General features: G+C 72.3%; 53 protein-coding genes (1 of these 53 only partly in view). 34 read left to right on the top strand and 19 right to left on the bottom strand.

The genetic code is table 11. The features are described 5' to 3' along the window. The 3 genes from ABZ454_RS29290 to ABZ454_RS29280 all read right to left on the bottom strand — a co-directional run. On the bottom strand, positions 1–121 hold the beginning of the coding sequence (locus tag ABZ454_RS29290; RefSeq protein ID WP_356319432.1) for a nuclear transport factor 2 family protein. 362 nt of this gene lie to the left of the window's left edge; only the first 121 of its 483 coding nucleotides appear in the window; it begins with the start codon at positions 119–121; the stop codon falls past the left edge of the window. Further along, a complete protein-coding gene (folP, locus tag ABZ454_RS29285; RefSeq protein ID WP_359542490.1) occupies positions 118–915 on the bottom strand; it encodes a dihydropteroate synthase in 798 nt (265 codons plus the stop codon). The genes ABZ454_RS29290 and folP overlap by 4 nt, the downstream gene beginning before the upstream one ends. Before the next feature lie 143 nt (positions 916–1,058). After that, a complete protein-coding gene (locus tag ABZ454_RS29280) occupies positions 1,059–2,900 on the bottom strand; it encodes a phosphatidylglycerol lysyltransferase domain-containing protein (protein ID WP_359542373.1) in 1,842 nt (613 codons plus the stop codon). Positions 2,901–3,040: 140 nt separating this feature from the next. On the opposite strand from ABZ454_RS29280, the gene ABZ454_RS29275 reads away from it, so the two are divergent. After that, the gene (locus ABZ454_RS29275; RefSeq protein WP_359542370.1) at positions 3,041–4,162 is read left to right on the top strand and encodes an alpha/beta hydrolase-fold protein; all 1,122 of its coding nucleotides are present in this window, start codon (positions 3,041–3,043) and stop codon (positions 4,160–4,162) included. Positions 4,163–4,544: 382 nt separating this feature from the next. On the opposite strand, the gene ABZ454_RS29270 is transcribed toward ABZ454_RS29275, so the two are convergent. Further along, complete coding sequence (locus ABZ454_RS29270) at positions 4,545–5,732, bottom strand: betaine/proline/choline family ABC transporter ATP-binding protein (RefSeq protein ID WP_356319428.1); 1,188 nt, start codon at positions 5,730–5,732, stop codon at positions 4,545–4,547. Between the two features lie 128 nt (positions 5,733–5,860). Here ABZ454_RS29270 and ABZ454_RS29265 point away from each other — a divergent pair, with 128 nt between their 5' ends. The 4 genes from ABZ454_RS29265 (at position 5,861) to ABZ454_RS29250 (ending at position 9,550) form a co-directional block, all read left to right on the top strand. After that, positions 5,861–6,574 carry an ABC transporter permease gene (locus ABZ454_RS29265; RefSeq protein ID WP_356319427.1) on the top strand — a complete coding sequence of 238 codons (714 nt, stop codon included), beginning with the start codon at positions 5,861–5,863 and terminating at the stop codon, positions 6,572–6,574. Positions 6,575–6,577: 3 nt separating this feature from the next. Beyond that, positions 6,578–7,252, top strand: a complete 675-nt coding sequence (locus tag ABZ454_RS29260) for an ABC transporter permease (RefSeq protein ID WP_359542365.1) — start codon at positions 6,578–6,580, stop codon at positions 7,250–7,252. A gap of 70 nt (positions 7,253–7,322) precedes the next feature. Next, positions 7,323–8,306 carry an ABC transporter substrate-binding protein gene (locus ABZ454_RS29255; protein WP_359542363.1) on the top strand — a complete coding sequence of 328 codons (984 nt, stop codon included), beginning with the start codon at positions 7,323–7,325 and terminating at the stop codon, positions 8,304–8,306. Between the two features lie 185 nt (positions 8,307–8,491). Then, positions 8,492–9,550, top strand: a complete 1,059-nt coding sequence (locus tag ABZ454_RS29250; RefSeq protein WP_359542362.1) for a hypothetical protein — start codon at positions 8,492–8,494, stop codon at positions 9,548–9,550. Between the two features lie 42 nt (positions 9,551–9,592). Here the strand turns inward: ABZ454_RS29250 and ABZ454_RS29245 are convergent, their stop codons facing one another. Both ABZ454_RS29245 and ABZ454_RS29240 read right to left on the bottom strand, forming a co-directional pair. Then, positions 9,593–10,735 (bottom strand): NADH-quinone oxidoreductase subunit D, encoded by a 1,143-nt coding sequence (locus ABZ454_RS29245; protein ID WP_356319423.1) that lies wholly within the window; start codon positions 10,733–10,735, stop codon positions 9,593–9,595. Between the two features lie 61 nt (positions 10,736–10,796). After that, a complete protein-coding gene (locus ABZ454_RS29240) occupies positions 10,797–11,783 on the bottom strand; it encodes an SAM-dependent methyltransferase (protein ID WP_359542359.1) in 987 nt (328 codons plus the stop codon). A 96-nt stretch (positions 11,784–11,879) separates the two neighbouring features. On the opposite strand from ABZ454_RS29240, the gene ABZ454_RS29235 reads away from it, so the two are divergent. The 3 genes from ABZ454_RS29235 to ABZ454_RS29225 all read left to right on the top strand — a co-directional run bounded on the left by ABZ454_RS29235 (position 11,880) and on the right by ABZ454_RS29225 (position 14,522). Then, a complete protein-coding gene (locus tag ABZ454_RS29235) occupies positions 11,880–13,091 on the top strand; it encodes a sensor histidine kinase (RefSeq protein ID WP_356319421.1) in 1,212 nt (403 codons plus the stop codon). 142 nt (positions 13,092–13,233) lie between these two features. After that, entirely contained in the window at positions 13,234–13,908 is a 675-nt protein-coding gene (locus ABZ454_RS29230; protein ID WP_356319420.1) for a response regulator transcription factor, read from the top strand. A 5-nt stretch (positions 13,909–13,913) separates the two neighbouring features. Beyond that, positions 13,914–14,522, top strand: coding sequence for an AAA family ATPase (locus ABZ454_RS29225; RefSeq protein ID WP_359542355.1), 609 nt, complete (start codon positions 13,914–13,916; stop codon positions 14,520–14,522). 26 nt (positions 14,523–14,548) lie between these two features. On the opposite strand, the gene ABZ454_RS29220 is transcribed toward ABZ454_RS29225, so the two are convergent. Together ABZ454_RS29220 and ABZ454_RS29215 are read right to left on the bottom strand one after the other, a co-directional pair. Next, positions 14,549–15,667, bottom strand: coding sequence for a DUF5937 family protein (locus ABZ454_RS29220; protein WP_356319417.1), 1,119 nt, complete (start codon positions 15,665–15,667; stop codon positions 14,549–14,551). 86 nt (positions 15,668–15,753) lie between these two features. After that, complete coding sequence (locus tag ABZ454_RS29215) at positions 15,754–16,971, bottom strand: beta-eliminating lyase-related protein (RefSeq protein WP_359542353.1); 1,218 nt, start codon at positions 16,969–16,971, stop codon at positions 15,754–15,756. 187 nt (positions 16,972–17,158) lie between these two features. Here ABZ454_RS29215 and ABZ454_RS29210 point away from each other — a divergent pair, with 187 nt between their 5' ends. From ABZ454_RS29210 to ABZ454_RS29165, 10 genes are all read left to right on the top strand, one after another. Continuing rightward, entirely contained in the window at positions 17,159–18,115 is a 957-nt protein-coding gene (locus ABZ454_RS29210; RefSeq protein WP_359542350.1) for a DUF2520 domain-containing protein, read from the top strand. Then, positions 18,112–19,143: a pantoate--beta-alanine ligase gene (gene panC / locus ABZ454_RS29205; protein ID WP_359542347.1), complete on the top strand. Its 1,032-nt coding sequence runs from the start codon at positions 18,112–18,114 to the stop codon at positions 19,141–19,143. Before ABZ454_RS29210 ends, panC begins: the two co-directional genes overlap by 4 nt. Then, positions 19,140–20,876 (top strand): L-aspartate oxidase, encoded by a 1,737-nt coding sequence (locus ABZ454_RS29200; RefSeq protein ID WP_359542344.1) that lies wholly within the window; start codon positions 19,140–19,142, stop codon positions 20,874–20,876. Before panC ends, ABZ454_RS29200 begins: the two co-directional genes overlap by 4 nt. A 2-nt stretch (positions 20,877–20,878) precedes the next feature. Then, positions 20,879–21,922: a carboxylating nicotinate-nucleotide diphosphorylase gene (nadC, locus tag ABZ454_RS29195; protein WP_359542340.1), complete on the top strand. Its 1,044-nt coding sequence runs from the start codon at positions 20,879–20,881 to the stop codon at positions 21,920–21,922. Beyond that, positions 21,922–22,719, top strand: a complete 798-nt coding sequence (locus ABZ454_RS29190; RefSeq protein ID WP_219567364.1) for a type III pantothenate kinase — start codon at positions 21,922–21,924, stop codon at positions 22,717–22,719. Before nadC ends, ABZ454_RS29190 begins: the two co-directional genes overlap by 1 nt. A gap of 181 nt (positions 22,720–22,900) precedes the next feature. Next, positions 22,901–23,476 (top strand): hypothetical protein, encoded by a 576-nt coding sequence (locus tag ABZ454_RS29185; protein ID WP_359542488.1) that lies wholly within the window; start codon positions 22,901–22,903, stop codon positions 23,474–23,476. A gap of 42 nt (positions 23,477–23,518) precedes the next feature. Next, complete coding sequence (locus tag ABZ454_RS29180) at positions 23,519–23,698, top strand: hypothetical protein (RefSeq protein WP_356319411.1); 180 nt, start codon at positions 23,519–23,521, stop codon at positions 23,696–23,698. A 113-nt stretch (positions 23,699–23,811) separates the two neighbouring features. Next, entirely contained in the window at positions 23,812–24,285 is a 474-nt protein-coding gene (locus ABZ454_RS29175) for a BlaI/MecI/CopY family transcriptional regulator (protein ID WP_359542335.1), read from the top strand. Between the two features lie 9 nt (positions 24,286–24,294). Next, a complete protein-coding gene (locus ABZ454_RS29170; protein ID WP_356319409.1) occupies positions 24,295–24,852 on the top strand; it encodes an amino-acid N-acetyltransferase in 558 nt (185 codons plus the stop codon). 144 nt (positions 24,853–24,996) lie between these two features. After that, positions 24,997–25,332, top strand: coding sequence for an Lsr2 family protein (locus tag ABZ454_RS29165; protein ID WP_356319408.1), 336 nt, complete (start codon positions 24,997–24,999; stop codon positions 25,330–25,332). On the opposite strand, the gene ABZ454_RS29160 is transcribed toward ABZ454_RS29165, so the two are convergent. Continuing rightward, a complete protein-coding gene (locus tag ABZ454_RS29160; RefSeq protein ID WP_359542330.1) occupies positions 25,311–25,931 on the bottom strand; it encodes an SCO3374 family protein in 621 nt (206 codons plus the stop codon). The genes ABZ454_RS29165 and ABZ454_RS29160 overlap by 22 nt on opposite strands. A gap of 430 nt (positions 25,932–26,361) precedes the next feature. On the opposite strand from ABZ454_RS29160, the gene ABZ454_RS29155 reads away from it, so the two are divergent. Together ABZ454_RS29155 and ABZ454_RS29150 are read left to right on the top strand one after the other, a co-directional pair. Then, complete coding sequence (locus tag ABZ454_RS29155; protein ID WP_356319406.1) at positions 26,362–28,890, top strand: ATP-dependent Clp protease ATP-binding subunit; 2,529 nt, start codon at positions 26,362–26,364, stop codon at positions 28,888–28,890. 1,108 nt (positions 28,891–29,998) lie between these two features. Continuing rightward, positions 29,999–30,724: a M23 family metallopeptidase gene (locus ABZ454_RS29150; protein WP_356325852.1), complete on the top strand. Its 726-nt coding sequence runs from the start codon at positions 29,999–30,001 to the stop codon at positions 30,722–30,724. 23 nt (positions 30,725–30,747) lie between these two features. Here the strand turns inward: ABZ454_RS29150 and ABZ454_RS29145 are convergent, their stop codons facing one another. Further along, complete coding sequence (locus tag ABZ454_RS29145) at positions 30,748–31,332, bottom strand: TetR/AcrR family transcriptional regulator (protein WP_359542326.1); 585 nt, start codon at positions 31,330–31,332, stop codon at positions 30,748–30,750. A 123-nt stretch (positions 31,333–31,455) separates the two neighbouring features. Between ABZ454_RS29145 and ABZ454_RS29140 the strand changes: the two genes are divergently transcribed. Continuing rightward, positions 31,456–33,030, top strand: coding sequence for an MDR family MFS transporter (locus ABZ454_RS29140; protein ID WP_359542323.1), 1,575 nt, complete (start codon positions 31,456–31,458; stop codon positions 33,028–33,030). Positions 33,031–33,126: 96 nt separating this feature from the next. Here the strand turns inward: ABZ454_RS29140 and cseC are convergent, their stop codons facing one another. The 5 genes from cseC to ABZ454_RS29115 form a co-directional block, all read right to left on the bottom strand. Next, a complete protein-coding gene (gene cseC / locus ABZ454_RS29135; RefSeq protein ID WP_359542320.1) occupies positions 33,127–34,518 on the bottom strand; it encodes a two-component system sensor histidine kinase CseC in 1,392 nt (463 codons plus the stop codon). Further along, a complete protein-coding gene (cseB, locus tag ABZ454_RS29130) occupies positions 34,515–35,219 on the bottom strand; it encodes a two-component system response regulator CseB (protein WP_359542317.1) in 705 nt (234 codons plus the stop codon). Before cseB ends, cseC begins: the two co-directional genes overlap by 4 nt. Before the next feature lie 10 nt (positions 35,220–35,229). Further along, positions 35,230–35,961 (bottom strand): hypothetical protein, encoded by a 732-nt coding sequence (locus ABZ454_RS29125; protein ID WP_356325863.1) that lies wholly within the window; start codon positions 35,959–35,961, stop codon positions 35,230–35,232. Next, positions 35,949–36,593 (bottom strand): SigE family RNA polymerase sigma factor, encoded by a 645-nt coding sequence (locus tag ABZ454_RS29120; protein WP_356325865.1) that lies wholly within the window; start codon positions 36,591–36,593, stop codon positions 35,949–35,951. Before ABZ454_RS29120 ends, ABZ454_RS29125 begins: the two co-directional genes overlap by 13 nt. A 206-nt stretch (positions 36,594–36,799) precedes the next feature. Beyond that, positions 36,800–37,702, bottom strand: a complete 903-nt coding sequence (locus ABZ454_RS29115) for an A/G-specific adenine glycosylase (protein WP_356325867.1) — start codon at positions 37,700–37,702, stop codon at positions 36,800–36,802. Positions 37,703–38,377: 675 nt separating this feature from the next. Here ABZ454_RS29115 and ABZ454_RS29110 point away from each other — a divergent pair. Further along, a complete protein-coding gene (locus ABZ454_RS29110; RefSeq protein WP_359542313.1) occupies positions 38,378–39,223 on the top strand; it encodes a hypothetical protein in 846 nt (281 codons plus the stop codon). A 200-nt stretch (positions 39,224–39,423) separates the two neighbouring features. Here ABZ454_RS29110 and disA read toward each other — a convergent pair whose 3' ends face one another. Further along, entirely contained in the window at positions 39,424–40,548 is a 1,125-nt protein-coding gene (gene disA / locus ABZ454_RS29105; RefSeq protein WP_356325196.1) for a DNA integrity scanning diadenylate cyclase DisA, read from the bottom strand. A gap of 124 nt (positions 40,549–40,672) precedes the next feature. Next, positions 40,673–42,085, bottom strand: a complete 1,413-nt coding sequence (gene radA / locus ABZ454_RS29100) for a DNA repair protein RadA (RefSeq protein ID WP_356325194.1) — start codon at positions 42,083–42,085, stop codon at positions 40,673–40,675. Positions 42,086–42,282: 197 nt separating this feature from the next. On the opposite strand from radA, the gene ABZ454_RS29095 reads away from it, so the two are divergent. Next, positions 42,283–44,211 (top strand): hypothetical protein, encoded by a 1,929-nt coding sequence (locus ABZ454_RS29095; protein ID WP_359542310.1) that lies wholly within the window; start codon positions 42,283–42,285, stop codon positions 44,209–44,211. A gap of 384 nt (positions 44,212–44,595) precedes the next feature. Here the strand turns inward: ABZ454_RS29095 and ABZ454_RS29090 are convergent, their stop codons facing one another. Beyond that, positions 44,596–45,435, bottom strand: coding sequence for a hypothetical protein (locus ABZ454_RS29090; protein WP_359542308.1), 840 nt, complete (start codon positions 45,433–45,435; stop codon positions 44,596–44,598). Between the two features lie 105 nt (positions 45,436–45,540). Here ABZ454_RS29090 and ABZ454_RS29085 point away from each other — a divergent pair, with 105 nt between their 5' ends. The 10 genes from ABZ454_RS29085 (at position 45,541) to proC (ending at position 55,064) form a co-directional block, all read left to right on the top strand. After that, a complete protein-coding gene (locus ABZ454_RS29085) occupies positions 45,541–46,491 on the top strand; it encodes a Ppx/GppA phosphatase family protein (RefSeq protein ID WP_359542306.1) in 951 nt (316 codons plus the stop codon). A 160-nt stretch (positions 46,492–46,651) separates the two neighbouring features. Then, positions 46,652–47,479 (top strand): sugar phosphate isomerase/epimerase, encoded by an 828-nt coding sequence (locus tag ABZ454_RS29080; protein WP_359542304.1) that lies wholly within the window; start codon positions 46,652–46,654, stop codon positions 47,477–47,479. Further along, positions 47,476–48,150 (top strand): TetR family transcriptional regulator, encoded by a 675-nt coding sequence (locus tag ABZ454_RS29075; RefSeq protein ID WP_359542301.1) that lies wholly within the window; start codon positions 47,476–47,478, stop codon positions 48,148–48,150. Before ABZ454_RS29080 ends, ABZ454_RS29075 begins: the two co-directional genes overlap by 4 nt. A gap of 234 nt (positions 48,151–48,384) precedes the next feature. Next, positions 48,385–50,235 (top strand): dihydroxy-acid dehydratase, encoded by a 1,851-nt coding sequence (gene ilvD / locus ABZ454_RS29070; protein WP_356325181.1) that lies wholly within the window; start codon positions 48,385–48,387, stop codon positions 50,233–50,235. A 109-nt stretch (positions 50,236–50,344) separates the two neighbouring features. Further along, positions 50,345–51,091, top strand: a complete 747-nt coding sequence (locus ABZ454_RS29065) for a hypothetical protein (RefSeq protein WP_359542297.1) — start codon at positions 50,345–50,347, stop codon at positions 51,089–51,091. A gap of 93 nt (positions 51,092–51,184) precedes the next feature. After that, on the top strand, positions 51,185–51,757 hold the full coding sequence (locus tag ABZ454_RS29060) for a hypothetical protein (protein ID WP_356325179.1): 573 nt from the start codon (positions 51,185–51,187) through the stop codon (positions 51,755–51,757). An 86-nt stretch (positions 51,758–51,843) separates the two neighbouring features. Further along, positions 51,844–52,584, top strand: coding sequence for a class I SAM-dependent methyltransferase (locus tag ABZ454_RS29055; protein WP_359542487.1), 741 nt, complete (start codon positions 51,844–51,846; stop codon positions 52,582–52,584). Between the two features lie 64 nt (positions 52,585–52,648). Continuing rightward, the gene (locus ABZ454_RS29050; RefSeq protein WP_359542294.1) at positions 52,649–53,416 is read left to right on the top strand and encodes an ABC transporter ATP-binding protein; all 768 of its coding nucleotides are present in this window, start codon (positions 52,649–52,651) and stop codon (positions 53,414–53,416) included. Continuing rightward, positions 53,413–54,180, top strand: coding sequence for an ABC transporter permease (locus ABZ454_RS29045; protein ID WP_356325173.1), 768 nt, complete (start codon positions 53,413–53,415; stop codon positions 54,178–54,180). The genes ABZ454_RS29050 and ABZ454_RS29045 overlap by 4 nt, the downstream gene beginning before the upstream one ends. Before the next feature lie 74 nt (positions 54,181–54,254). Beyond that, on the top strand, positions 54,255–55,064 hold the full coding sequence (gene proC / locus ABZ454_RS29040) for a pyrroline-5-carboxylate reductase (protein WP_356325170.1): 810 nt from the start codon (positions 54,255–54,257) through the stop codon (positions 55,062–55,064). Between the two features lie 15 nt (positions 55,065–55,079). Here the strand turns inward: proC and ABZ454_RS29035 are convergent, their stop codons facing one another. Beyond that, the gene (locus ABZ454_RS29035; RefSeq protein WP_359542290.1) at positions 55,080–55,664 is read right to left on the bottom strand and encodes a cysteine hydrolase family protein; all 585 of its coding nucleotides are present in this window, start codon (positions 55,662–55,664) and stop codon (positions 55,080–55,082) included. 74 nt (positions 55,665–55,738) lie between these two features. Between ABZ454_RS29035 and ABZ454_RS29030 the strand changes: the two genes are divergently transcribed. Continuing rightward, a complete protein-coding gene (locus ABZ454_RS29030; RefSeq protein WP_359542288.1) occupies positions 55,739–56,761 on the top strand; it encodes a helix-turn-helix domain-containing protein in 1,023 nt (340 codons plus the stop codon). Positions 56,762–57,201 lie beyond the last annotated feature (440 nt).

Genomic DNA, 57,201 nt, shown 5'->3' with positions numbered 1-57,201 from the left:
AGAGCCCCGTCAGCTCGTCCAGGTCGCCGCGCTCCATGGCTTCGTAGAACGCGGTGTTGGCCCGCTCGACCGCCGCGATGTCGTCGGCGGCGGAGGTCTGTTCGTCCTGCGGCTCGTTCACGCGGCTCCTTCGACCGCGCGGGCGACCCGGACGGCGTCGGCGGTGGCCCGTACCTCATGGACCCGGACGGCCCAGGCGCCGGCCCGGGCGGAGAGCGCCGAGACCGCGGCGGTCGCGGCGTCGCGCTCGCGGGCGGGCGGCGGGGCGGCTCCCGCGCCGGCCAGCACGTGCCCCAGGAAGCGCTTCCGGGAGGCGGCGACCAGCAGCGGGCGGCCGAGGCCGTGCAGCGCGTCCAGCCGGGCGATGAGCGCCAGGTCGTGCGCGGCGTCCTTGGCGAAGCCGAGACCCGGGTCGATCACGATCCGTTCGGGGGCGACACCCCCGGCGACCACGGCGTCCATCCGGATCCGCAGTTCCGCGACGACCTCGGCGACGACGTCGTCGTACACCGCCCTGCTGTTCATGGACTCGCTGAAGCCGCGCCAGTGCATCACGACGAACGGCACCGCGGCGGCGGCGACGACGGGGACCATGTCCGGGTCGGCGAGCCCGCCGCTCACGTCGTTGACCAGCACCGCTCCGGCGGCGACGGCCTGCTCGGCGACCCGGGCCCGCATGGTGTCCACGGAGACCGTGACCCCTTCCGAGACCAGGCCGCGGACCACCGGGACCACCCGCCGCAGTTCCTCGGACTCGTCCACCCGGCTCGCGCCGGGACGCGTCGACTCACCACCGACGTCGACCAGGTCGGCGCCCTCGCCGACCAGGTCGAGACCGTGCTTGACGGCCGAGGTGGTGTCGAACCAGCGGCCCCCGTCGGAGAAGGAGTCGGGGGTCACGTTGACGACACCCATGACCGCGCAGCGATCCCACTCCGGCAGGCCCCGCACCACGCCTCGTCCATGCAACGTACTCATACGACCAGCGTAGGGCCTGGCCGGTGGGTCAGGGCCGGGGCGCTGCTCCACCGGACGGGCCGCGGGCCCGTGAGGCCCCCTCACGCCAGGTGGGCGCCGTGCTCCCCCGCGGGGACCCGTACATGCGCGCAGGGGCGTCGCTCGCCCGCCGGCAGCCGACGGGCCAGCGGGCGGGGGAGCGCGAAGTGGACGAAGCCCTCGGCCTGCATGGCCGCCAGCGAGATCCGCGGCAGGTCGCGGGCAGTGCGGTAGACGACGAAGCGGGGCTCCCAGCGGGGCCGGAACTTGGCGTTGAACTTGTACAGGGACTCGATCTGGAACCAGCGGGACAGGAAGACCAGCAGCCCGCGCCAGACCCGCAGCACCGGCCCGGCCCCCAGCTTCTCGCCGCGGGCGAGGGCGGAGCGGAACATCGCGAAGTTCAGCGAGACACGGGTGATGCCGAGCCGGGGCGCGGCCTGCAGGGAGGCGACGATCAGCAGCTCGTTCATCCCCGGGTCCGCGGCGCGGTCGCGGCGCATGAGGTCCAGGGACATGCCGTCGACGCCCCACGGGACGAAGTGGAGCACGGCCTTCAGATCACCGTACGGGGAGTCGGCGTCCTGCTCGTCGGGCTTGTGGGCGGTGGCGACGAAGCAGTCCCGGTCGGCCCCGTCGCCGATCCGGCCGAGCGCCATGGAGAATCCGCGTTCGGTGTCCGTGCCGCGCCAGTCGGCGGCGGCCCGCCGGATGCGGGCCAGTTCGGCCTCGCCGATGTCGGCCACCCGCCGGACCCGCGTCTCGTACCCGCCGCGCTCAATGCGTTTCACCATCTGGCGCACGTTGCGCATCGCGCGTCCGGCGAGCGAGAAATCCGCGACGTCCACCACCGCCTCGTCGCCGAGCTCCAGGGCGTCGAGCCCGGTCTCACGGGTCCAGACCTCGCCGCCGGTCTCGCCGCAGCCCATCACGGCGGGGGTCCAGGAGTGCGCCCTGGCCTCGTCCATGAAGCGTTCGATGGCGCCGGGCCAGGCCTCCACGTCGCCGATGGGGTCGCCGCTGGCCAGCATCACCCCCGACACCACGCGGTAGCAGACGGCGGCCTTGCCGCTGGGCGAGAAGACCACGGCCTTGTCGCGGCGGAGCGCGAAGTGGCCGAGCGAGTCGCGGCCGCCGTGCCGCTCCAGCAGGGCGCGCAGCCGGGCCTCGTCCTCCTCGGTCAGCCGGGCGGCCGGGTGTTCGGGCCGGAAGGCGAGGTAGATGGTGGTGACGGCGGTCAGCAGACCGAGCGCGCCCAGCGAGTAGCCCACGGTCCAGGAGGTGTCGCCGGCGTAGTCGACCGGGCCCTCGAAGCCGAACAGTCCGTACAGCACGTGCTGGAGCCGGTCGGCGATGCTGGGGTTCCCGACCAGACGGCCCGGGTGGACGCTGACGATGACCAGGCCGAGCCCGAGCGAACCCGCGCCGAGCAGGACGAAGTTGGCCAGCGCCCGCCAACGGCTGCGCGGATCGGGGAGCGCCGCGAACTCGCTCCGGTGGCGTACCAGCAGGTAACACAAGGTCAGCGAGACGATGACACCCAGGACCGAGTGCCGGTAGACGAACTGGGCCACCGCACCGGCCGGGAGGAGGACGACGGCGGCTCGCCAGGCCCGGCGCTTGTGCCGCTTCAGGCCGTGGGCCAAGAGCAGCAGCAGGACGCCGGCGCTCAGCGAGAGCGCGGCGGCGAACGGCCCGAGGGCGCCGGGGAGCACCTCGGCGAGGGTGTGCATCCGGCTGTGCCGGAAGCGCGGGAAGACACCCGCGGCGACGTCGATCAGGCCGACGGCGGCGCAGGCGGTGCCGACGAGTGCCGGTACGGTTTCGGGCCGCGGTCCGTGTACGAACTTGCGTACACCATTCGGAACCGATCCCGATTTATCCCCATCTAGCGTGACAGACATCGCTTCCCGTGGTTCCGCGAGAGATTGGTGGAGTCCGTCGGCCGGAGCCCTGCGGACGATGTGCGACCTCTAGGACGAGGCTTCCGGGCCGTGGGTTCACCCATGACCCGGAAATTTCCTGACAAGAAAGTTCAACCCCCATGGGCCTTACCGGCAACGCAGTGCTGATCCTGGCGATCGCGCTGGCCGTCGCGCTGTTCGCCGTCACGATCTGGTTCTGGCCGAAGCTCGCCCGGCGAAGCGTCCCGGTGGTGCTCGGCAGGGTGGGCCTCCTGCTGGCGACCCAGGTGGCGGTCTTCGTCTCGGTGGGCCTGCTGGCCAACAACTCGTTCCTCTTCTACGGCTCCTGGGCGGACCTGTTCGGCCAGAAGCAGGAGTTGGGCGTGGTGACCGACCATGCCGCCGGGGCCCTGGCGGAGAAGAACATCGTCCGGGTGGGGACGCAGCGGCCCGACGTGCCGGGAGTCACGCGGCCCGCCGTGGCGGGCCGGATCGACAAGGTCGTGATCTCCGGGCGGCGCTCGGGGATCGACACCTCGGCCTATGTGTACCTTCCGCCGGAGTACTTCCAGGAGGCGTACGCCCGGCGGAAGTTCCCCGCGGTCGTGGTGCTCACCGGATATCCGGGCACCTCGGAGAACCTCATCAAGGGGCTCGCCTACCCCCGCACATCGCTCGAAAGGGTGAAAGCCGGCCGCTCGCAGCCGATGATCCTGGTGATGCTGCGGCCGACGCTGGCTCCGCCCCGGGACACCGAGTGCGTGGACATAAAGGGCGGCCCGAAGACCGAGACGTTCCTCGCGGAGGATCTGCCGTCCGCGGTGTCCGCCGGCTACCGGGTCGGGCACCATGCCCGCAACTGGGGGGTCATCGGCAACTCCACCGGCGGGTACTGCGCCCTGAAGATCGGCCTGCACCATCCGGCACGCTTCACGGCGAGCGCGGGTCTCTCCGCGTATTACAAGGCGGCCGAGGACCCGACGACCGGTGACCTCTTCCACGGCGACCAGCAGGCGCGCCGGCGTGCCGACCTGCTGTGGACCCTGGACCACCTGCCGCAGCCCGACTCGTCCTTCCTGGTGACGACGTCGCGCCGGGGCGAGTCGAACTACGCCGGTACGCGGGCGTTCCTGGCCAAGGTGAAGCGGCCCGCCCAGGTCTCGTCGATCGTCCTCGACAGCGGCGGGCACAACTTCAACACCTGGCGCCGGGAGATCCCCGCGGCCCTGGAGTGGATGAGCAGCCGGCTCAGCGAGAACTGACGGGGCGGCGGCCGGGGGCGTCGCGTGGGTCCGGGCCCGCGGTCGCCCATGCCCCGTGGGCCGCGGGGGACGGTGGCCGGGGGCGTGAGCCGCGGGGGGCGGTGGCCGGGGGCGTCGCGTGGGCCCGGCCCCGCGGTCGCCCACGCCCCGTGGGCCGCGCGAGCGCCTGCGGCAGCCGCCTCACCTGGCTGACCGCTTCACCGCGGGGTCCACGCGACGCCCGACGGGCCGACCGCTCAGCGGCCCTCGGGCTGTATGACCCCCGCTCCATTCCCTGGCCATGGGCTTCGCGACGCCCGTCCGCCCCGCGCCCTGCGGGTTTCGCGAGGTCCGACCGCATGGTCCATTCCGGGGCCTTCGCGACGCCCGGCCGCCCGGCCGCTCAGCGGCCCTCGGCCTTCGCGACGCCCGCCACGCTCTCGACGGCGACCTCGGCGCGCGGTACGGCCCGGTCGTCGGCGCTGATCGAGCGGCGCAGTGCTTCGTGGAGGCGGGCGGGAGTGAGCACGCCCAGGAACCGGCCCTCGCTCTGCTCGTCGATGACCGCGATCCAGCCGGCGTCGTGCTGGAGCATGGTGGCGAACGCCTGTTTGAGCGGGGCGCCGACGGGCAGCCAGGCCTCCATCCGGCGGGCGTGCTCGCGGACCGTGCCTCCGGCGCCGGCCGGCGCGTCACCGGCCGGGATCCAGCCGTGCAGCCGGCCGTCGCCGTCCAGCACCACGGCCCATCGCGCCCCCTCCGCGCGCAGCCGCTCGGTCGCGGCGGCCAGCGGGTCGTCGAGGTGGACGACCGGCGGCCGGTCGAGGTCGCTCTCCTCGACGGGAGTGACCGAGAGCCGCTTGAGCCCGCGGTCCGCGCCGACGAAGTCGGCGACGTAGCCGGTGGCGGGGGCGCCGAGCACGGTGGCCGGTGAGTCGAACTGCTCGATCGACCCCTGTCCGTAGACGGCGATGCGGTCGCCGAGCCGGACGGCTTCCTCGATGTCGTGCGTGACGAACAGGACGGTCTTGCGGACCTGGGCCTGGAGCCGCAGGAATTCGTTCTGCAGGCGTTCCCTCACCACCGGGTCGACGGCCCCGAAGGGTTCGTCCATCAGCAGGACCGGCGGGTCCGCCGCCAATGCCCTGGCGACACCCACGCGTTGACGCTGCCCTCCGGACAACTGTTCCGGATATCGGTCGCCATAAACGGAGGGATCGAGTCCGACCAGATCGAGGAGTTCCGCCGCGCGGGCCCGGCCCTTTCCGCGTTTCCAGCCGAGGAGACGGGGGACGGTCGCGGTGTTCTCCAGCACCGTGCGGTGCGGAAACAGACCGACCTGCTGGATCACATAGCCGATGCGTCGCCGCAGCTGGACGGGGTCGATGGCGGATATGTCGTCCCCGTCGAGGAATATCCGGCCCTCGGTCGGTTCGATCAGCCGGTTCACCATCTTCATGGTGGTCGTCTTGCCGCAGCCCGACGGTCCGACGAGCGTGACCAGTTCACCTTCGGCGACCTCGAAGGAAAGGTCGTCGACGGCCGTGGTGCCGTCCGCATACCGCTTGGTGACGTGCTCGAAACGGATCATGGTTCCCCATTGTCGCGCGTGTTCTGTGAAGGACATGTTGCTGGAATACAACGACCTCGGCGATTGTCAGTGGTCGAGGATAGGCTCGTCGGACATCAGTACGAGAGGCGATCGGGAGGTGGGGGCGGATGGCCGGACGGAACTGCCTGGTGACGAACGACTGGATCTGCGGGGAGTACCTCCGCTCCCGGAGCCAGGAGTTGACCGACGCGACGGTCCAGCACATCTGGATCACCGCCGTCTCGGTGGCGATCGGGGTCGCCGTGGCCTTTCCGCTGGCGTTGCTCGCCCGCCGCGGCCGGCGCTTCGCCGGAACGGTGCTCGGGCTGACGACGGTGCTCTACACGGTGCCGTCGCTCGCGATGTTCTCGCTGCTGCTGCCGCTGTTCGGGCTCTCCGCGGCGCTCGTCGTCACCGGGCTCGTGCTGTACTCGCTCACCATTCTCGTGCGGAACATCCTGGCGGGTCTGGAGGCGGTCCCGCAGGAGGCCAGGGAAGCGGCCCGGGGTATGGGGTACGGGCCGGCGCGATTGCTGTGGGAGGTCGAACTCCCGCTCGCGATGCCCGCCCTGATGGCCGGGATACGGATCGCCACGGTGTCCACGATCGCGCTGACCACGGTCGGATCGATCGTCGGCCGCGGCGGCCTGGGCAATCTCATCGAGGACGCCCTGCCGAGCTTCTTCAAGGCCCAGGTGCTGGCCGCCTCCGTGCTCTGTGTGCTGCTCGCGGTGGTCGCGGATCTGCTGCTGCTCGGTGTGCAGCGGCTGCTGACCCCCTGGACCCGCATACCGGCCACCCCTCCTGCCGTGGACGCGGCCGGCCCGGCGAAGGCGGTCTGAACCGTGGGAGTTCTCGGGGAGGCCTGGACCTGGCTCACCACCGGCGCCAACTGGTCGGGGGAGAGCGGGGTGGCCCACCGGCTCGGCGAGCACCTGTACGTCAGCGGGGTGGCGCTCGCCCTGTCCTGCGCCATAGCGCTGCCCATCGCCCTGTACCTGGGGCACATCGGGAAGGGTGGCGCGCTGGCCGTCAACATCTCCAACGTGGGGCGGGCGATCCCCGTCTTCGCGGTGCTGGCCCTCTTCATGGTCTCCCCGCTGCGCAACGCGGGCTACATACCGACGATCATCGCCCTGGTGCTGTTCGCCGTCCCGCCGTTGCTCACCAACGCCTACGTCGGGATGACGGAGGTGGACCGCTCGGTGGCGGAGGCCGCCCGGGGGATGGGCATGTCGGGCGGGCAGCTCTTCCTCCGCGTCGAACTCCCGCTGGCCTACCCGATGGTCATGACCGGGCTGCGTTCCGCCGCGGTGCAGGTCGTGGCCACGGCGACGATCGCCGCGATGGTCGGCCAGGGCGGCCTCGGCCGGATCATCACCGCCGGCTTCAACACGTACAACACCCCGCAGGTGGTCGCGGGCGCCCTGCTGGTCGCCGTGCTCGCCCTGCTGGTGGAGACCGCACTGGTCGTCGTCGACCGGCTGCTGTCACCGCTGCGCCGACGCCGGACGGTATGAGCGCCCGGCCGGCCCACCCCACCGATCACGCATGTCACCTATGGCCTCGTTGCCGTGGACGGAGAACAACATGAGCAGAATCTCGCGCACCGCCGGTGCGGTCATCGGCATCGTCGCGCTCGCGGGCTCGCTCGCCGCCTGCGGTGGCGACAGCCTGGAGAAGGACAAGGGCGGATCCGCCGCGTCCGCCGGGGACAAGGACTCGGGAAAGAAGGGCTCGCTGGTCGTCGGCGCGGCGGCATTCACCGAGTCCAAGGTGCTCGCGGAGCTGTACGCCGGCGTTCTGGCAGACGCCGGATACAGCACGTCGATCACCACGGTGAAGAACCGCGAACTCTACGAACCCTCCCTGGAGAAGGGCGAGATCGACGTCGTCCCGGAATACGCGGCGACGATCGCCGAATTCCTCAACGCCAAGGCGAACGGGGCGAAGGCGGCCGAGTCGAAGCCGGTCGCCTCGGGCGACACCGCGGCCACGGTCGCCGCTCTGGAGAAGCTCGCCACTCCACGCGGGCTGAAGGTGCTCCCGGCCGGCCGTGCGGTCGACCAGAACGCCTTCGCGGTCACCAAGGAATTCGCCGAGAAGAACAAGCTCAAGACGCTTTCGGACCTCGGCGCGTCCAAGGTGAAGGTGAAGATCGCCGCGGGTGACGAGTGCGAGGTGCGGCCGTTCTGCGCACCCGGGCTGAAGAAGACGTACGGCATCGACGTCACCGGCATCGACCCCAAGGGAGTCGGCACCCCGCAGTCCAAGCAGGCGGTCAAGGACGGCAAGGACCAACTCGTCCTCACCACCACCACCGACGCGGTGCTGGACACCTACGGCCTGGTCTTCCTGGAGGACGACAAGAAGCTGCAGAACGCGGACAACGTTCTGCCGGTCCTCAATGCCAAGGACGCGGGCTCCCAGGACATCGCCGACGCGCTCGCCAAGCTCACCGACGCACTCACCACCCAGGACCTGGCGGAACTGAACCGGAAGGTCGACGCGGAGCGCGCCAAGCCCGCCGATGTGGCCAAGGAATACCTGCGGTCGAAAAATCTGATCGGGTAGGGCCAAGGCCTCGCAAGGACACCGAAAGGACCTTGCGAGGCGAGGTCCACGGCTGCCCGGAAGGCGTGCGGGAACTCCCTCCGGCAGGAGCGGAGTGAGCGGTTCGGGGGCCGTCAGGTAACTGGCGGGAAACAGATTGCCGGGCGGCCCCCCAAGCGGACCGTACGCACGGTAAATTTCACGCCATGCCACGTGGACGCCATCGCCATTCGCCACCTCTGCACAGAATCCTTCCGCCTTCGGCCGTCGCCGGAGCCGCGGCCCTCTGTGCCGCGGGAGCCTGGCTGCTCGCCGAGCCGCTGGTCCTGCGCGGACTGGTCGCCGCCGCGGCCGCCGCCGCCGTCACCGGCGCGTATCTGATGCGCAGCTGGGACCGGGAGGCGGGCCGTCGCGTCGCGGAGCTGACGCGCGCCCGCGCCGGTGACGAGTGGCGAGCCGAGGAACGCCTGGCGGAACTGGAAGCCGATCTGGACGAGTCGCGCGAGCTGCGCGCCCGCCTGGAGACGAAGCTGCGCCGCAAGCGCGTGGAGCTCGCCGGACTGCGGGGCGAGCACGCCGCGCTGCTGCGGCGGTACGCCAACGCCGAGACCGAGCGCGCCAGTGTGCTGGAGAGCCGTCGGCAGCTCGCGCTGGAGGCGTCCGCGCCGCCCCGCGAACTGCCCGCCGCGCGCAGCACCCCCACGCCGTCCGCGTATCTGCGCGCCGCCCAGGCCCTCGACGACCTCACGCGCAACGGCGCGCTCCAGGAGGCGCGGCGTACCGCCGAGCAGGCCAGGAAGCGCGATCTCGCGGAGCGGGCCGGGGAGGCGGAGGAGCCGCGGGGGAAGCACGCGGCAGCCGCCCCGTCCGCCACCGGGCGGACGGCCCCCGGCCGGCCGGCCGGCGAGCAGGCGGCCACCGAGCAGCACCGCCGCCCGCAGGCCGCGCTGCCCGCGACCCGGCCGTCCCAGGCCCTGCCCGCCCCTCGCCCGGTGCCGGCCGCCAGCGCGGTCGTTCCGTACGCGGCGTCGCGCCGTCATCTGGTGCCGCAGGGCAGCTTCGACTTCTTCGGCACGCAGAAGGCGGACGCCGCGATCGAGTCCGTGCAGAACGAGGACCTCGCCGATGTGGTGGGCGAGGAGGCGCTGGCCGCGCACCGCACCGGCACGGCCGAGAACCGGGCCGTCGGCAAGGTCATCGATCTGACCGCGCACGACGAGACCGAGCAGCTGGACGTGGTGCAGCTGCGCAGCGCGATCTCGTAGGACGCCGACGCGTGAGCGCCGCCCCGGGGCCCGGGGCGGCGGCTACTTGTCGATGTCGCCGACGACGAAGAACAGCGAACCGAGAATGGCCACCATGTCGGCGACGAGCGTGCCCGGCAGCAGTTCGGTGAGCGCCTGGATGTTGTTGAACGAGGCGGAGCGCAGCTTCAGCCGGTACGGGGTCTTCTCCCCCTTGGACACCAGGTAGTAGCCGTTGACGCCGAGCGGGTTCTCCGTCCAGGCGTAGGTGTGGCCCTCGGGGGCCTTCAGCACCTTGGGCAGCCGCTGGTTGATCGGACCCGGCGCCAGGCCGGCCATCCGGTCCAGGCAGGCGTCCGCCAGGTCCAGCGCGTTGTGCGTCTGCTCCAGCAGGCACTCGAACCGGGCCAGGCAGTCGCCCTCGGTACGGGTGACGACCTTCAGGGTGTCCTGGAGCTCGCCGTACGCGAGGTACGGCTCGTCGCGCCGCAGGTCGAAGTCGACGCCCGAGGCGCGGGCGATCGGCCCGGACACCCCGTACGCGTGCACGGCCCCGGCCGACAGCACACCCACTCCCCGGGTACGGCCCCGGAAGATCTCGTTGCCGAGCACCAGCTCGTCGTAGACGTCCATCCGGGAACGGACCGAGGCGACGGCGTCCCTGGCGCGGCCGAGCCAGCCCGCCGGGAGGTCCTCCTTGAGGCCGCCGACCCGGTTGAACATGTAGTGCATCCGGCCGCCGGAGACCTCCTCCATCACCGCCTGGAGCTCCTCGCGCTCCCGGAACGCGTAGAACACCGGGGTGATGCCGCCGAGTTCCAGCGGATACGAGCCGAGGAACATCAGGTGGTTGAGGACGCGGTTCAGCTCGGCCAGCAGGGTCCGGGTCCAGACCGCGCGCTCCGGCACCTCCATGCCGAGCATCCGCTCGACGGCCATCACGACGCCCAGCTCGTTGGAGAACGCCGACAGCCAGTCGTGGCGGTTGGCGAGCATCACGATCTGCCGGTAGTCGCGGGCCTCGAAGAGCTTCTCCGCGCCGCGGTGCATGTAGCCGATGACCGGCTCGGCGTGCTGGATGCGTTCGCCGTCCAGGACGATGCGCAGACGGAGCACGCCGTGGGTGGAGGGGTGCTGGGGGCCGATGTTGAGCACCATGTCGGTGCTCTCCGCCGCGCCGCCGATGCCGACTGTCGTCTCCGTCATGCGGGACAGTATTCCCTGCGGGGAGCGGGGCGGTGGGGCCGGGATTCACGCGGGCCGGAAATCAGGTCCCGGCCGGGGCGGGGACGCGTTGTGTCAGCCAGCCGAAGTCGCCCAGGCCGCCCCGGGCCGTGAGCTCCGCCGCCTGGCCCGCGGACGCCAGGGCGCGCACGTATCCGGCCGGGTCGCCCGACGCCAGGGACAGCGGCGGGCGTTCCCCACTGACGCCCAGCTGCCGCAGGGCCTCGCGCTGGGTGCGGATCTCCGCGCCCGGCCCGCCCGCCGCCGCGCACGCGTCCAGCGCCACGTGCGAGGTGAGGTCGCAGCTGCCGTCCGGCACCGGTCGCACCTCACGCCCCGCCCGGAATCCGGTCAGCGTGCCGAACGGCGGCCGCTCCTCCCGTACGTGGCAGTAGTCCACCGCTACCGCGAGTCCGCCGGACAGGGAGGCCACCGCGTCGGCCCATGCCGCGTCGCGCGGGCGGCCGATCTCGGCCCTGCTGCCGGGGCCCGCCGACGGCCACCAGCGGTGCAGCCAGTGCGCGTCCGCCCCGCTCACCGGTTCGCCCAGCCGCTCCGCGCCGTCCTCGGTCCGCACCAGGACGTACCGCCGGACGCCGTCCGGATCCGTCTCGGCGACCGGAACCGGCACGTTGTCCAGCCACTCGTTGGCGAACAGCAGCCCGCGCGCGCCCCGCGGCGGCTCGGCGCACCACCGCACCCGTCGGTCCAGGCCGGGCGGGCGGGCGGCGAGCTCCACGGCGTACGCCCGGACCGTGAGGTCCTTCCCGCCCTCGGCCGGCAGCGCGGCGAGCACCCCCGTCAACAGCTCTCCGCGCCCCGCCCCCAGATCCACCAGGTCCACGCATGACGTCCCCAGTTCCGCGGCCGTCCTGACCAGCAGCCGGGCGACGGCCGCGGCGAACAGCGGGGAGGCGTGCACGGAGGTGCGGAAATGCCCCGCGGGCCCTTCGGGGCTCCGGTAGAACCCCCCGTCTCCGTACAAAGCGGCTTCGGCCGCTTCCTGCCACCCACGCCACTCATCCGTCACGTTCCCCAGTCTCCACCTTGGGGAGTACGGTCTCCGGACGTGGATCGGCCCTTCGGCTGACCCACGCACCCCTCGGCCTTCCCTACGCTGGGTTACGTGCAGCGCCTCTACGACTTCATCCGCAGACACCCGACGGGCGTCGACAGCTTCTGGGCTGTCTTCCTCCTCGGGATCTCCGGCATGACGATCGTGGTCAACGGGGACGGGCACGGCGGCCGCGGGGAACGCATCGCCGTCGTGCCGATCGTGATCGGCCTCTGCGCCGTGGTCGCGCTGCGCCGTCGCGCACCCGAGAAGATGCTGCTGCTCGCCATCGCGACGGGCGTGGTCCAGCTGGCCTTCGGGGTCGAACCGACCGTCGCGAACTTCGCCATGCTGGTGATCACCTTCACCGTGGCCACCGTCGGCGAACGCTGGGCGTCCCGGCTCGCCCTGGCCTGCAGTCTTTGCGCGGCGGGTCTCTCCCAGCTTCGCTGGCCGGAGCAGGAGGGTGCGCCGCGCGGCTGGGTGGAGTCGGCGTTCGTCGTCGTCGTGATGACGGTGCCGTTCGTCCTGGCGTGGGTGCTCGGCGACTCGATGCGGACCCGGCGGGCCTACTTCGACCAGCTGGAGGAGCGGGCCGCCCGGCTGGAACGGGAGCGCGAGGCGCAGTCGAAGGTCGCGGTGGCCGCCGAGCGCGCCCGTATCGCCCGTGAGCTCCACGACGTCGTCGCGCACAACGTCTCCGTGATGGTGGTGCAGGCCGACGGCGCCGCCTATGTCATGGATGCGGCACCCGACCAGGCCCGGCAGGCACTGGAGACCATCTCCGGCACCGGCCGGCAGGCGCTCGCCGAGATGCGGCGGCTGCTGGGTGTGCTGCGCACGGGGGACAGCCCGGAGACGGGGGAGTACGTCCCCCAGCCCGACGTCGATCAGATCGAGGACCTGGTCGACCAGGTCAGAGCGGCCGGTCTGGCCGTCGACTTCAAGATCGAGGGCACCCCGCGCCCGCTGCCCAGCGGGGTGGAGCTGACGGCGTACCGCATCGTGCAGGAGGCCCTGACCAACACCCGCAAGCACGGCGGTCCGGACGCCGGGGCCAGCGTGCGGCTGGTCTACTTCGACGACGGTCTCGGCCTGCTGGTGGAGGACGACGGCCGGGGTGCGGCGCACGAGCTGTACGAGGACGGCGGCGCCGACGGCGCGGGGCACGGCATGATCGGTATGCGGGAACGGGTCGGCATGGTCGGCGGCACGCTCGACGCGGGACCGCGTCCCGGCGGCGGATTCCGGATCAGCGCCCTGCTGCCGCTCAAGGCCGCCTAGGGGCGCCGGAGACCTGCCCGCGGCGTCGCGGTGTCCGGTACGCGCTCAGCCCGCCGGTCGCCCCGTGGCCCCCTTCGTCCCCCGCCCCGCCTGACCGATTCCGACCGCCCGCCCGCAGTACGAAACAGGAGACAGGGACCCCATGGCGATCCGCGTGATGCTCGTCGACGACCAGGCGCTGTTGCGCACCGGCTTCCGGATGGTGCTCGCCGCGCAGCCGGACATGGAGGTCGTCGCCGAGGCCGGCGACGGCGCGGAGGCGATCGAGAACCTCCGCTCCACCGCCGTCGACGTGGTGCTGATGGACGTGCGCATGCCCCGGCTGGACGGTGTCGAGGCCACCCGCCGCATCTGCGCGGAGCCCGGAGCGCCCAAGGTGCTCATCCTGACGACGTTCGACCTCGACGAGTACGCCTTCTCGGGGCTGAAGGCGGGGGCCAGCGGCTTCATGCTCAAGGACGTGCCGCCGGGCGAACTGCTCGCCGCGATCCGTTCCGTGCACAGCGGCGACGCCGTCGTCGCGCCCTCCACCACCCGCCGGCTGCTCGACCGCTTCTCGCCGATGCTGCCCAGCGGCACGGCCGAACCGCAGCACAAGGACGTCGCCAAGCTCACCGAACGCGAACGCGAGGTGATGCTGCTGGTCGCCCAGGGCCTGTCGAACGGGGAGATCGCGGGGCGGCTGGTGCTCTCCGAGGCGACGGTGAAGACGCACGTCGGCCGCATCCTGACCAAGCTGGGCCTGCGCGACCGGGTGCAGGTCGTCGTCCTCGCCTACGAGACCGGGCTGGTGCGCGCGGGCGGCGGGGCGGTCTGAGCCCCGTGAGCGAGCTGGTGTGGATCAACGGCCCGTTCGGCGGCGGCAAGACGCAGACGGCCTACGAGCTGGAGCGGCGGCTGCCCGGCAGTGTGGTCTGCGATCCGGAACACGTCGGCTTCGGGCTGCACCGGATGCTGCCGCCCGCGCTGCGCGGGGACTTCCAGGACCTGCCGGCCTGGCGGCAGGGCGTGCGCGAGATGCTCTCCCTCGCCCTGGGCGGGCACCCCGGCACGGTCATCGCCCCGATGACCCTGGTCGACCCCGGCTACTTCGCGGAGATCATCGGCCGGCTGCGCGCGGAGGGGCACACGGTGCACCACTTCGCCCTGCTCGCCGAGCGTGCGACGGTGCTGAGGCGGCTGCGTGAACGCGGGCTGGGGCGCGGGCTCAAGCGCGAGAGCTTCGCCGTCGCGAAACTGGACCACTGCCTGGAGCGCCTCGCGGCCCCGGAGTTCGCCGAGCACATCCGTACCGACCGGCTGACGGTCCCGCAGGTCGCCGACCGGATCGCCGCGTCGGCGGGCCTCGCCCTGCTGCCGGACACCGACAGCGCGCTGCGGCACCGGGTGCGGCGGGCCTGGACCGGCATCCGGCACATCCGGTTCGACTGAGCCCGCGGCCGGCGCCGCCCCCGCGCTCAGCGCAGGATCCCCTCCAGGAAGTCGCTGCCGAGCCGTGCCACCACGGTGAGGTCCAGCTGGTGCAGGACATACCGGCCGCGCCGCCGCGTCGTGACGAGGCCCGCCTTCTTCAGCACCGCGAGATGCCGGGAGACCTCGGGGGACGTGATCCCGTTCGTCTCGGCGAGCTCCCCGGTGGTGTACGGCGAGCGGGCGATGCTGCGGCACAGCCGCATCCGCATCGGATGCGCGAGCGCCTCCATCCGCAGCTGGAGCAGTTCGACGGAGGCGGGGGAGGGGAGCTCGGGCCGGTGCACGGGGTAGTGGATCACCGGCCGCCAGCCCGGGGCGTGCAGCACCATCAGGTGCGGCCAGCCGAAGCTGGTCGGGATGAGCGTGAGGCCGGCGCCGACGGCCGGGTCGGTGGCGTCGGTCGAGCCGTCGGAGAGTTTGTCGACGCTGATCCGCTTCCCGTCCTCGTCGACCGAGAGCGCGGAGGAGACCGCCCTGATCGCCTCGTCGAGCCCGTTGCGGCGCAGCAGATCCGTCTTGTGCCGCGCGTCGGCCACCAGCTGGACCCGCACCCGCTGCCAGGTGTCCGCGAAGAACGCCTGGTCGCAGTCCTCGAACAGGCGCCGGATCCAGCGCCGTACGGGGGCGGGGTCGGCCAGCAGCCGCCGGGTGAACTCCACCTGCTGCGGGCCGCGCGCCGCCGCCACGTCCAGGGCCCGGGCGCGCATCCGGGCATCGCGGAGCGGGGAGGCCGCGCCGGTCCCGTAGAGGTGGGCGCAGGTGAACTCCAGGGCGGCGGCGACGAACCTCTCGTCGTCCAGCCGGTCCAGGATGTCGAGGTCCTCGGCGAGGTCGGAGCCCGTCCTGCCGTTGCCGCCGAGGACCCCGGCGAACGGCATGAAGATGTCCGAGAACGTGTTCCGCCACAGGAAGTCGGCCTCGTGGAGCCGGTCGGCCAGGTCCGGCTCCAGCGCCGTGGTGGTGGCGGTCGCCCAGCCGTGCAGCCCCGGGTGGTGCCCGGGTTCCGCGAGCGCGTGCAGGGCGACCCCCAGCTCGACGAGGGGGGAGGTCTCGAAGACGATGCGGTCGGGGTCGAGGCCCGCGATGTCGATGGTTACGCTCACCCGTCCATGGTGCGGGGTCGCGGCGACGGCCCGGATCCGGATTGACGGCTGGCGTCAATCGGCGGTCCCGGGCGCGGACGAGCGCCTCACGCCTGCGCGACCACCCGCTTCAGGAACTCCTCCAGTGCCGCGCGGACGTCCTCCGCCGTCCACTCCAGCCCCGCCTCCGACACCGTGACCTCGGTGAACGACACCCCGGGCGGGCCCGCCGCGGCCGGGTGCCACCTGCGGAACAGGGCCACGCCCGTCTCCTCCGCCAGCCGCACCGAGGCCTCCGACAGGACGTCCGGCGGATACGGCAGCCACACCTGGAACTGGTGCGTGTGCGGCGGTGCCGGATGCACCCGGAACCACCCGGCGCCGGCCTGGGTGAACCCCTCGTCCAGCGCCGCGGCCACCACCTTCGCGTGCGCCACGTACGACGGGAGCTTCGGCAGCTCCCGGTCCAGGCCGATCAGGGCGGCGAGCGCCGCGGGGAACTGCTGGAAGAGCTGACCCCCGTACCGGTGCCGCCAGGTGCGGGCCTCCTCGATCAGCGAGGCGGAACCGGCGAGCGCCGCCCCCGAGATCCCGCCGAGCGTCTTGTAGAACGACACGTACACACTGTCCGCGAGCGCCGCGATCTCCGGCAGTTCACGCCCGAAGCGGGAGGCGCACTCCCACAGCCGCGCGCCGTCGAAGTGCACCACCGCGTCGCGTTCGCGGGCCGCCGCCACGACGGCCTCCAGCTCCTCCCACGTGGGCAGGACGAAGCCCGCGTCGCGCAGCGGCAGCTCCAGCATCAGGGTGCCGAACGGCTCCGCGAAGTCGCGGACCTCGTCCGCGGTGGGCAGCCGCGGCTCGGTCGTCGGGTGGACCGTGCGCAGCCCGCTGACCGCCGGCAGGGCGCCGCGCTCGTGCACCTCGGGGTGGGCGAGCGGATGCATGGCCACCGTCGCGTTGCCGGTGCGCCCGGCCCAGCAGCGCAGGGCGACCTGCTGTGCCATCGTCCCGGTCGGGAAGAACGCGGCGGCCTCCGTGCCCAGCAGTCCGGCGATCCGCTGCTCCAGCTCGGCGACGACACCGTCGCCGTAGATGTCCGCGGGCCGGTCCAGGTCGGTGACCGTGGCCGCGCCCGCGGTCAGCGACGCCAGTTGCTCGCCGAGGGAACGGTCCACCGGCATCCGGGACAGGATCCGCTCGGCCCGCCGCCACGCGGTGATGCGGCGCAGCCGCTGCGCGTCGGCCTCCTCGTCGCCCTGTCCACGGGGGACCGCCGGCCCGTCCGTCACCTCGTCGTGCACCTGCTCGTTCGTGTTTCCCATGGGACGATCATCCGGCAGAACGGGAACCCGTGCCCACACGTTTGTATAGCCCCCGGCCCGCCCGTGCCGCCGCGCCCGGAGGTTTCCACAGCCTGTGGACAGCCGGGGGGCCGGGCGGCCCGCTGGCGTAGCATGCAGAGGAATCGTCCGGTACCCCCCGCGGACTGGAACGGAAGGCCACCGTCGCGTGAATGCAGCAGTCCCCAAGGAGCCCCTCGACGCGAGGGACCGCCCCGCCCGGCTCACCGTCGGCGTCGTGGGCGCGGGCCGCGTCGGCCCCGCCCTCGCCGCGTCCCTGGCACTCGCCGGGCACCGCCCGGTCGCCGTGTCCGGCGTCTCCGACGCCTCCGTGCGCCGCGCCGCCGCGCTGCTCCCCGACATCCCCCTGGTACCGCCCGCCGAGGTCCTCGCGCGCGCCGAGCTGGTCCTGCTGACGGTCCCCGACGACGCCCTGCCGGGGCTCGTCGAGGGTCTCGCCGAGACCGGTGCGGTCCGCCCCGGTCAGCTGATCGTCCACACCTCCGGGCGGTACGGGACGAAGGTGCTGGATCCCGCGCTGCGGGCCGGCGCCCTGCCCCTGGCCCTGCACCCGGCGATGACGTTCACCGGCACGTCCGTGGACGTCCAGAGGCTGGCCGGCTGCTCGTTCGGCGTCACCGCCCCGGAGCAGCTGCGGCTCGCCGCCGAGGCACTGGTCATCGAGATGGGCGGCGAACCCGAGTGGATCGCCGAGGAGTCCCGGCCGCTCTACCACGCGGCGCTCGCCCTCGGCGCGAACCACCTGGTCACCCTGGTCGCCCAGTCGATGGAGCTGCTGCGCACGGCAGGGGTCACCGCCCCCGACCGGATGCTCGGCCCGCTGCTCGGCGCCGCCCTGGACAACGCCCTGCGCTCCGGTGACGCCGCCCTGACCGGCCCGGTCGCCCGGGGCGACGCGGGCACGGTCGCCGCGCACATCGGCGAGCTGCGCGCCCATGCCCCGCGGACGGTGGCCGGTTACGTCGCGATGGCCCGCGCCACCGCCGACCGCGCGCTCGCCCACGGCATGCTCAAGCCCGAGCTCGCCGAGGACCTGCTGGACGTCCTGGCCGACGGGTCGGGCGCCCCCGGCAGCGCCGGCCGTGGACCGGAGGAGTCCCGATGACCGCATCCGCCGCCACCCTGCTCCGCACCGCCGCGGAGCTCTCGGCGTACGCCACGGACCCGGACGCCTCCGCCGCCCTCGGGGCCGAGCGTGCCGTCGTCATGACGATGGGCGCCCTGCACGAGGGCCACGCCTCCCTGATACAGACCGCTCGCGCGGTTGTCGGAGCGGCCGGGCAGGTCGTCGTCACCGTCTTCGTCAACCCGCTCCAGTTCGGCGAGGCCGCCGACCTCGACCGCTACCCGCGCACCCTGGACGCGGACCTCGCCGTGGCCGGCGCGGCCGGCGCCGACGTGGTGTTCGCGCCGTCCGTCGACGAGGTCTACCCCGGCGGCGAACCGCAGGTCCGGATCTCCGCCGGACCGATGGGCGAGCGTCTCGAAGGCGCCTCGCGCCCCGGGCACTTCGACGGCATGCTCACCGTCGTCGCCAAGCTGCTCCACCTGACCCGCCCCGATGTCGCGTTCTACGGGCAGAAGGACGCCCAGCAGCTGGCGCTCATCCGCCGCATGGTGCGCGATCTGAACTTCCCCGTGGAGATCGTGGGGGTGGAGACGGCCCGGGAGCCCGACGGCCTCGCGCTCTCCAGCCGCAACCGCTTCCTCGACCCGCACGAGCGCCGCACCGCGCTCGCCCTGTCCCGGGCCCTGTTCGCGGCCCGTGACCGGCTCGCCGCCCAGCAGGCGCTGCACGCCCGCGCGCTGACCGCGAACGCGACGGAGGACCGGGCCGCCGGACTCACCCGGCTCGGCGAGGCCAGGCTGGCGGCCGACGCCCAGGCGGTCGCCCGCGCCCGGCCGGACGGCGGCCCCGCCGCCGTGCGCGCCGCGGCGCGCGCCGTCCTGGACGACGCGGCGGCCGAACAGCCCCCGCTCGCCCTCGACTACCTCGCGCTCGTGGACCCGGCGGACTTCACCGAGATCCCCGACGACCGCACCGCGGGCGACGCGATCCTCGCCGTCGCCGCCCGGGTGGGCGCCACCCGCCTCATCGACAACATCCCGCTGACCTTCGGAGCCACGACGTGACCGGAATACGGCTGACCGCCCCCGCCCCCGGCTGGTCCATCGACGCCGACGTCGTGGTCGTCGGCTCCGGCGTGGCCGGACTCACCGCCGCACTGCGGTGCGCCGCCGCGGGCCTCGCCACCGTCGTCGTCACCAAGGCCCGGCTCGACGACGGCTCCACCCGCTGGGCGCAGGGCGGCATCGCGGCCGCACTCGGCGAGGGCGACACCCCCGAGCAGCACCTGGACGACACCCTGGTCGCCGGCGCCGGCCTCTGCGACGAGGCCGCGGTCCGCACCCTCGTCACCGAGGGCCCCGACGCCGTGCGCCGGCTGATAGGCACCGGCGCCCTCTTCGACACCGCGGACGACGGCACCATCGCGCTGACCCGTGAGGGCGGTCACCACCGCCGCCGCATCGCCCACGCGGGCGGCGACGCGACCGGCGCGGAGATCTCCCGGGCCCTGGTCGAAGCGGTCCGTGAGGCCGCCCTGCACACCGTCGAGAACGCCCTCGTGCTCGACCTGCTCACCGACGCCGAAGGCCGTACCGCGGGCGTCACCCTGCACGTCATGGGCGAGGGCCAGCACGACGGCGTCGGCGCGGTCAACGCCCCCGCGGTCATCCTGGCCACCGGCGGCATGGGCCAGGTCTTCTCCGCCACCACCAACCCGCCGGTCGCCACCGGCGACGGCGTGGCACTCGCGCTGCGGGCCGGCGCGGAGGTCTCGGACCTCGAATTCGTCCAGTTCCACCCCACGGTCCTCTTCCTGGGCTCCGACTCGGAGGGGCAGCAGCCGCTCGTGTCGGAAGCGGTACGGGGCGAGGGCGCCCATCTCGTCGACGCGTCCGGTACGCGCTTCATGCTGGGGCAGCACGAGCTGGCGGAGCTGGCCCCGCGCGACATCGTCGCCAAGGCCATCACCCGCCAGATGCAGCTGCACGGCACCGACCACATGTACCTCGACGCCCGCCACTTCGGCGCCGAGATGTGGGAGCAGCGCTTCCCCACCGTCCTGGCGGCCTGCCGCGCCCACGGCATCGACCCGGTCACCGAGCCGATCCCGATCGCCCCGGCGGCCCACCACGCCTCCGGCGGCATCCGCACCGACCTGCGGGGACGTACGACCGTCCCCGGTCTGTACGCCTGCGGCGAGGTCGCCTGCACCGGGGTGCACGGGGCGAACCGGCTGGCGTCCAACTCGCTCCTCGAAGGCCTCGTCTTCGCCGAGCGCATCGCGGCCGACATCGTCGCCGACCTGCCCCGCGCTGGCGCCGGCACCGTCGCCGCCCGCCCCGCCCCCTCCCCGCTGCTGCCCCCCGAGACCCGGGGCACGATCCAGCGGATCATGACCCGCGGCGCCGGCGTCCTGCGGTCCGCCGACAGCCTCGCCCGGGCCGCCGACGAGCTGGAGGACCTGCACCGCAGCGCGTTCCTGAAGGCCGGGGCCGCCGAGCCGAAGGACGCCGTCCCCGGGGTGGAGGCCTGGGAGGCCACCAACCTGCTCCTGGTCTCCCGGGTCCTGGTCGCAGCCGCCCGCAGCCGCGAGGAGACCCGCGGCTGCCACTGGCGCGAGGACCGGCCCGAGCGCGACGACGAGAACTGGCGCCGCCACCTCGTCGTCCGGCTCACCCCCGACCGGCAGCTCGTCCTCCGTCGGACGGATACCGAGGCGTTCGGGCCCGTACAGCCGTCCGGGGCAGCAGACTGCGCAGCAACAGGCACCACCCACCCCACTCCTGAGGAGCCGTAACCGTGAGCACGCCCGAAGAGAATCCGCGCCCCACACCCGTGGACGTCCCGCTGATCCAGATCGGCGCGCCCGCACCTGCCGCGGGCGGCTGCGGAGACGGCTGCGGCTGCGGCGGGGAGGACGGCTACGACCTGGACGCCCTGGAATGCGGCCTGGACCCCGCGCTCGCCCAGCTCCTGGCCGACGCCGGCCTGGACCCGGTCACCGTCGAGGACGTGGCGCACGTCGCCATCGAGGAGGACCTGGACGGCGGGGTGGACGTGACGACCGTCGCCACCGTCGCCGAGGACGCCGTGGCCACCGGCGACTTCACCGCCCGCGAGGCGGGTGTCGTGGCCGGTCTGCGCGTCGCCGAGGCCGTGCTCTCCATCGTCTGCACCGACGAGTTCGAGGTCGAGCGGCACGTCGAGGACGGCGACCGTGTCGTCCCCGGCCAGAAGCTGCTGACCGTCACCACCCGCACCCGGGACCTGCTCACCGGCGAGCGCAGCGCGCTCAACCTGCTGTGCAGGCTCTCCGGCATCGCCACCGCCACCCGTGCCTGGGCCGACGTGCTCGAGGGCACGAAGGCCGAGGTCCGCGACACCCGCAAGACGACTCCGGGGCTGCGTGCCCTGGAGAAGTACGCGGTGCGCTGCGGCGGCGGCGTCAACCACCGCATGTCGCTGTCCGACGCCGCCCTGGTCAAGGACAACCACGTGATCGCGGCGGGCGGGGTCGCCGAGGCGTTCAAGCGGGTCAGGGCGCAGTTCCCGGACGTGCCGATCGAGGTCGAGGTCGACACGATGCAGCAGGTCACCGAGGTCCTGGACGCCGGTGCCGACCTGATCCTGCTGGACAACTTCACCCCGGCGCAGACGGCCGAGGCCGTCCGGCTGGTCGGCGGCCGCGCCGTCCTGGAGTCCTCGGGCCGGCTGTCCCTCGACTCGGCCCGCGCCTACGCGGAGGCCGGCGTGGACTACCTGGCCGTCGGGGCACTGACCCACTCCTCGCCGATCCTCGACATCGGCCTGGACTTCCGTGACACCGACGAGGCCGGCGTCTGATGCTGCTCACCATCGACGTCGGCAACACCCACACGGTCCTCGGGCTGTTCGACGGTGAGGAGATCGTCGAGCACTGGCGCATCTCCACCGACTCCCGCCGCACCGCGGACGAGCTCGCGGTGCTGCTCCAGGGCCTGATGGGCATGCACCCGCTGCTGGGCATGGAGCTCGGCGACGGCATCGAGGGCATCGCGATCTGCTCCACCGTCCCGGCCGTCCTGCACGAGCTGCGCGAGGTGACCCGCCGCTACTACGGCGACGTCCCGGCCGTCCTCGTCGAGCCGGGCATCAAGACCGGTGTGCCGATCCTGATGGACAACCCGAAGGAGGTCGGCGCGGACCGCATCATCAACGCGGTCGCCGCCGTCGACCTGTACGGCGGTCCGGCGATCGTCGTCGACTTCGGCACGGCCACCACCTTCGACGCGGTCTCCGCCCGAGGCGAGTACACCGGCGGGGTCATCGCGCCCGGCATCGAGATCTCGGTCGAGGCGCTCGGCGTCAAGGGCGCGCAACTGCGCAAGATCGAGCTGGCCCGGCCGCGCAGCGTGATCGGGAAGAACACCGTCGAGGCCATGCAGGCGGGCATCATCTACGGCTTCGCCGGCCAGGTCGACGGTGTCGTGGGACGCATGAAGAAGGAGCTGGCCGCCGACCCCGACGACGTCACCGTCATCGCGACGGGCGGCCTTGCTCCCATGGTGTTGGGCGAGTCCTCCGTCATCGACGAGCACGAGCCCTGGCTCACGCTCATCGGGCTGCGCCTGGTCTACGAACGCAACGTGGCGCGTCTCTGACCGGTGCCCGCGACATCCCGTCCGGCCTCCGGGTTCGTGCCGGGGAGGCGGCCCTGACCGGCGCGTTTTCGGCGCGGCGACTCCCCGGAGCCGCCGCGCCGCCGACGGCCAGTTAAACGGATTTTGTCCATTTAGAACGTATTGTCGCGGTATGCCCACGCCCTACGGATCACGCGGCGGTATGGCGTTCAGCGCGGACGAGCTGCGAGTGCTCCGACGTGCCCTCGCCATCGCCCTCCACCCCGCGCCCCTGCCCGACGAGGACGTCCAGGACTGCCTGCGGCTGGCAGGCACCCTCGACGAGGCGGTCGGCGAGGCCGGAAGGCTGCGCGCCTTCCTCCTCGCCGACCTCGCCCGCTACCGCAATGCCCTCCCCGGCTCCCTCAGCGGATACCTGGAACGCCTCCAGGACGCCCTGGCCGCCGGGTACGACCCCCGCCCCGAGGATCTCGCCGCTCTGCGCGCCCTGCGCGGCGGTCCGGTCGCCGCGGCGCTCCTGGAGCGCTGTCAGGTGCTCGCGGAACGTTCGGTGCGGGCCCGCCTCGCCGGACGCGCGGTGTCCGCGTCGGCGCCCGCGCCCCGCAGCCGCCTCCTCGCGCTGCCCGGCGGCCGCGCCGCGGAGCCGGACAAGCCGAAGGCCCCGGCGGCCCCGGCCCGTCCCGCCACGCCGTCCGAACGCCCGGCGCCGAAGCCCTCGGAGGTCTTCCCGCCCCGCCGCCGCCCGGCCCCGCCCCCGCAGCAGCGCGCCGCGGGGTAGGGCGCGTCACCCGGCGCGGACGGGCTCGCTACTCTGGACGCCATGGACTACGTATCCGCGCTCGTGCCCCCCGTGGTGATGGCCGCCTTCTTCATCGGCCTGGTCGTGACGATCGTCAAGAGCCAGGGCGGGCCGAACAAGGCCAAGGAGGACGCCGCCGTGGACGCCGCGCTCAGCCGCGCGGAATCGGCCCAGCGCACTCCGCGCACCGACGGGGTCTGACCTCCCGGTCCCGCGCACCACACGTACGAAGGGCGTACGGCTCCCGAGAGCCGTGCGCCCTTTTGCTGTGTAAATAAGCGGTCATTCCAGACATCTGGCACTAAGGTGACGCTGTGCCCCGCCAATTGGGAGAGCTGGAAGACGCCGTGATGACGCGGATCTGGCAATGGAACCGACCGGTCACCGTACGGGAAGTCCTCGAGGACCTTCAGCGGGAGCGGTCCATCGCCTACACCACTGTCATGACGGTTATGGACAATCTCCATCAGAAGGGCTGGGTCCGCCGGGAAGTGGACGGCCGCGCATATCGATATACGGCGGTCTCCACCCGTGCCGCGTACTCGGCCGCACTGATGAACGAAGCCTGGTCACGGAGTGACAACCCCGCCGCGGCGCTGGTCGCGTTCTTCGGCATGATGTCCGCCGAGCAGCGCGAAGCCCTCCGGGACGCCATGCGGATCGTTCTGCCCACACTTCCCGGGGATGTCGTGCGGCCGGACGCCGAAGCGGCCGGTGAAGGCGCCGCGGAGGGATCCGGTGAAGGCGCCGAAGCAGCCGATGACGCGGAGCCGGAGTCCGGGCGATAGCGTCTGGGTATGTCCTCAGAGCTTCCGCATACCGATTTCCAGACCGATCCGTCGGTTATAAACGTGGCCATCACCGTCCGCCGTGCGAGGACGAGCGATGTGGCCTCCGTCCGGCGTCTCCTCGACGGCTACGTGCGAGAAGGCATCCTGCTCGACAAAGCGACGGTCACGCTTTACGAGGACATCCAGGAGTTCTGGATCGCCGAACGTGACGAGGACGCCCAGGTCATCGGCTGCGGCGCACTGCATGTGATGTGGGAAGACCTGGCCGAAGTCCGTACTCTCGCGGTCGATCACAGCATCAAGGGCGCCGGAGTCGGGCATCAAGTACTGGACAAGTTGTTGCAGACCGCCCGCTGGCTGGGTGTGCGACGGGTTTTCTGTCTCACCTTCGAAGTCGACTTCTTCGCGAAGCACGGCTTCGTGGAGATCGGGGAGACGCCCGTCGACGGAGATGTCTACAGCGAGCTGCTGCGTTCCTATGACGAGGGAGTCGCGGAGTTCCTCGGTCTCGAACGCGTGAAGCCGAACACCTTGGGCAACAGCCGGATGCTTCTGCACCTGTGACCGTCGGACGAAGCCCGATCCCTATGTCCGAATCGCGCACGTTTCCCGTCCTCTTGCGCTCCTGAACCTCTCCCGGGGGTTTGTGTTTTCCGGGGAAAAGCGGTTTCCTTTCCGCGTACTCCATTTTCGATGAAAGGAAATCCGGTGGCACAGAAGGTTCAGGTCCTTCTTGTTGACGACCTCGACGGCGGCGAGGCGGACGAGACCGTGACGTTCGCTCTCGATGGCAAGACGTACGAGATTGACCTCACCACGAGCAACGCGGACAAGCTGCGGACTCTTCTGGAGCCCTACGCGAAGAGCGGCCGGCGTACCGGTGGCCGTGCGGCGTCCGGTCGCGGCAAGGGCCGTGCCGTTCCCGGTGGCAACAAGGACACTGCCGAGATCCGCAAGTGGGCGCGCGAGAACGGCCACAACGTGAATGACCGCGGCCGCGTTCCCGCGGAGATCCGTGAGGCTTACGAGAAGGCCAACGGCTGAGCGGCCGTTTCTTCGGGGGGCATCCCCGTCCGGGCACGCGTCAGGCGGGCCCGGTGGCATTCCGTCGCCACGGCGTCCACGAGCCGGATGAGATCGGGAGCATCCCCACCCCTGCTCCCGAAGCCGGAGAGGGCCGGGAACACCGGTTCCCCCTCCTGCTCGTGCGGTGGACAGGGGGGCCGCAGCCATACGGCGGCCCCCGGCGGACCAGGCCGGCCCGGCGGCGGCGGTGCGGTGATCCGCCCGCCCGCGCCGAGAGCGGTCAGCGCGAGGGCGATCCCGCCCCACTCCAGCCAGTCGAGCAGCCCGGGCAGCTCGTCGGCGCTTCCGGGCGCCACCAGCAGGCTCATCCGCCGGCCCGCGAGCGCCACGGGGCCGGTCCTGCCCACCCGTCCCAGCGCGGCGTGACCGGCGGCGGCGGGGACGACGAGCGCGTCGAACCGCAGCCCGGTCAGCAGCCGCACCGGCGCACTGCCGGCCGTCGCCCAGCCGAGCTCCTGCTCGTACCACTGGGCACACGCGCCCCGTGACGCGTCATCGGCACCACCGTCCCGCTCGGCGAGGACCGCGGTGCGGGGAGGCGGGACGGTGAGGGTCATGACGGAAGAACTCCCGATCCCCCCGCCGGGTTACGCGGAGTCCTTGATCGAACGCATAGGGTGTCCGGGTTGGGGGCGTACGGGCGCATCCGGGAGTACGAAGATGTTCGCCCGTAGCGGAGGGAACCCGCGTACGCCGCATGGACTGTCTGTAATTGCGGGTAAGACATCCCTAGTGGGAGGGGCGACACGCAAGCCACCGGACGTCTCACGTTCGCCATCGGCGTACTGGCGATAGGGGTATCTGTCTGGCCTGCGGGAACATCGTCTCGCACCATCGGGTTGGAGCAGTTGTCGGCGTTCGGGGCAGGAGGCCATCGACGGGTGTCGGCAGTTGAAATGAGCGGTCCCCGCTTGCGGGACTAAGCTGCGGAAGGACAGGGAGGGGACCGACCCCTTACTGCCTGACCGCTCTGAGGAGCGATTAACGATGTTCGAGAGGTTCACCGACCGCGCGCGGCGGGTTGTCGTCCTGGCTCAGGAAGAAGCCCGGATGCTCAACCACAACTACATCGGCACCGAGCACATCCTCCTGGGCCTGATCCACGAGGGTGAGGGTGTCGCCGCTAAGGCCCTGGAGAGCCTCGGGATTTCGCTCGAGGCGGTCCGCCAGCAGGTGGAGGAGATCATCGGTCAGGGCCAGCAGGCCCCGTCCGGCCACATCCCCTTCACACCCCGAGCCAAGAAGGTCCTGGAGCTGTCGCTCCGCGAGGCCCTTCAGCTCGGCCACAACTACATCGGCACGGAGCACATCCTGCTCGGCCTGATCCGCGAGGGCGAGGGCGTCGCAGCCCAGGTCCTCGTGAAGCTGGGCGCCGACCTGAACCGGGTGCGCCAGCAGGTCATCCAGCTGCTGTCCGGTTACTCCGGCGGCAAGGAGGCGGCCACAGCGGGCGGTCCCGCGGAGGGCACGCCCTCCACGTCCCTGGTGCTCGACCAGTTCGGCCGCAACCTCACCCAGGCCGCTCGTGAATCCAAGCTCGACCCGGTCATCGGGCGCGAGAAGGAGATCGAGCGGGTCATGCAGGTGCTGTCCCGCCGTACGAAGAACAACCCGGTCCTCATCGGCGAGCCCGGCGTCGGCAAGACGGCGGTCGTCGAGGGCCTGGCGCAGGCCATCGTCAAGGGCGAGGTGCCCGAGACCCTCAAGGACAAGCACCTCTACACCCTCGACCTCGGTGCGCTGGTCGCCGGTTCCCGCTACCGCGGTGACTTCGAGGAGCGCCTGAAGAAGGTGCTCAAGGAGATCCGCACCCGCGGCGACATCATCCTGTTCATCGACGAGCTCCACACCCTGGTGGGTGCGGGCGCCGCCGAGGGCGCGATCGACGCGGCCAGCATCCTCAAGCCCATGCTGGCGCGAGGCGAGCTGCAGACCATCGGTGCCACCACGCTCGACGAGTACCGCAAGCACCTGGAGAAGGACGCCGCTCTCGAGCGACGCTTCCAGCCCATCCAGGTCGCGGAGCCGTCGCTGCCGCACACCATCGAGATCCTCAAGGGTCTGCGCGACCGCTACGAGGCCCACCACCGCGTGTCCATCACGGACGAGGCGCTGGTCCAGGCCGCGACGCTGGCCGACCGCTACATCTCGGACCGCTTCCTTCCGGACAAGGCGATCGACCTGATCGACGAGGCCGGATCCCGGATGCGCATCCGCCGGATGACCGCGCCGCCGGACCTCCGCGAGTTCGACGAGAAGATCGCGGGCGTGCGTCGCGACAAGGAGTCGGCCATCGACTCCCAGGACTTCGAGAAGGCGGCGTCTCTCCGTGACAAGGAGAAGCAGCTGCTGGCGGCGAAGACCAAGCGCGAGAAGGAGTGGAAGGCCGGCGACATGGACGTCGTGGCCGAGGTCGACGGCGAGCTCATCGCCGAGGTCCTCGCCACCGCCACCGGCATCCCGGTCTTCAAGCTGACGGAGGAGGAGTCCTCCCGTCTGCTGCGCATGGAGGACGAGCTCCACAAGCGCGTCATCGGGCAGAAGGACGCCATCAAGGCCCTCTCGCAGGCGATCCGCCGTACGCGAGCCGGTCTGAAGGACCCGAAGCGCCCCGGCGGCTCGTTCATCTTCGCCGGTCCGTCCGGTGTCGGTAAGACCGAGCTGTCCAAGACGCTCGCCGAGTTCCTCTTCGGCGACGAGGACGCGCTGATCTCCCTCGACATGTCGGAGTTCAGCGAGAAGCACACGGTCTCGCGGCTCTTCGGCTCGCCCCCCGGCTACGTGGGATACGAGGAGGGCGGCCAGCTCACCGAGAAGGTGCGCCGCAAGCCGTTCTCCGTCGTCCTCTTCGACGAGGTCGAGAAGGCCCACCCCGACATCTTCAACTCCCTGCTCCAGATCCTGGAGGACGGTCGCCTGACCGACTCCCAGGGCCGGGTCGTGGACTTCAAGAACACGGTCATCATCATGACGACCAACCTCGGGACCCGGGACATCTCCAAGGGCTTCAACCTGGGCTTCGCCGCCCAGGGCGACGTGAAGACGAACTACGAGCGGATGAAGGTCAAGGTCAACGAAGAGCTCAAGCAGCACTTCCGGCCCGAGTTCCTCAACCGTGTCGACGACACGGTCGTCTTCCACCAGCTCACCGAGGAAGACATCATCCAGATCGTCGACCTCATGCTCGCCAAGGTGGACGAGCGCCTGAAGGACCGCGACATGGGCATCGAGCTGAGCCCGGCCGCCAAGTCCCTTCTGGCGAAGAAGGGCTACGACCCCGTGATGGGCGCCCGGCCGCTGCGCCGGACGATCCAGCGCGAGATCGAGGACATCCTCTCCGAGAAGATCCTCTTCGGAGAGCTGCGCCCCGGTCACATCGTGGTCGTCGGCACCGAGGGCGAGGGTGAGGAGCAGAAGTTCACCTTCCGCGGCGAGGAGAAGTCGGCTCTGCCCGACGTCCCCCCGATCGAGCAGGCGGCAGGCGGCGCCGGCCCGAACATGACGAAGGAAGCGTGAGCGGCGCCTAGCGCCCGAGCGTACAAAGGGGCGGCCCCGGACCGGTTCACACCGGTTCGGGGCCGCCTTTTTGCTGTCGCTCGGTCCGGGGGGCGGGGCGTGGTGCGCGGGGCCCTCGGCCGGGCGGGCGGTGAGGTTGCCCCGGTCCTGGGTGCGGGGTTCCGTCCTCAATCGCCGGACGGGCTGGATTGGTGCGGGTCCCCTGCGGGGCGCTTCTGCCCGGTGGGTGGGGGTGGGGGCCCTCCGGGCAGACTCCTCAAAAATGGCGTGTGCACCCGACGACGCACGGGGACCCGGGTCGTACGCCATTTTCTGCGGGGACTGCCCTGCACGCCCCCACCCGGCATCAGTCGCGTCTGCACGCCTGCCCCGATGACCGTCGCAGACGCGAGACGGCTGGGTTGGGGGGCGTGCAGGGGAGTCCCCGCAGGACGACGAACAGATACCCGGGTCCGCTGCGTACCCGCGGAACGTTCGTCGTTTGAGGAGACGCCCCGGAGGGACCCCGGACCCCCACCCGGCGGGGATGGGCGCACGCCGCGGGGCAAGCCGCACCACATCAAGCCCGTCCGGCGATTGAGGACGGAACCCTCGACCCCGGACCGGGGCGAGCAACAGGGGGCCCGCGCCCCGGACCACCGCACCCCACGGAGCAACCCGCGCCCGGGAGGGCGGGGCGCCCGCCGCGCAGCTGCCGCCCCCGTGCCGAAGGTCCCGAAACGGACAGCCCTAGGTCCCACCGCCGGTGACAAGGCGCACAGGCGTTTTGGGGCCTACTAGGCACATTAGGAGAAATCGCCCCACCCGTGGCCGGGACCTTCGGCCCGGTGTCCGGCAGGTCCCTCCCGTGTGTGGGGTGAAGTGACTGGATCGTGGGCCTGTGTCCGGTATGGGCAGGGGAGAGCTGCGGCTAAACCTGTTCCGGGACGGAGACTTCCGGCGACTTCCGCGGGGGTGGGGCGAGGCCCGGCGCGGTGAATTCCCGGACCTCTTGCTACGGCTTTTCTTCGTAGATGGGGGGTTTGAGTGGATGTGGGGGTGCGGGTTACCAAGGTATGGCCAGCCCGGCGCAGCGCCGGGTCCAGTCATCTCCGGAGGTTTTCCGCTTATGTCGAAGCGCGTTACGTTCCAGTCCCGCCGCCCGTCCGCGTCCCGTGTCCGTGGCGCCGTGGTGGCCGCCGGCCTGGGGACGTCGATGGTTCTCGGTGCGGGTGCTGCGTTCGCGGCCGGCACGGCGGGGACCACCGGCACCGCGAGCCTGGCGAGTGCGACCACCGCCCACTCGGTCGCCCAGCAGGCGCTCGCGCAGGGCAAGGCGGCCGAGCACGCCGCGGCCAAGAAGGCCGAGGCCGCCAAGGAGAAGGCCGCCGCCGCGAAGAAGAAGGCGGCCGCGAAGAAGAAGGCCGCCGCGAAGCTTCCCTGGGAGACCCCGGTCCACCACTACGAGCTGAGCGCGAGCTTCGGCAACGACGGCAGCCGCTGGGCGCACAAGCACTCCGGCCAGGACTTCGCCGTGCCGATCGGCACCAAGGTCGAGGCCGCGCACACCGGCACGATCGTGAAGGCCGGTCCGAACGGCGGCGGCGACGGCCCCGCGTACGGCAACGCCATCGTGATCAAGCACGCCAACGGTGTCTACTCGCAGTACGCGCACCTCTCGCAGATCGACGTGCACATCGGCCAGCACGTGAAGAAGGGCCAGAAGATCGCCCTGTCCGGCAACACCGGCAACTCCAGCGGCCCGCACCTGCACTTCGAGATCCGGACCACCGCGAACTACGGTTCGGCGGTCAACCCGGTCAACTACCTGCACAAGGAGGGCGTCACGGTCTGATCCGACTGTGACACCACCGACCGTCAGCGGTCGGACCCCGGGTCATGGGCCCGGGTGACCAGTTCGACGGCGACTTCGAGGACGGCCTTGCGCTTCTCCTCGGGGTCGCCGTCGACGTCTTTCAGCGCGAACATGCCGGCGTGCATCGTGAAGAGCGCGCTGAAGCACCGCACCTGGTCGGTGATCGGCGCGTCGGCATCGGTGATCAGGTCGACGAGCGCCAGGACCCGGTTCTTGATCGTCATGCCGATGCTCAGCTCGCGCACGGTCGCCTGGTTCTCCTGCATGAAGCGGAAGAGCGGGGCGGCGCCGTCCAGGGCCTCGCTGTAACGGCTGAGGATCTCCTTCTTCGTCTCCAGCGTGCGTGGCTGCGCGGCGCCCCAGGCGATCAGGTCCTCGATGGGCCGGTTGAGGTCCTCGAAGATGCCGACCAGGATGTCTTCCTTGGTCTTGAAGTGGTAGTAGAGAGCGGCCTTCGTGACATCGAGCTGCTCGGCGATCTCGCGCAGCGAGGTCTTCTCGTAACCCTGCTCGGCGAACAGTTCCAGGGCGACGTCCTGAATGCGCTGACGGGTGTTGCCCCGGCGCGGCTGCGGCGTGCTGCCCATGGTGCTCTCCCAAAAACTTACTTGACGCCCGGCTAGTTACGGGTCTACCTTCCCCGAGTGTAGTCAACTAGCCGGGCGGCAAGTAAGGACCCGGTGTACAGGGGATCAGGGGAGTTGGGGAACATGGCGGACCTGGTGAAGGCGGCGGACGGGGAGGCGGAAGCCCCCGTCCGACAGGCGGGGAAACGCGAGCCGCAGCAGCGCAGCGTCCGGGTGGTGGTGCTCGCCCTGATGATCGCCATGCTGCTGGCGATGCTGGACAACCTGATCGTCGGCACCGCGATGCCGACCATCGTCGGTGACCTCGGCGGGCTGGAACACCTGTCCTGGGTCGTCACCGCGTACACGCTGGCCACCGCGGCCTCCACCCCCATCTGGGGCAAGCTCGGCGACATGTACGGGCGCAAGGGCATCTTCCTCACGTCCATCGTGATCTTCCTGATCGGCTCGGTCCTCAGCGGCATGTCCCAGGACATGGGTCAGCTGATCGGCTTCCGGGCCGTCCAGGGCCTGGGCGCCGGCGGTCTGATGGTCGGCGTCATGGCGATCATCGGCGACCTCGTGCCGCCCCGCGAGCGCGGCAAGTACCAGGGCATGATGGCCGGCGTGATGGCGATCGCGATGATCGGCGGACCGCTGGTCGGCGGCACCATCACCGACCACCTCGGCTGGCGCTGGAGCTTCTACATCAACCTGCCGCTGGGCGCCGTCGCCCTCGGCATGATCACGGCCGTACTGCACCTGCCCAAGCGCGAGCGCACCAAGGCGAAGGTCGACTACCTCGGCGCCGGACTGCTGACCGTCGGCATCACCGCGATCGTGCTGGTGACCACCTGGGGCGGTTCGGAGTACGACTGGAACTCCGCCGTCATCATGGAGCTCATCGCGATCGGCGTCGCCGCGCTGGCCGGCTTCGTCTTCGTCGAGACCAAGGCCGCCGAACCGATCATCCCGCTGCACATCTTCCGCAACGCCAACTTCACCCTGATGTCCGTGGTCGGCTTCATGGCGGGCTTCGTGATGTTCGGCGCGGTGCTCTTCCTGCCGCTGTTCCAGCAGTCCGTCCAGGGCGCGTCCGCGACCAACTCCGGTCTGCTGCTCCTGCCGATGCTGCTCGCGATGATGGTCGTCTCGCTCGTCGCCGGGCGCGTGACCACCAGCAGCGGCCGCTACAAGATCTTCCCGATCATGGGCTCGATCCTGATGGTGACCGGCCTCTTCCTGCTCTCGCAGATGGACACCGGCACCACCCGGTTCACCTCCGGCGTCTACATGGCCGTGCTCGGCGCGGGCATGGGTTTCCTGATGCAGATCACCATGCTCGTGGCCCAGAACAGCGTCGAGCTGAAGGACATGGGCGTCGCCTCGTCCGCCACCACCCTGTTCCGTACGCTCGGCAGCTCCTTCGGCGTCGCCATCATGGGCGCGCTGTTCACCGGCCGGGTGCAGGACGAGATGACCGCCCGCGGAGGCGGGGGAGCCACCGCGGGCTCCGCCCAGCTGGACGCGGCGAGCCTGGCCAAGCTGCCGGTGCCGGTGCGCGAGGCGTACGAGTACGCGGTGGCGTCCGGCACGCACATCGCCTTCCTGGTGGGCGCCTCGGTCGGGCTCATCGCCCTGGTGGCGGCACTGTTCGTCAAGGAGGTGCCGCTGCGGGGCGCCGGACCGGAGCCGGCTCCGATGGCCGAGGCCGTCTAGTCCCTGACCGGCTCCGCGCGCCGGAGAGCCAAGTGCGACCGAGGCCCCGGAGCTCCTGCTCCGGGGCCTCCTCGCTGCCCTGTCCGTCCGGTCCGCTCAGCGGCCGGACTGCTCGCCGCGCCGGGGCGTGCCGCTGCCGGCGGCCTTCCTGCCGCCCGGCTCAGAACCGCGCTGCTCGCCCAGCTGGAGCATGGGGAAGCTGCCGGTGTCGGTCGGCGCGTGCTCGGGCAGCCACAGGACGGCGATCGCCCCGCCGGCCCCCTCGGCCGCGCCCGCGGGGGCGGCGTTGCGGAAGGTCAGCCGGGCGCCGAGCACCCGGGCCTGACCGGCCGCGATCGTCAGCCCCAGCCCGTGCCCGTGCCCGGCCCGGTCGGTGGATCCCGTACGGAACCGGCTCGGCCCCTCCCGCAGCAGCGCCGCGGGGAACCCGGGACCGTGATCACGGACCCGCACCACCCGGCCCTCGACCGTGACCTCCACGGGCGTCGAGCCGTGCTTGGCGGCATTGCCCAGCAGATTGCCGAGGATGCGCTCCAGCCGGCGCGGATCGGTGCTGACCCACGACTCGTGGACCACCTGCACCCGCACCTCCGGGTCCAGCAGCGCCACCCTGCGGCTGACGAACTCGCCCAGCGCGAGCTGCTGCAGCTCGGCCCGCTCGGAGGCGCTGTCCAGCCTGGCCACCTCCAGCACGTCCTCGACCAGCGTGCGCATCGCCTGCGCCCGGTCCCGTACGAGCTCCGAGGGGCGGCCCGGCGGCAGCAGCTCGGCAGCCGTCAGCAGGCCCGTCACGGGGGTGCGGAGTTCGTGCGCGATGTCCGCGGTGACCCGGCGCTCGGCCTCGATCCGTTCGTTCAGCGCGTCCGTCAGGGCGTCCACCGCGCCGGCCAGCTCATCGGTCTCGTCCCGCACGACCCCGCCGACGGCCTCCCTGACCCGTACGTCCGTATGGCCCTGCGCGACCTTTCCGGCCGCGGCCGCCGCCTTGCGCAGCCGGCGCGAGAGCTGGCCGCCGATCAGCACGCCCAGCGCGGAGCCGCCGAGGACCACCGAGACCGAGCCGATGATCAGCGCCCGGTCGAGATCGCCCATGATCGTGGTGGAGCGGTCGGCGAAGCGGGTGTGCAGCGAGAGCACGTCGCCCCCGGCCAGCGGCACGGCCGCCCACACGTCGGGCACCCCGCCGTGGTCCTCGACGTGCGTGGCACGCCGGTTGCGCCGGGTCTCCTCGCGCAGGCTCTTCGGCATCGCCGGATCGTTGAGCTTCGCCCCGAAGCGGGGATCGGCCTTCTTCGTCTTCGTCGCCTCGTAGAGCAGCTGGGCGTAGTTCAGCCGCTCCAGCTGGACCTCGCGGGCGTTCTCCAGCATGGAGACCCGGGCGGCGTTGTGGACGACCAGGCTCAGCGCGACGGCGATCAGGGCGCCGACCGCCGCGATCGCGATGCTGATCTTCCAGCGGACACCCGTCCGCAGGGCCGGACGCCTCATGCCCTGAGCTTGTAGCCGAAGCCGCGGACCGTCTCGATCCGGTCCTGCCCGATCTTCGTGCGCAAGCGCTGGACGTGGACGTCCACGACCCGGGTGTCCCCGCCCCAGCCGTAGTCCCAGACCCGCTCCAGCAGTTTGTCGCGGGAGAGCACCGTGCCGGGAGCGGACGAGAACTCCAGCAGCAGCCGCATCTCGGTTGGGGTCAGACCCACCTGCTCGCCGCCCCTGCGGACTTCCATGCCCTCGGTGTCGATCTCCAGCTCGCCGAAGACGAGCACGCCGCCCTCGGGCTGCCCCGCCGCCTCGCCGCCGCCCGGGCCGTTCCCCGTGGCATGGCCGAAGCGGCGGAGCACGGCCCGGATCCTGGCGACGAGGACCGCGCCGTCGAAGGGCTTGGTGACGTAGTCGTCGGCGCCGGCCTCCAGGCCGAGCACCACATCGATCGAGTCGGCCCGGGCCGACAGCATGATCACCGGCACCGTCGACTCGTCGCGGATGCGCCGGCAGAGGCTGACCCCGTCCAGGCCGGGCACCATCACGTCGAGCAGCGCGATGTCGGGCCGGTCGGCCCGGAACGCTTCGAGACCGCGGAGGCCGTCGGGCATCGCGGTGACCACGAAGCCGTCCCGCTCCAGCGCCAGCTGGGTGGCCTCGCGGATGACGTCGTCGTCCTCGACGAACAGGACATGGGTCTCGGCCATCGGACTGCTCTCAGTTCTTCGTCGCTTCGGTGGGCTCGGGGAAGTCCCCTTGTCCCGCTCCGACGGCTCTGTTGAAGTCGTTGTGCACCCGGTCGCGCTCACCGAACCGGCCGCCCGCCCAGTGGTACGTGATCACTTCCTCGCCCGAGGGGTAGGCCACCGCGTCCTTCTTCCCGTACACCTGGGTCGTGACCACCAGATCACCGCGGTCGATGGTCCCGTAGACCGCGGGCTGCTCGATGGTGAACACGTTGTCGTACGTGCCGTCCGACCGCGGCCGGTAGACGTACGTGCCCACGCCGACCGAGTCGCCGCAGGTCATCACGTTCACCACCACGTCGGCGGAGGGGCCGCCGGTCAGGGTGCCGTACGACGTGTCCACCGGGTACTCGTCACCGGTGCAGGGCCTGAGGTCGGTCCTGACCCGCGCGCTCACCCGGGGATCCGCCTTGATCAGGCTCACCGGGTCGACCCGGGGCGCCGGCTTGCCCGTGGTCGGGCTCAGCGCGCTCGGCGTGGCCTGGGCGACCGGCTGGGCGCCCGCCGGGCCCTCGTCGCGCGTGCCCGTGCCGCCGGTGGAGCAGCTGACGGCGAACGCCCCGAAGACGGCGAGCCCGGCCAGTGCCGTGCTGCTCGCCGCCCAGCCGGCCAGCGGGCGCCTGCGCCCGCCGCCGGTCCCGTCCCCCGTAGGTCCTTCGGTGACCGCGCCGCCGCCCTCACCGCTGCCTGTCAGGCCGCGCACCGCTCCCGCCCCCGCTCGTCGTGACGCCCCTCGGGGGGCGCCCCTGCCTGTGCCCGCGACCGCACCGGATTCCGGGGCGCGGGGACGCGGGCATCCGCTCCGCGCTCCCCGGCCTCACGGATCCGGTCCGCACGGCTCGCCGCTTCCCTGCTCTCCAGCTCCTGGCGCAGCCGCGCCAGCGCCCGGTGCAGGGTGCTCTTCACCGTACCGGCCGACATGCCGAGCGCCGCGGCCGTCTCCTCCGTGCTCATCTGCTCCCAGTGTCGCAGCACGACCACGCTGCGCTGCTTGGGAGCCAGCACGCCCAGGACGTCCATCAGCAGGGCGCGGTCGGCGCGCTGCTCGGTGCCGTCCTCGACGCTGGCGTCGGGGAGCTGCTCGGTGGGGACCTCGTCCAGCTTGCGCGCCCGCCACCACTCGGTGCGGGTGTTGATCATGACGCGGCGGAGATAGGCGTCGGCCAGGGACTTGTCGGCGATGCCGTCCCAGCGGCCGTAGGTGCGGGCCAGCGCGGTCTGCAGCAGGTCCTGCGCGTCCACGGGGTCGGGGACCAGCCGGCGCGCGCTGCGCAGCAGCGCGTCCTGCCTGGTACGCACGTACTCCTCGAAGCCGAGCACCTCTCCCTGCGTCATGACAACCGCCTCCGTCCCCGTGAAACCCCGTAGAACCACCGCCAGCCGCCTGGTCGTCGGGCTGACGTCGGTGACGCTACGGAGCTGTTGTCACGAGGCTGTGCGCGGCAGCCGTACGCCGACGCACGGCTGCCCATCGGTTGTGTAACAGCGCAGGACGAGAGGGACGAAGACCCCGCGGAAGCGGAACGGGACCGCCCTCTTCCTCAGGTCAGCGGCAACCGGTACTGGCCGCCCGCGAGCGGTTCGACCAAGCCGTCGGCGACCAGGCCGTCCAGCGCGCGGGCCCGTTGCACCGGTTCCTCCCACACCGCGTCGAGCACCGACTGCGGCACCGGGGTCACCGACTCGCGCAGCACCGCGAGCAGCCTGCCGCGCACCTGGCGGTCCGTACCGGCGTAGGTCTGGCCGCGGCGCGGAGGCCCCTGGTGCGCGGGCTTGCCGGCCAGCCGCCAGGCGCACTGCCCGGCGATCGGGCAGCGCGCGCAGTCCTCGTTCTTCGCCGTGCAGACGAGGGCGCCGAGCTCCATCGTCGCGGCCGCCCACCGCGCCGCCTGCTCGTCGTCGTCCGGCAGCAGGGCGCGGGCGAGCTTGCGCTCGGCGGCGGTGGTCGCGTTCGGCGGGTACTGGATGCCGGTCGCGGCCCGGGCGAACACCCTGCGCACGTTCGTGTCGAGGACGGCGTGCCGCTGCCGGTAGGCGAACGAGGCCACGGCGGCTGCCGTGTACTCGCCGATCCCGGGCAGGGCGAGCAGCTGGGCGTGCTCGCTCGGTACGTCGCCGCCGTGGCGTTCCGTTATGGCCTGGGCGGCTCCGTGCAGGCGCAGGGCCCGCCGCGGGTAGCCGAGCCGGCCCCAGGCGCGGACCGCCTCGCCGGGCGGTTGTGCTGCGAGGTCGGCGGGCCGCGGCCAGCGGGCCAGCCACTGCTCGTACACCGGGAGGACCCGGTTGACGGGGGTCTGCTGCAGCATGAACTCGCTCACCATCACACCCCAGGCGCCCGCTTCGGGGCGGCGCCAGGGCAGATCGCGGGCGTGCTGTTCGAACCACCCGATGACGGGAGTGTGGAGGGAGGCGGGGGGCGTCTGTGTCGCAGTCGTGGCAGTCATCGCACCCTCGATCCTGGCACGGAACCGCAGACGGGGGGTCAGGGGCACGGGGGTGTCGCCCCTCATAAGAGCCCTTGGAGTGATAGGGCCCCCCGTCTTTCCCGGCCCCGCCGGACTCGCGTTCCGGCAAGTGGACGCACATCCCGCGAGCCGTTGCGGCAACCGACCCCACGGAACGCCTCCGGCCCGGGGAGCGGGTCTGCGGCGCCGACTCCTCGGAGCGGGGGCGGGGGCGTGAACGGGGCGTGGGCGGGGCGGGGTGTGCAGTGCCTGCCGCCTGGGGACGGGCAGAGGCCGCGACCCGGGCCGGGGACGGGCACTCCTCGCTCCCGGGGCCGGGGACGGGCACTTCTCGCTCCCCGGGCCGGGGCCGTGCACTCTTCGCTCCGGGCCGGGTACGGGCACTCCTCGCTCCTGGGCCGGGGACGGGCCCTCCTCGCTCCTGGGCCGGGCAGTGCTCGCTCCTGGGCACGAGGGCCTGGCCGCTTCGTGGTCCGGGGCGGAGACGCGTCGCCCCGCAGCGGTCACAGTGCGTGTGCTCGCGACTGCGGAAAGTGTCTGCGTCGCCGACTCGGAGCGCCAACGAGCCGCTCCAGGATGATGATCGGCAAAACTTGGCGTCTCTGGCGGCGGGTGGGGCGGGAGTTGGCGCTGTTCTCTCGTACAGTTTGCGCCGTGGGATCTCTGCGTAATCCGATCGGGCCGCTTCCCTCCACCATTTACTGGCGACGGAGGGCGGTAGCGGCGACGCTGATTGCGCTGCTCGCGGCGCTGATCGTCTGGGCCGTCACCTCCGGTGGCGGCAACGGGAATCACGACGACTCACGGGCCCCCGGTACCGCTCCCACGGACGCGATCACGCCAGGTCCCTCCGGTTCCGGTCCGGCGATCAGTGAACAGCCGGGCGGGCGCGACGAGTCGGGCGACACCGGCGGCAGCGGCGGGAGCGGCGGCGGGAGTTCGGACGCCGGCTCCGACGGGACGGGTGGCGGAACGGGCGACGGCGCGGGTGGCGGCAACGGCTCCGACGGGGAAGCCGGTTCGGGCTCGGGTGGCGGTACGGGCGGTGGTTCGGGCGGCGGAACCGCGGGACAGCAGGTCCCGGCCGGATCCTCGCTCCCCGACTGCGTACCCGCAGCGCTGCGGCTGACCCTGAAGACCGAGCTCCGTTACGGGCCCGGCGAGAAGCCCAAGTTCCGGCTAATCGCCACGAACACCTCGTCCACCGCGTGCAAGGCCGACTTCGGCCCGAAGGCCGCGGTCCTCACGGTCACCGAAGCCGGCGGTGACGACGAGGAGGTGTGGTCCTCCAAGGACTGCCCGCGCAACGCGGCCGCCGTGCTGCTGAAGGTGCCTGCGGGAGCGACCGTCGAGTACGCCGTGGAGTGGGACCGTGCGAAGAGCGCCCCGAAGTGTGCGACTCCGCCCGCGGGATCCGCGGGCCCCGGTACGTACCTGGTCGAGGCCAAGGCCCCGGGCGAACCCGTGCAGCGCGCCTCGTTCGTCCTCGCGAAGGACTGACGCGCCGGAGCGCCGGGGTGGGTGAGCGCGCTTGCACGGCGCGGTAGTTACGGCTTCGGCCGCGCCATCGGTGACCGGAGCCGCGCACGCGTACCGCTTGCCGTACCGCTGGCGGGAGCGGCGCACGCGTACCGCTCGCCCGTAGCGCTGACCGGGCCCGCGCATCCGTACCGCGTACTCGTACGCCGGCCCCGTGCCGCCTACACGTACCGCTCGAGGATCGACGACTCGGCCAGCCGGGACAGCCCCTCGCGCACGCTGCGCGCCCGTGCCTCGCCCACGCCGTCCACCGTCTGGAGATCGTCGACGCTCGCGGCCAGCAGCTTCTGCAGGCCGCCGAAGTGCTCCACCAGCCGGTCGATGATCGCACCGGGCAGCCGCGGCACCTTCGCCAGCAGCCGGAATCCGCGCGGCGACACCGCCGAGTCGAGGGTCTCCGGAGAGCCGCTGTATCCCAGCGCCCTTGCGACGACCGGGAGTTCGAGGAGCTCGGTGTGGGACAGCGCGTCCAGCTCGGTGAGCGCCTCCGTCACCGTGCGCGAGCGCTTCGCGGTCGGTTCCGGCACGTAGTCGCGCACGACCAGCTCGCGCTCCGGCTCCACGCCCGCGATCAACTCGTCGAGCTGGAGCGAGAGGAGCCGGCCGTCGGTCCCGAGCTCCACCACGTACTCGGCGATCTCGGTCGCGATCCGGCGGACCATCTCCAGCCGCTGGGCGACGGCCGTCACGTCCCGGACCGTCACGAGGTCCTCGATCTCCAGGGCGGAGAGCGTGCCCGCGACCTCGTCGAGCCGGAGCTTGTACCGCTCCAGCGTGGCGAGCGCCTGGTTGGCGCGGGAGAGGATCGCGGCGGACTCCTCCAGGACCCGGCGCTCCCCGTCCACGTACAGCGCGATCAGGTGCATCGACTGAGAGACCGAGACGACCGGGAAGTTGCACTGCTTGGAGACCCGGTCCGCCGTGCGGTGACGGGTGCCCGTCTCCTCGGTGGGGATCGAGGCGTCGGGCACGAGCTGGACACCGGCCCGCAGGATCTTGGTCATGTCCTTGTCGAGGATCAGTGCCCCGTCGAGCTTGGCGAGCTCGCGTAGGCGCGTCGCTGTGAACTCCACGTTCAGCACGAAGCCGCCGGTGCACATCGACTCGACCGTCTTGTCCATGCCGAGCACGATCAGCCCGCCGGTGTTGCCGCGGAGGATGCGCTCCAAGCCGTCCCGCAGGGCCATTCCGGGCGCGACGGCGCTCAACGAGGCGCGCATGAGCGCCTCGGTGCCGGTGCCTTGGCCGGACTTTCCGGGCGATGCTGCCCGGTCGCTGGCTGCCACTGCACTCCTCCGGTCACAGGTTTGCGGTGCCCTCGGGGCCTTCCGTTCGGGTCAGGCGTGATCCGAACGAGAGACCCTACGTCCCTCGTACCGTTCGTACGGACGGGCGAGACCAGGGCAAAGTCTACCGGCGTGCGCCGTCCTCCTGTGGGGCCTGTGCGCGAGAGCGGCGCGGGAGCACTCTGAGCGCGTCGCCCATGTTGGCGACTTCCGTGACCTTCATACCGGCCGGGACCTTCCCCGGATCGGTCGGAACCAGTGCGTGGGTGAAGCCCAGACGGTGCGCCTCGGCCAGTCGGCGCTGGACCCCCGTGACCCTTCTGACCTCGCCCGCGAGACCCACCTCGCCGATCGCGACCAGGTTCTTGGGCAGCGGTGTGTCGCTGGCCGCGCTGGCCAGGGCGAGCGCGACCGCGAGGTCCGCGGCCGGCTCGGTGAGCTTCACGCCGCCGACCGTGGCGCTGTAGATGTCCCGCTTGCCCAGCGAGCTGATCCGGCCGCGCTGCTCCAGGACGGCCAGCATCATCGACACCCGGGACGTCTCCAGACCCGAGGTGGTGCGCCGGGGCGAGGGGATCTGCGAATCGACGGTGAGCGCCTGCACCTCGGCGACCAGGGGGCGCTTGCCCTCCAGGGTGACGGTCAGGCAGGTCCCGGGCACCGGCTCGTCGCGGCGGGTGAGGAAGAGGCCGGAGGGGTCGGCGAGGCCGGTGATGCCCTCGTCGTGGAGCTCGAAGCAGCCGACCTCGTCGGTCGCCCCGTACCGGTTCTTGACGCCGCGCACGAGCCGGAGCCGGGCATGCCGGTCGCCCTCGAAGGACAGCACCACGTCGACCAGGTGCTCCAGCAGCCGCGGTCCGGCGATCGCGCCGTCCTTGGTGACGTGGCCGACCAGCAGGGTCGACATGCCGCGCTCCTTGGAGGCGCGGATCAGCGCCCCGGCGACCTCGCGGACCTGTGCCATTCCGCCGGGCGCGCCCTCGATCTCGGGGGAGGCGACGGTCTGCACGGAGTCCAGGACGAGCAGGGACGGCTTGACGGCGTCCAGATGGCCGAGGACCGCGGACAGATCGGTCTCGGCCGCCAGGTAGAGGTGGTCGTTGATCGCCCGGATCCGGTCGGCGCGCATCCTGACCTGGCTGGCGGACTCCTCGGCCGTGACGTACAGCGTGCGGTGCTCGTCGCTCGCGGCCTTCGCCGCCACGTCCAGCAGCAGCGTGGACTTCCCCACGCCCGGCTCGCCCGCGAGCAGCACGACGGCTCCGGGCACCAGCCCGCCGCCCAGCACCCGGTCCAGCTCGCCGACGCCCGTCGAGCGGGCGGTGGCCTGGCGGCTGTCGACCTGGCCGATGGGGAGCGCGGCGGTGGAGACGCGGCCGGCCGCCGTGGTGCGTACGGCGGGGGCGCCGCCGAACTCCTCGACCGTCCCCCACGCCTGGCACTCGGGGCAACGGCCGAGCCACTTGGCGGTCGTCCAGCCGCATTCGGTGCAGCGGTAGGACGGCCGGTCCTTCGCGGATTTCGTACGGGCAGCCATGGCGCCACCGTATAGGTGGGGTCGGACAGTGGGGTCGGGCAGTGGGGCCCGGGGACGTAGTGCACGGAGGAAGGGGGCGCCGGCGGCGGATGCGGGGACCCCGCCTCTTGTCCCTTATTGAGCGATACGTTCACCCGTAAGGGTTAAATGTGCTCAAGGGGTGCTAGGGGCGGGGCCGCCGTGCCTACGGTCGCAAGGTGACGAGCAGCAGGCTGGAGACTCCGACGAACACCCCCGGCGCACACCGGGCGCAGCACCGCGCGCCCCACTCCTCGCCGAAGCAGCCGCCCGCCCGTTACGAGCCGCATCTCGACGGCCTGTTCACGTACTGCCTCTCTGTGCTCTGCGACCACGACGCCGCCACCGAGGCGCTCGGCGGTGTGCTGGCGCTGGCCGAGCGGCAGGGCGGGCGGTGTCCCACGGGCGAGGAGGAGCGCAAAACCTGGCTGTACGCGCTGGCCAGGTGGATGTGTCTGCGCAGGCTCGGCGAGCGGAAACAGGGCCGCCAGGCGCACCGCAGGCCCGACGCCACGCAGGCGCGCAGGCAGTCGGCCAGGGCGCAGGACGAGCATCGGGGCGCGGTCGCACCGGCAGCCCGCGCGGGGCGGCGCACGCCCGGGACCGCGCACGCCTCGAAGCTCGCGGTCGCACCACCGCGCACGCTCCCGTCGTCCCCCACGCCCCCCATGCCCTCCGCGCCCCGGCCCTCAGCGTCCATCGCTTCCGCGTCTGCCGCGCCCGGCCCGGCCGCCGAGAGTCCCGCGGCCGTCGAGGCGCACCGCCGCGAGCTGGCCCGGCTGGCGTGGCCGGAGGCGGCGGGCACCACCCCCGAACAGCGCGAGGCGCTGGAACTCGCCGTGCGCCACCGGCTCACCCCGCGCGCGGTCGCCGCCGTCCTCGGGCTCGAACCCGCGACCGCCAGGGAACTCCTGGCCGCGGCCGCCTGCGAGGTGGAACGGACGAGGGCCGCGCTCGCCGTCGTCGAGAAGGGCAACTGCCCCGCGGTCGGCAGGCTCACCGGCGACCCCCGCATGCTCCTCTCCGCCACCCTGCGCCGCGAACTCGTACGGCATGTGGACGACTGCCCGGGCTGCCGCCGCGCGGCCGAGCGGGCCGGCGCCCAGGGTCCCTGGCCCGGAGCCGCGGTCGCGCCCGGGGCCGCGCTGGCCGTCGTCGAGGCGCCGCGCCCCTCCGCGTACGTGGCGATGCTGCATGCCCAGAAGCATCAGAAGAATCGGTCCGCCACTCCCCGGTTCGACCGGACGGGCTTCCCGATGGACCCGAAGGACCATGCCGCGCGCCGGGACCGGCTGCGCTCCCGGGTGGTGACGACGACGGTCGTCGCGACGGTCGTCGCCGCCCCGGTGATCGCCCTGTGGTCCGCCTACCGGGGTGCGCCGCTCACCGGCGAAGGCCGCGACGGCTCGGCGGTCACCGCGGCCGACACGGACGGCGGCCATGAGGCCGACGACCCGTACGGCCACTACGAGAACGCGGGCAACGCCCGCCCCGAGCCAGGTTCCGGTTTCACGCCCGGCGACCGCCTCCCGGAGGTCTCGGCCGAAGTCATCAGCGGGGGCGCGTCACCGGATCAGGGCGGGGGAGCGGACGGTGCGGGCCGCCTCACTGTCGACGTCCGGACGTCCGGCAGCACGACGGTGATCATGCTCACCGCCTCGAAGGCGGGCCCGGTCGCCTGGTCGGCCGGCACGGGCCAGTCCTGGCTGCGCCTGAGCAGCACGTCGGGAACGCTTCCCGCGGGCGGCAGCATCACGCTCCGCGTCCTCGTCGACCACGCGCGCGAACCCGCCGGTTTCTGGACGGCACGGGTCGCCATCGCCCCGTCGGGATCGGTCGTGGCGATGCACGGGTACGGAGGGCGGGCGGCGCCCACCGGGCCGCGCCCGCCGGCGCCGAGCGGACCTGGCCGTCCGCACCCGCCCGTGCCGCAGGACCCGTCCCCGTCCGCTCCGGACCCCGATCCCACACCGACGCCCGACCCGACGGACACCACCCCGACGCCGACGGACCCGGGCTCACCGAGCCCGTCCCCCGACCCGGCGGACTCCCCGCCCCCGACCGGCCCGGGGAAGGGCGGCCCGAGCACCCCGCCGTCGGCGGACTGACGGACCCGGCACCCCTCGCCGGCCCAGGGCCCGGCGCGCGGAATCCCGCCAGGCGCGCGAAACCAGGCCCGCGAATCCGGGCTTGCGAATCCGGGCGCGCGAAACCAGGCCCGTGATGCCCGGCTCGCGATGCCGGGCTCGCGATGCCGGGCTCGCGAAACCAGGCTCGCGAAGCCTGGCCTCCGATGCCGGGCTCGCGAAACCAGCTCGCGAAACCCGGCCTACAGAATCCGGCCCGCACATGCGCCACGTCGTCGGACGCGCCCACACCCGCGCCGCGTCGTCGGACGCGCCCACACCCGGGCCACGTCGTCGGACGCGCCCGCACCCGCGCCGCGTCGCCGGACACGCCGGGCGGGCGGCGCCCCGTGCCGGAGAGAGGCCCTACGCGGGGTCCGCCGGGTGGGGCGCCATCGGCAGCAGCGAGGAGAGCCGCTCCTCGCACAGCTCGACCAGCCGGTCGTACGCCGGCTTGCCCATCATCTCCGTGAGCTCCGGCCGGTAGGACACGTACACCGGCTCCCCGGCACCGTGCGCCGACGTCGCCGACGTGCACCACCAGTGCAGGTCGTGGCCGCCCGGGCCCCAGCCGCGGCGGTCGTACTCCCCGATCGACACCTGGAGGACGCGCGTGTCGTCGGGCCGGTCGATCCAGTCGTACGTACGCCGCACCGGCAGCTGCCAGCACACGTCCGGCTTGGTCTCCAGGGGCTCCCTGCCCTCCCGCAGGGCCAGGATGTGCAGGGAGCAGCCGGCTCCCGCGGCGAACCCGGGGCGGTTCTGGAAGATGCAGGACCCCTGCCAGCGCCGGGTCTGCCGCTCCCCGTCGTCATCGGTCTGGACCCAGCCGGTCGCCGTGCCCACGTCGTGGTGCTGCCACAGCTCCGGGGTGAGCCGGGCCACGTGTTCGGCCACCCGCTTCTCGTCGTCCTCGTCCGAGAAGTGGGCGCCCAGGGTGCAGCACCCGTCGTCCGCGCGACCGGCCTGGATGCCCTGGCAACCGTTGCCGAAGACACAGGTCCACCTGGACGTCAGCCAGGTCAGGTCACAGCGGAAGACCTGTTCGTCGTCTGCGGGGTCCGGGAACTCCACCCACGCCCGCGCGAAGTCGATCTCGGTCTCGTCGGACCCGGGGGGCCCCTCTGTCTGCGGCTGCTGCATCTCCTGCTTCGTTCTCTGCTTCTTCGTGTCTTTGCCCGGCTTCGCCTTTTTCGTCTTTGGCACGCGCCCAGGGTAAGACCGGGCGCGGGGTCGCGGGACCGACCGGCGCACGAGCGGGATGCCGTGCGCCGGTCCGTCCCCCCGCGTGGCCGCAGTAGCGTTCTGCGTATGAGACTCGGAGTCCTCGACGTGGGGTCGAACACGGTTCATCTGCTGGTGGTCGACGCGCACCCCGGCGCCCGCCCGCTGCCCGCGCACTCGCACAAGGCGGAGCTGCGGCTGGCCGAGCTCCTCGACGAGGACGGGGCGATCGGCCCGCTCGGCGTGGACCGGCTGGTGACGACGGTCTCCGACGCGCTCCAGGCCGCCGAGGACAAGGGGTGCGAGGACGTGCTGGCGTTCGCCACCTCCGCGGTGCGGGAGGCGAGCAACGCCGACACGGTGCTGGCCCGGGTGCGCGACGAGACGGGCGTCGACCTCGCCGTCCTCAGCGGCACGGACGAGGCCCGCCTCACCTTCCTCGCGGCGCGGCGCTGGTTCGGCTGGTCGGCGGGCAAGCTGCTGGTCCTGGACATCGGCGGCGGCTCGCTGGAGATCGCGTTCGGCATCGACGAGGAGCCGGACGCGGCCGTGTCGCTGCCGCTGGGCGCCGGCCGTCTCACGGCCGGCTGGCTGGCCGGCGATCCGCCGGACCCGGCGGAGGTGAAGGAGCTGCGCCGCCACGTACGGGCGCGGATCGCCCGCAGCGTCGGCGAGTTCACCCGCTTCGGCCGCCCCGACCACGTCGTGGCCACGTCCAAGACGTTCAAGCAGCTCGCCAGGATCGCGGGCGCCGCACGCTCCGCCGACGGGCTGTACGTGCAGCGCGCCCTCAGCCGCAAGGCCCTGGAGGAGTGGGTGCCGAAGCTGGCCGCGATGACGGTCGAGGAGCGCGGGAACCTGCCCGGTGTCTCCGAGGGCCGGTCGGCCCAGCTGCTGGCGGGCGCGCTGGTGGCGGAAGGCGCGATGGACCTCCTGGGCGTCGAGGACCTGGAGATCTGCCCGTGGGCGCTGCGCGAGGGCGTGATCCTGCGCCGCCTGGACCACCTGACGTCCGCCGAGGACGTGGCGCTGAACTGACGGGCGGCCCCCGGCGCGTCACCGCCATGGCCCTTCTCGCTTTCCACCGAGGACGCGGCGCTGAACTGACGGGCGGCCCCCGGCGCGTCACCGCCATGGCCCTTCTCACTTTCCGCCGGGCTCCCTCGGTGCGGCGCGCCGCTGCCCGTACGCTGTCTGCGTGGCAGAACCAGTGGTGCGCGTCCCGGATGCGAAGGTCGCCCTGTCGACGGCCTCGGTCTATCCGGAGTCGACGGCGACGGCCTTCGAGATCGCCGCGCGCCTGGGGTACGACGGCGTCGAGGTCATGGTCTGGACCGACCCCGTCAGCCAGGACATCGAGGCCCTGCGCCGGCTCTCGGACTACCACCAGGTACCGATCCTGGCCGTTCACGCCCCTTGCCTGCTGATCACGCAGCGGGTCTGGTCGACCGATCCCTGGGTCAAGCTCCAGCGGGCGCGCGCCGCGGCGGAGAAGCTCGGTGCGTCGACCGTCGTCGTCCACCCGCCGTTCCGTTGGCAGCGGAATTACGCGCGTGACTTCGTCACGGGGATCTGGCGGATGGCGGACGAGACCGATGTGCGGTTCGCCGTCGAGAACATGTACCCGTGGCGCTACCGGGACCGCGAGATGCTCGCGTACGCCCCCGACTGGGACGTCACCAACGACGACTACCGGCACTTTACGGTCGACCTGTCGCACACCGCGACGGCGCGGACGGACGGCATGGCGATGGTCGGCCGGATGGGCGACCGGCTCGCCCACGTCCACCTGGCCGACGGCAAGGGTTCCGGCAAGGACGAGCACCTGGTGCCCGGCCGGGGCGACCAGCCCTGTGCCGAACTGCTGGAGCGGCTGGCCGGCAGCGGTTTCGACGGCCACGTCGTCATCGAGGTCAACACGCGCCGCGCGATGTCCACCGCCGAACGCGAGGCCGACCTGGCCGAGGCGCTCGCCTTCACCCGGCTGCACCTCGCCTCGTCCTCCGTGCGGGCCCCGCGCCCATGACCCCGGACGCGGCGGACCCGGCCCCCAGGCGCCGCGGCCGTCCCTCCCGCGCCACGGCGGAGACCGGCCCCGACGCGCGCACCCGCATCCTCGAGGCCGCCCGCACGGAATTCGCCGCACGCGGCTACGACAAGACGTCGATCCGCGGCATCGCGAAGGCGGCGGGGGTGGACGCGGCCCTGGTCCACCACTACTTCGGTACGAAGGACGACGTCTTCGCCGCCGCGATCGAGCTCTCCTTCGAACCCGCCCTGGTCGTCCCGGGCATCCTGGGCAGCGACAAGGAGGGGCTGGGGGAGCGGCTGGCCCGCTACTTCATCGCCATCTGGGAGAACCCGGCGTCCAGGACCCCGCTGCTGGCGGTCATGCGCTCGGCCCTGACCAACGAGGCGGCGGCGAAGGTACTGCGCGGCTTCGTCCTGCGGCGCCTGCTGGAACGGATCGCGGAGCAGCTGGACGTGCCCGACCCCACCTTCCGCGCGGAGCTGGCGGCTTCGCACATGGTGGGCATCGCGATGCTGCGGTACGTGATCCGCGCGGAGCCGCTGGCCTCCGCCGACCCGGAGATGATCATCGCGATGGTGGCCCCGACGCTGCAGCGCTACCTGACCGAATCCCCCGACCCCGCCGGGGCCAGCCCCTCGGGCCCCCCGAGCCCCTCCGGCGAGTGAGGTGCGGGGGCCGGGGCGGAGCTCCGGACCCAACCGCCCGCAGTCACCCCCACGCCCGCGCTCCCGCCCGCAGCCACCCCCACGCCCGCGCTCCCGCCCGCAGCCACCCCACCGCACCGCCCGCCCCGCCCAGTCCCCGGGCACCTCGTCCCGCATTCCGGACACCGTGTCCAGATCTTGGCACCGGAGGCGTACGCTCGGAAACAGTCTTTTCTGTCGAAGGAGCGAGAGACGATGCCCCAGCTGAGGTCCCGCACAGTCACCCACGGCCGCAACATGGCGGGCGCCCGCGCCCTTATGCGCGCGTCGGGCGTAGCGAGCGAGGACATCGGCAAGCCGATCATCGCGGTCGCCAACTCGTTCACCGAGTTCGTCCCCGGCCACACCCACCTCGCCCCGGTCGGCCGGATCGTCTCCGAGGCGATCAAGGCGGCCGGCGCGGTCCCGCGCGAGTTCAACACGATCGCCGTGGACGACGGCATCGCGATGGGCCACGGCGGCATGCTCTACAGCCTGCCCTCCCGCGACCTCATCGCCGACAGCGTCGAGTACATGGTCGAGGCGCACTGCGCCGACGCGCTGATCTGCATCTCGAACTGCGACAAGATCACTCCGGGCATGCTGATGGCCGCGATGCGCCTCAACATCCCCACGGTCTTCGTCTCCGGCGGTCCGATGGAGGCCGGCAAGGCCACCCTCGTCGACGGCACGGTCCGCAAGCTCGACCTGGTCAACGCGATCAGCGACGCGGTCGACGAGAGCATCTCCGACGAGGACATCCTCCGCATCGAGGAGAACGCCTGTCCCACCTGCGGCAGCTGTTCCGGCATGTTCACCGCCAACTCGATGAACTGCCTGACCGAGGTCCTCGGCCTCTCCCTCCCCGGCAACGGTTCCGTCCTCGCCACGCACACCGCCCGCAGGGCGCTGTACGAGGACGCCGGCCGCACGGTCGTCGAGATCACCAAGCGCTACTACGAGCAGGACGACGAGACGGTCCTGCCGCGCTCGATCGGCACCCGCGCCGCGTTCGACAACGCGATGGCGCTGGACATCGCCATGGGCGGTTCGACCAACACGATCCTGCACCTGCTGGCCGCCGCCGAGGAGGCGGAGCTGGCGTACGACCTCGACGACATCAACGAGGTCTCGCGCCGGGTCCCGTGCCTCTCCAAGGTCGCGCCCAACGTGGCCCCGGGCGGTACGTACTACATGGAGGACGTCCACCGGGCCGGCGGCATCCCCGCCCTCCTGGGCGAGCTCCACCGCGGCGGGCTGCTCAACGAGGACGTGCACTCGGTGCACTCCGACACGCTCGCCGAGTGGCTCAAGAACTGGGACGTCCGCGGCGGCTCCCCGTCCCCCGAGGCCGTCGAGCTGTGGCACGCGGCCCCGGGCTGCGTCCGCTCCGCGACCGCCTTCTCGCAGTCCGAGCGCTGGGACACCCTGGACCTGGACGCGGCGGGCGGCTGCATCCGCGACGTGGCGCACGCGTACTCCAAGGACGGCGGCCTGGCCGTCCTCAAGGGGAACCTCGCCGTGGACGGCTGCGTCGTGAAGACGGCCGGCGTCGACGAGTCGATCTGGACCTTCGAGGGCCCGGCGGTCGTCTGCGAGTCCCAGGAGGAGGCCGTCGACAAGATCCTCCGCAAGGAGATCAAGCCCGGCGACGTCGTCGTCATCCGTTACGAGGGCCCGCGCGGCGGCCCCGGCATGCAGGAGATGCTCTACCCCACCTCCTTCCTCAAGGGCCGCGGTCTCGGCAAGAGCTGCGCCCTCGTCACCGACGGCCGCTTCTCCGGCGGTACGTCGGGCCTGTCCATCGGTCACGCCTCGCCCGAGGCGGCGTCCGGCGGCACGATCGCGCTCGTCGAGGACGGCGACCGGATCCGGATCGACATCCCGAACCGCTCGATCGAGCTCCTGGTGTCCGATGCCGACCTGGCCACCCGCCGGGAGGCGCTGAACGGCGTGTACGCGCCGAAGAACCGCGAGCGCAAGGTCTCGGCGGCGCTGCGCGCCTACGCCGCCATGGCGACGAGCGCGGACCGCGGCGCCGTCCGCGACGTCTCCAAGCTGGGCTGAGCCACCCACGCCCGGCCCGCCCGGCCCGAGCCACCCGCGCCCGGTCCCTCCCCGGAGGGGCCGGGCGCGGCGCGTGGGGCGACTCGGACGGGGCGCCGGCGGTCGGCGCGTGGCCGCTGACGCCCACGGCGCGCTTATCGTCCTCCGCGCGGCCAGGTGGTGGCGGCGGTCGGTGGAGGCCCGGACGGTCCGGCAGGTGCGGGCCTGGCCGGGGTTCGACGCGTACCACGCGGAGCTGCTGAGCGCCGCCGAGCCGTTGTGCTCGACCGACCACCAGCCCGATGCCCTGGCGCGCCACTCCTCGCGCGCGGCCGGGGTGGCCGTCCGTCTGATGCGTCGGGACGGCCTGCTCCGCGGGCACGGCCTGGAGTGGGTGGAGGGCGCGGCCGAGCCGGCCCACCCCGTCACCGCGGCCGCGTTCCACGCCGTCGCCCGACGCCCGGACGCCATCGGACGGCCACGCCTCGGCGACGTCGGCCGCGACCCCGGATTCCGGTCCGCCGTCCGTGCCCACCTGAAGGAACTCTTCGCCCACGCCCCGGCCGCCCGCCGGCACCTGGGCACCGCGCCCAGTGGCCTGGCCCTCTGGGCGTACGCCCTCGGCGCGGCAGCTCCTGCCGTCCACGCCTACCTCCTGCTCCGCCGCGCCGCCCCCGCCGACCCCGACATCATGAAGGGCTCCTTCCTGCTGGCCTCCCTCGTCTTCGTGGCGGCCCTGGTCGTGATCACCGCCCAGGCGGGCCCCACTTGGCACCCCCTCCAGGAGCCGGAGGCCCCCCTCGCCCTCAGGGAACGCGGGCCACGGGGCGCAGATCCCGTCGGCCCCGGCGCGCAGAAGGCCGCACGCCGCGACTGAACCGGCCGGGACAGCGGCTCACTCCCGCGGGAGCGGACAGCCGCGCGCGCCTGCCAGGGCCGGACCGCGGTGCGCCCTGGGATACTCGATCCCGTGACCGAGAACAGCGACACCCCCGACGGCACGGCTCCCGGCACCCCCGAGTCCGGCGTGGCACCGGCCGGCGCCCCCGCGACCGCCCCCGGTCCGCAGCCCGAGCCCCTCCGCTTCTTCGGCACGACCTGGGTCGCCCATGACGGCGGCTACGGGCTCCGCCGGGCCGGGGCCGCCGTCGGTTCGCTGGCCGCCGCGGTCGCGTCCTGCTTCGTGCTGCGCTTCGCCTACCAGGGCCTGGAGATCGCCGACGTCGGCGGCTTCATCGGCATGCTGGTCGTCCTGATGTTCGCCATCTGCAGCGCCGTCGCCTTCCGCAAGACGTGGGAGGGCTTCAGCCGCCGCCCGGCCGACCCGGCCCGCGAGGACACGCTGCGCGGCCTCAAGACCATCGGCTTCATCGGCTCGCTCCTCGCGTACTTCTTCCGTACGTTCACCGAGGCGCCGGGCGAGAAGCTGCGCCGCGCGGAGTACGAGGCCGCCCAGGCCCGGTTCGCGAAGCGCCGCTCGTCCCGGACCGGTAATCCGGCGGCCCGCAGGACGGCCAAGGCGAAGAAGGCCCGCCGCAAGTAGGCCCGGTGGGGCCACGATGGCCCCATGACTGCCACGGACTCCCCGCAACGCACCCCGCGCCCCTCGTCCACGCCGCCGCGCGCGCCCTGTCGTTCGACCGGGCCGCCGCCCAGTACGCCGCGGCCCGGCCCGGCTACCCGGCCGCCCTGTTCGACGCCGTCGAGCAGCTCGCCGGCCGCCCCCTGCGCGGTGCCCGCACGATCGACGTGGGCGCGGGCACCGGCATCTCCACCGGGCGCCTCCACGACCGAGGCGCCCAGGTCGTCGCCGTGGAGCCGGGCCCCGGCATGGCGGCCGAACTGCACAGGGCCCTGCCGCACGTCCCGCTGGTACGCGGCGACGGCAACGCCCTCCCCTTCGCCACGGCCTCGGCCGACCTGATCACGTACGCCCAGTCCTGGCACTGGACCGACCCGGACCGTTCCGCCCCCGAGGCCCGGCGCGTCCTGAGGCCGGGCGGCGCGCTCGCTCTGTGGTGGAACGTCGCCGACCCGGCCGTGCCCTGGGTGGCGGAGCAGGACGCGCGGCTGCGCCGCTTCTTCCTCGACGAGGCCGGCGCCGAGGACACCAGTGCCCACGGCTCGCCCCTGCGCCACCGCGATCTGCCGCCCGGGCTCGACTTCGTACACCGCCGTGTCCCATGGACCCGGCCGGTCCCCCTGGCCACCCACCTCGCCAACCTCGGCAGCCACTCCGCCTTCCTGGTCCTGGGCGAGGGCCCCGCCCGGCGGTTCCTGGACGAGGAGCGCGAGCACCTCGCGCCGCTGTTCCCGGACGGCACGGTCGAGGAGGCGTACGTCGTCGATCTCTGCCTGGCCGTCCGCTGACCGGACCGTCCCGCGACGCGCGGTCCCTTGACGGCGACGCCTGGTCGGGAACAAAATTCATCACATGATGAATTCTCCGGGCGCCGCCATCGAGGCCCGTGGCCTCACCGTCGTACGAGGCAGCCGCACCGTCCTCAAAGGCCTCGACTTCACCGTCGAACCCGGCAGGATCACGGGCCTCCTCGGCCCGTCCGGCTGCGGCAAATCCACCCTGATGCGGGCCGTCGCCGGCACCCAGGCCAAGGTCACCGGGACTCTCGACGTCCTGGGCAGCCCGGCCGGCCACCCCAGCCTGCGCCCACGGATCGGGTACGTCACCCAGGCCCCGTCCGTCTACGCCGACCTCACCGTCCGGCAGAACCTCGACTACTTCGCCGCGATCCTCCGGCCGGGCCGCCGGCACCGCGACGACCGCCGCGCGACCGTCACCCGCGCCCTCACCGAGGTGGACCTGACCAGCCACGCCGACGACCTCGCCGGCAACCTCTCGGGCGGCCAGCGCACCCGCGTCTCCCTCGCCGTGGCGCTGCTCGGCACCCCCGAACTCCTCGTCCTCGACGAGCCGACCGTCGGCCTCGACCCGGTACTCCGCCGCGACCTCTGGGCCCTGTTCCACCGCCTCGCCGCCGACCGGGGCACCACCCTGCTCGTCTCCTCCCACGTCATGGACGAGGCCGAGCGCTGCCACCGGCTGCTCCTGATGCGCGAAGGCGAGATCCTCGCCGACGACACCCCCGAGGCCCTGCGCACGAGCGCCCACGCCACCACCGTCGAAGAAGCCTTCCTCCACCTGGTCGACGCGGCCGCCACCCGTCAGGAGAACGCCCGATGAGCACCACGACCACCACCACCCCGCCCCTGAGCGCCGCCCGCACCCTCGCCACCGCCGGCCGCGTCCTGCGCCAGCTGACGCACGACCCGCGCACGATCGCACTCCTCCTGCTGATCCCCGTCGTGATGATCACGCTGCTGCGGTACGTCTTCGACGGCAGCCCGCAGACCTTCGACTCCATCGGCGCCTCGCTCCTCGGCGTCTTCCCCCTGATCACGATGTTCCTGGTGACCTCGATCGCCACCCTGCGCGAACGCACCTCGGGCACCCTGGAGCGACTCCTCTCCATGCCGCTCGGCAAGGGCGACCTGATCGCCGGCTACGCCCTCGCCTTCGGCGCCGTCGCCCTCCTCCAGTCGCTCCTGGCCACAGCCGTCTCGGTCTGGGCCCTCGGCCTGGACGTCACCGGGTCGCCGTGGCTGCTGCTCCTGGTCGCCCTGCTCGACGCACTCCTCGGCACGGCGCTCGGCCTGTTCGTCTCCGCCTTCGCGGCCTCGGAATTCCAGGCCGTCCAGTTCATGCCGGCGGTGATCTTCCCGCAGCTCCTGCTCTGCGGACTCTTCATCGCCCGCGACCGGATGGCCCCCGTCCTCGAAGCGCTCTCGGACGTCCTGCCCATGTCGTACGCCGTCGACGGCATGAACGAGGTCCTCCATCACACCGCCCTCACCGGCGACTTCGTCCGTGACATCGCGATCGTGGCCGGCTGCGCCCTCCTCGTCCTCGCCCTCGGTGCGGCTACCCTCCGCCGCCGCACCGCCTGACGGGCCGGTGCGAGGATGACGGGGACGAGCACCGAGCTCCGTGTACAGCGAGCACCGCCCGGAGGGTGAAGCGCATGACCCAGACAGTTGCAGTCCTCGGCACCGGCAAGATCGGCGAGGCCCTGCTCAGCGGCATGATCCGGGCCGGCTGGCGCCCGGCGAACCTGCTGGTCACCACCCGCCGCTCCGAGCGTGCGGCGGAACTCCACGACCGTTACGGCGTCGACGCGGTCACCAACGCCGAGGCCGCCAAGCGCGCCGACATCCTCATCCTCGCGGTCAAGCCCCAGGACATGGGCCGCCTCCTGGACGAGCTCTCCGCGCACCTGACCGCCGACCGCCTGGTCATCAGCGCCGCCGCCGGCATCACGACCGCCTTCATCGAGGAGCGCCTCACCACGGGCACCCCGGTGGTCCGCGTCATGCCGAACACCCCCGTCCTGGTCGACGAGGGCATGTCCGTCATCTCCGCCGGCAGCCACGCCACCACCGATCACCTCGCCACTACTGAGGCGATCTTCGGCGGGGTGGGCAAAACCCTGCGCGTCCCGGAGTCCCAGCAGGACGCGGCCACCGCCCTCTCCGGTTCGGGTCCCGCCTACTTCTACTTCCTCGTCGAGGCGATGACGGACGCCGGCATCCTGCTCGGCCTGCCCCGCGCCCAGGCCCACGACCTCATCGTGCAGGCCGCCATCGGCGCCGCCGTGATGCTCCGCGACAGCGGCGAGCACCCGGTCAAGCTCCGCGAAGCCGTCACCAGCCCGGCCGGCACCACCATCAGCGCCATCCGTGAACTGGAGAACCACGGCGTACGCGCCGCCCTCATCGCGGCCCTCGAAGCCGCCCGCGACCGCAGCCGCGAGCTCGCCTCCGGCAACGGCTGAGCTACGGGACAGCCCTTAGCGCGCGGCAGCGATCAGCTCCGCACTGCGCACCACCTCCGCGAACCCACCGCCGTGCAGCGACACGGCGGTGGCCCGCGCCAGTTCCTCCGCACCCACGGTCCAGCCCCAGGGCCCGGCCAGGTCGAAGGTATGGGTCGCGTCGAGCGGGACGAACACCTCGTAGCCGAGGTTCCCCGCCATCCGCGCCGTCGTCTCGACGCACATGTTGGTCTGGATCCCGGCCACCACGATCTGACGCACCCCGGCGGCCCCCAGCCACGCCCCCAGATCGGGCGTCCCGTAGAACGCCGAGTTCACGCTCTTCGTGACGAACAGCTCCGCCCCGCCGCCCTTCCCCCGCCGCTCCTCCACGTACGGCTTGAAGTCATTGCCGGGATACCCCACCCGCAACGGCGAACCGGCCTTGACCGAGTCATGCCGTACGAACACGACCGGACGCCCGCTCGACTGCCAGGCATCGATCAGCCCGGCGATGTTCTCGTCAGCCGCGGGGTTGTTCCGCGGCCCCCAGTACGCCTCCTCCTCGAATCCCACCTGCACGTCCACCACGACCAGCGCTGCGTTCTCCGCGATCTCCATGGACACGATCCTGCCGCCCGACCGCACGGACGCCCAGAGGTCAAAAAGCCATCGATCGATGCTTTACTGCCTCCATGCCCACGACCGGAGCGCCGCGTGCCGCCCCCTCCCGGATCGCCCTCGTCTCCTTCCCGGGCATCCGTGCGTTCGACGTCTCGGTCATCACGGAGGTCTGGGGCGTGGACCGTACCGACCGGGGCGTCCCGCCCTTCGTCCTGCGCCGCACCGCGGCCACCACCGCTCCCATCCCGCTGCGCGGCGGCCTCTCCCTGGCCCCGGACCGCACGCTGAGCTGGCTGGCCCGCGCCGACCTGATCGTCGTCCCCGGCCTGGACGACCATGTGACGCGGGCTCCGGAACCGGTACTCGACGCACTGCGCCGCGCCCACGCCCGCGGCACACCGATCGCGGCCCTGTGCGGAGGAGCCTTCACCCTGGCCCAGGCGGGCCTCCTCGACGGACGCCAGGCGGTCACCCACTGGAACCTCACCGACCTCCTGCGCACCCACCACCCCGCCGTCACCGTCGTTCCGGACGCCCTGTTCATCCACGACGGCAACCTCTGGACGTCCGCCGGCACGGCGGCCGGCATCGATCTCTGTCTCCACCTCGTACGGACGGTCCACGGTGCCGAGGCCGCGGCGACGATCGCGCGCGCGATGGTCACGGCACCCTTCCGCACCGGAACACAGGCCCAGTTCATCGAGCACCCGACGCCGCACACCGAGCGCGACGCCGACACGCTCGCCGCCGTACGCGCCTTCGCCCTGACCCGTCTGGCGGAACCGCACACGGTGGGGGAGCTGGCCGCCCGGGCCGGCATGTCGCCGCGCTCCTTCGCCCGCCACTTCCAGGCGAGCACCGGGACCACCCCCCTGCGCTGGCTGATCACCCAGCGCGTCGCCGCAGCTCAGAAGCTGCTGGAGCGCACCGACCTCCCCCTGCCCGAGGTGGCGCGTCGCACCGGCTTCGGTAGCGAGATCACCATGCGGCAGCACTTCGCCACCCAGGTGGGCACCAGCCCCCGGGACTACCGCCTCGCTTTCCACCGCACCCCGGCGAGGACCGGGGTTGACACGCCCCCTCCGCATCCGTAGTGTGCTCCGAGTTGTCCGACGTGAGCGCCGACCCCGGTCGGTCCCCGGACAGCCATTCCGCAATAACCACGAACGAGCGAGCGACGACAGTCGCCTTTCTCTGTGTGCGCATGCGCGAATGAGGAATCCACGTTCGAAAGAACGTGACCCGATTAGCGTCGGGCCCCTGGATTCCGCTAATGTCTCACTCGTCGGAACGGCCCAACGGCCGCGAGGACAAGCCCCACTGACTGGGAATCAGGCCCGAAAGGATCTGATAGAGTCGGACTCGCCGGAAAGGGAAACGCGAAAGCGAAGAACTGGAAAGCGAGAAAAGCAAGACCCGCTTCGACCGGGAATCGGACACGAAAGAGTCTGATAGAGTCGGAAACGTAAGACCGAAGGGAAGCGCCCGGAGGAAAGCCCGAGAGGGTGAGTACGAAGGAAGCGTCCGTTCCTTG

It is taken from the genome of Streptomyces sp. NPDC005803, from assembly GCF_040630435.1.
Classification (GTDB): Bacteria; Actinomycetota; Actinomycetes; order Streptomycetales; family Streptomycetaceae; genus Streptomyces.
The sequence above is the reverse complement of the archived record's forward strand: the minus strand, read 5'-3'. Positions and strand labels throughout refer to the sequence as shown.

Coding starts and splice junctions, on each gene's coding strand:
- folP (WP_359542490.1), bottom strand. CDS start 915: ATGGGTGTCGTCAACGTGACCCCCGACTCCTTCTCCGACGGGGGCCGC.
- ABZ454_RS29280 (WP_359542373.1), bottom strand. CDS start 2,900: ATGTCTGTCACGCTAGATGGGGATAAATCGGGATCGGTTCCGAATGGT.
- ABZ454_RS29275 (WP_359542370.1), top strand. CDS start 3,041: ATGGGCCTTACCGGCAACGCAGTGCTGATCCTGGCGATCGCGCTGGCC.
- ABZ454_RS29270 (WP_356319428.1), bottom strand. CDS start 5,732: ATGATCCGTTTCGAGCACGTCACCAAGCGGTATGCGGACGGCACCACG.
- ABZ454_RS29265 (WP_356319427.1), top strand. CDS start 5,861: ATGGCCGGACGGAACTGCCTGGTGACGAACGACTGGATCTGCGGGGAG.
- ABZ454_RS29255 (WP_359542363.1), top strand. CDS start 7,323: ATGAGCAGAATCTCGCGCACCGCCGGTGCGGTCATCGGCATCGTCGCG.
- ABZ454_RS29250 (WP_359542362.1), top strand. CDS start 8,492: ATGCCACGTGGACGCCATCGCCATTCGCCACCTCTGCACAGAATCCTT.
- ABZ454_RS29245 (WP_356319423.1), bottom strand. CDS start 10,735: ATGACGGAGACGACAGTCGGCATCGGCGGCGCGGCGGAGAGCACCGAC.
- ABZ454_RS29230 (WP_356319420.1), top strand. CDS start 13,234: ATGGCGATCCGCGTGATGCTCGTCGACGACCAGGCGCTGTTGCGCACC.
- ABZ454_RS29215 (WP_359542353.1), bottom strand. CDS start 16,971: ATGGGAAACACGAACGAGCAGGTGCACGACGAGGTGACGGACGGGCCG.
- panC (WP_359542347.1), top strand. CDS start 18,112: ATGACCGCATCCGCCGCCACCCTGCTCCGCACCGCCGCGGAGCTCTCG.
- ABZ454_RS29190 (WP_219567364.1), top strand. CDS start 21,922: ATGCTGCTCACCATCGACGTCGGCAACACCCACACGGTCCTCGGGCTG.
- ABZ454_RS29185 (WP_359542488.1), top strand. CDS start 22,901: ATGGCGTTCAGCGCGGACGAGCTGCGAGTGCTCCGACGTGCCCTCGCC.
- ABZ454_RS29180 (WP_356319411.1), top strand. CDS start 23,519: ATGGACTACGTATCCGCGCTCGTGCCCCCCGTGGTGATGGCCGCCTTC.
- ABZ454_RS29170 (WP_356319409.1), top strand. CDS start 24,295: ATGTCCTCAGAGCTTCCGCATACCGATTTCCAGACCGATCCGTCGGTT.
- ABZ454_RS29160 (WP_359542330.1), bottom strand. CDS start 25,931: ATGACCCTCACCGTCCCGCCTCCCCGCACCGCGGTCCTCGCCGAGCGG.
- ABZ454_RS29155 (WP_356319406.1), top strand. CDS start 26,362: ATGTTCGAGAGGTTCACCGACCGCGCGCGGCGGGTTGTCGTCCTGGCT.
- ABZ454_RS29150 (WP_356325852.1), top strand. CDS start 29,999: ATGTCGAAGCGCGTTACGTTCCAGTCCCGCCGCCCGTCCGCGTCCCGT.
- ABZ454_RS29145 (WP_359542326.1), bottom strand. CDS start 31,332: ATGGGCAGCACGCCGCAGCCGCGCCGGGGCAACACCCGTCAGCGCATT.
- ABZ454_RS29140 (WP_359542323.1), top strand. CDS start 31,456: ATGGCGGACCTGGTGAAGGCGGCGGACGGGGAGGCGGAAGCCCCCGTC.
- cseC (WP_359542320.1), bottom strand. CDS start 34,518: ATGAGGCGTCCGGCCCTGCGGACGGGTGTCCGCTGGAAGATCAGCATC.
- cseB (WP_359542317.1), bottom strand. CDS start 35,219: ATGGCCGAGACCCATGTCCTGTTCGTCGAGGACGACGACGTCATCCGC.
- ABZ454_RS29120 (WP_356325865.1), bottom strand. CDS start 36,593: ATGACGCAGGGAGAGGTGCTCGGCTTCGAGGAGTACGTGCGTACCAGG.
- ABZ454_RS29115 (WP_356325867.1), bottom strand. CDS start 37,702: ATGACTGCCACGACTGCGACACAGACGCCCCCCGCCTCCCTCCACACT.
- radA (WP_356325194.1), bottom strand. CDS start 42,085: ATGGCTGCCCGTACGAAATCCGCGAAGGACCGGCCGTCCTACCGCTGC.
- ABZ454_RS29085 (WP_359542306.1), top strand. CDS start 45,541: ATGAGACTCGGAGTCCTCGACGTGGGGTCGAACACGGTTCATCTGCTG.
- ABZ454_RS29075 (WP_359542301.1), top strand. CDS start 47,476: ATGACCCCGGACGCGGCGGACCCGGCCCCCAGGCGCCGCGGCCGTCCC.
- ilvD (WP_356325181.1), top strand. CDS start 48,385: ATGCCCCAGCTGAGGTCCCGCACAGTCACCCACGGCCGCAACATGGCG.
- ABZ454_RS29050 (WP_359542294.1), top strand. CDS start 52,649: ATGATGAATTCTCCGGGCGCCGCCATCGAGGCCCGTGGCCTCACCGTC.
- ABZ454_RS29045 (WP_356325173.1), top strand. CDS start 53,413: ATGAGCACCACGACCACCACCACCCCGCCCCTGAGCGCCGCCCGCACC.
- proC (WP_356325170.1), top strand. CDS start 54,255: ATGACCCAGACAGTTGCAGTCCTCGGCACCGGCAAGATCGGCGAGGCC.
- ABZ454_RS29035 (WP_359542290.1), bottom strand. CDS start 55,664: ATGGAGATCGCGGAGAACGCAGCGCTGGTCGTGGTGGACGTGCAGGTG.
- ABZ454_RS29030 (WP_359542288.1), top strand. CDS start 55,739: ATGCCCACGACCGGAGCGCCGCGTGCCGCCCCCTCCCGGATCGCCCTC.